General features: G+C 59.2%; 56 protein-coding genes (1 of these 56 running past the window's edge). 16 read left to right on the top strand and 40 right to left on the bottom strand.

Annotation, left to right across the window (positions count from 1 at the left end):
• From nuoN to MO767_RS12160, 22 genes are all read right to left on the bottom strand, one after another.
• On the bottom strand, positions 1-1,134 hold the 5' portion of the coding sequence (nuoN, locus tag MO767_RS12265) for an NADH-quinone oxidoreductase subunit NuoN (protein ID WP_033057078.1). The gene continues 330 nt to the left of window position 1, outside the view; only the first 1,134 of its 1,464 coding nucleotides appear in the window; it begins with the start codon at positions 1,132-1,134; the stop codon falls past the left edge of the window.
• 7 nt (positions 1,135-1,141) lie between these two features.
• Positions 1,142-2,674 (bottom strand): NADH-quinone oxidoreductase subunit M, encoded by a 1,533-nt coding sequence (nuoM, locus tag MO767_RS12260; protein ID WP_282480702.1) that lies wholly within the window; start codon positions 2,672-2,674, stop codon positions 1,142-1,144.
• Positions 2,675-2,713: 39 nt separating this feature from the next.
• Entirely contained in the window at positions 2,714-4,567 is a 1,854-nt protein-coding gene (gene nuoL, locus MO767_RS12255; protein ID WP_282480701.1) for an NADH-quinone oxidoreductase subunit L, read from the bottom strand.
• Entirely contained in the window at positions 4,564-4,872 is a 309-nt protein-coding gene (gene nuoK, locus MO767_RS12250) for an NADH-quinone oxidoreductase subunit NuoK (RefSeq protein WP_007946416.1), read from the bottom strand. Before nuoK ends, nuoL begins: the two co-directional genes overlap by 4 nt.
• A gap of 2 nt (positions 4,873-4,874) precedes the next feature.
• Positions 4,875-5,378 carry an NADH-quinone oxidoreductase subunit J gene (gene nuoJ / locus MO767_RS12245; RefSeq protein ID WP_046047465.1) on the bottom strand — a complete coding sequence of 168 codons (504 nt, stop codon included), beginning with the start codon at positions 5,376-5,378 and terminating at the stop codon, positions 4,875-4,877.
• 9 nt (positions 5,379-5,387) lie between these two features.
• On the bottom strand, positions 5,388-5,936 hold the full coding sequence (nuoI, locus tag MO767_RS12240) for an NADH-quinone oxidoreductase subunit NuoI (protein WP_026345730.1): 549 nt from the start codon (positions 5,934-5,936) through the stop codon (positions 5,388-5,390).
• Positions 5,937-5,945: 9 nt separating this feature from the next.
• Positions 5,946-6,953, bottom strand: coding sequence for an NADH-quinone oxidoreductase subunit NuoH (gene nuoH / locus MO767_RS12235; protein ID WP_008146046.1), 1,008 nt, complete (start codon positions 6,951-6,953; stop codon positions 5,946-5,948).
• Entirely contained in the window at positions 6,950-9,664 is a 2,715-nt protein-coding gene (nuoG, locus tag MO767_RS12230; RefSeq protein ID WP_282480700.1) for an NADH-quinone oxidoreductase subunit NuoG, read from the bottom strand. The genes nuoH and nuoG overlap by 4 nt, the downstream gene beginning before the upstream one ends.
• 137 nt (positions 9,665-9,801) lie before the next feature.
• A complete protein-coding gene (gene nuoF / locus MO767_RS12225; protein ID WP_150801504.1) occupies positions 9,802-11,157 on the bottom strand; it encodes an NADH-quinone oxidoreductase subunit NuoF in 1,356 nt (451 codons plus the stop codon).
• The gene (gene nuoE, locus MO767_RS12220) at positions 11,154-11,651 is read right to left on the bottom strand and encodes an NADH-quinone oxidoreductase subunit NuoE (protein WP_008146039.1); all 498 of its coding nucleotides are present in this window, start codon (positions 11,649-11,651) and stop codon (positions 11,154-11,156) included. The genes nuoF and nuoE overlap by 4 nt, the downstream gene beginning before the upstream one ends.
• A 2-nt stretch (positions 11,652-11,653) precedes the next feature.
• A complete protein-coding gene (nuoC, locus tag MO767_RS12215) occupies positions 11,654-13,438 on the bottom strand; it encodes an NADH-quinone oxidoreductase subunit C/D (protein WP_008146037.1) in 1,785 nt (594 codons plus the stop codon).
• A gap of 72 nt (positions 13,439-13,510) precedes the next feature.
• On the bottom strand, positions 13,511-14,185 hold the full coding sequence (locus MO767_RS12210) for an NADH-quinone oxidoreductase subunit B (RefSeq protein WP_008146035.1): 675 nt from the start codon (positions 14,183-14,185) through the stop codon (positions 13,511-13,513).
• Between the two features lie 10 nt (positions 14,186-14,195).
• Complete coding sequence (locus MO767_RS12205) at positions 14,196-14,609, bottom strand: NADH-quinone oxidoreductase subunit A (RefSeq protein WP_003223812.1); 414 nt, start codon at positions 14,607-14,609, stop codon at positions 14,196-14,198.
• A gap of 540 nt (positions 14,610-15,149) precedes the next feature.
• Positions 15,150-16,475, bottom strand: a complete 1,326-nt coding sequence (aceA, locus tag MO767_RS12200; protein WP_008032724.1) for an isocitrate lyase — start codon at positions 16,473-16,475, stop codon at positions 15,150-15,152.
• 473 nt (positions 16,476-16,948) lie between these two features.
• Positions 16,949-17,710, bottom strand: a complete 762-nt coding sequence (locus tag MO767_RS12195) for a secretin N-terminal domain-containing protein (RefSeq protein ID WP_282480699.1) — start codon at positions 17,708-17,710, stop codon at positions 16,949-16,951.
• A gap of 163 nt (positions 17,711-17,873) precedes the next feature.
• Positions 17,874-18,299: a GNAT family N-acetyltransferase gene (locus MO767_RS12190; RefSeq protein ID WP_282480698.1), complete on the bottom strand. Its 426-nt coding sequence runs from the start codon at positions 18,297-18,299 to the stop codon at positions 17,874-17,876.
• The gene (locus MO767_RS12185) at positions 18,292-19,461 is read right to left on the bottom strand and encodes a cupin domain-containing protein (RefSeq protein WP_282480697.1); all 1,170 of its coding nucleotides are present in this window, start codon (positions 19,459-19,461) and stop codon (positions 18,292-18,294) included. Before MO767_RS12185 ends, MO767_RS12190 begins: the two co-directional genes overlap by 8 nt.
• Positions 19,462-19,547: 86 nt before the next feature.
• Positions 19,548-20,918 carry an adenylosuccinate lyase gene (purB, locus tag MO767_RS12180; protein WP_008146027.1) on the bottom strand — a complete coding sequence of 457 codons (1,371 nt, stop codon included), beginning with the start codon at positions 20,916-20,918 and terminating at the stop codon, positions 19,548-19,550.
• Between the two features lie 126 nt (positions 20,919-21,044).
• The gene (gene hflD, locus MO767_RS12175; RefSeq protein ID WP_282480696.1) at positions 21,045-21,668 is read right to left on the bottom strand and encodes a high frequency lysogenization protein HflD; all 624 of its coding nucleotides are present in this window, start codon (positions 21,666-21,668) and stop codon (positions 21,045-21,047) included.
• Positions 21,665-22,810, bottom strand: coding sequence for a tRNA 2-thiouridine(34) synthase MnmA (gene mnmA / locus MO767_RS12170; protein WP_282480695.1), 1,146 nt, complete (start codon positions 22,808-22,810; stop codon positions 21,665-21,667). The genes hflD and mnmA overlap by 4 nt, the downstream gene beginning before the upstream one ends.
• 59 nt (positions 22,811-22,869) lie before the next feature.
• Complete coding sequence (locus MO767_RS12165) at positions 22,870-23,316, bottom strand: NUDIX hydrolase (protein WP_282480694.1); 447 nt, start codon at positions 23,314-23,316, stop codon at positions 22,870-22,872.
• 75 nt (positions 23,317-23,391) lie between these two features.
• Entirely contained in the window at positions 23,392-25,617 is a 2,226-nt protein-coding gene (locus MO767_RS12160) for an NADP-dependent isocitrate dehydrogenase (RefSeq protein WP_282480693.1), read from the bottom strand.
• A gap of 496 nt (positions 25,618-26,113) precedes the next feature.
• Between MO767_RS12160 and icd the strand changes: the two genes are divergently transcribed.
• Entirely contained in the window at positions 26,114-27,370 is a 1,257-nt protein-coding gene (gene icd, locus MO767_RS12155) for an NADP-dependent isocitrate dehydrogenase (protein ID WP_010458895.1), read from the top strand.
• Between the two features lie 61 nt (positions 27,371-27,431).
• Here the strand turns inward: icd and MO767_RS12150 are convergent, their stop codons facing one another.
• Positions 27,432-27,731 (bottom strand): cold shock domain-containing protein, encoded by a 300-nt coding sequence (locus MO767_RS12150; protein ID WP_282480692.1) that lies wholly within the window; start codon positions 27,729-27,731, stop codon positions 27,432-27,434.
• Positions 27,732-27,950: 219 nt separating this feature from the next.
• Between MO767_RS12150 and clpS the strand changes: the two genes are divergently transcribed.
• Both clpS and clpA read left to right on the top strand, forming a co-directional pair.
• A complete protein-coding gene (gene clpS / locus MO767_RS12145) occupies positions 27,951-28,334 on the top strand; it encodes an ATP-dependent Clp protease adapter ClpS (RefSeq protein ID WP_020799529.1) in 384 nt (127 codons plus the stop codon).
• Between the two features lie 30 nt (positions 28,335-28,364).
• Entirely contained in the window at positions 28,365-30,635 is a 2,271-nt protein-coding gene (gene clpA, locus MO767_RS12140; RefSeq protein ID WP_282480691.1) for an ATP-dependent Clp protease ATP-binding subunit ClpA, read from the top strand.
• Between the two features lie 155 nt (positions 30,636-30,790).
• On the opposite strand, the gene infA is transcribed toward clpA, so the two are convergent.
• The 4 genes from infA to trxB all read right to left on the bottom strand — a co-directional run bounded on the left by infA (position 30,791) and on the right by trxB (position 33,590).
• Positions 30,791-31,009, bottom strand: coding sequence for a translation initiation factor IF-1 (gene infA, locus MO767_RS12135; protein WP_002553999.1), 219 nt, complete (start codon positions 31,007-31,009; stop codon positions 30,791-30,793).
• Between the two features lie 111 nt (positions 31,010-31,120).
• Positions 31,121-31,828, bottom strand: a complete 708-nt coding sequence (locus MO767_RS12130; RefSeq protein WP_111448957.1) for an arginyltransferase — start codon at positions 31,826-31,828, stop codon at positions 31,121-31,123.
• A gap of 57 nt (positions 31,829-31,885) precedes the next feature.
• On the bottom strand, positions 31,886-32,566 hold the full coding sequence (gene aat, locus MO767_RS12125) for a leucyl/phenylalanyl-tRNA--protein transferase (RefSeq protein WP_282480690.1): 681 nt from the start codon (positions 32,564-32,566) through the stop codon (positions 31,886-31,888).
• Between the two features lie 64 nt (positions 32,567-32,630).
• Positions 32,631-33,590, bottom strand: a complete 960-nt coding sequence (gene trxB / locus MO767_RS12120) for a thioredoxin-disulfide reductase (protein ID WP_282480689.1) — start codon at positions 33,588-33,590, stop codon at positions 32,631-32,633.
• A 295-nt stretch (positions 33,591-33,885) separates the two neighbouring features.
• Here trxB and MO767_RS12115 point away from each other — a divergent pair, with 295 nt between their 5' ends.
• The 6 genes from MO767_RS12115 (at position 33,886) to cysG (ending at position 41,385) form a co-directional block, all read left to right on the top strand.
• Positions 33,886-36,288, top strand: coding sequence for a DNA translocase FtsK (locus tag MO767_RS12115; protein WP_282480688.1), 2,403 nt, complete (start codon positions 33,886-33,888; stop codon positions 36,286-36,288).
• Between the two features lie 66 nt (positions 36,289-36,354).
• On the top strand, positions 36,355-36,978 hold the full coding sequence (lolA, locus tag MO767_RS12110; RefSeq protein WP_282480687.1) for an outer membrane lipoprotein chaperone LolA: 624 nt from the start codon (positions 36,355-36,357) through the stop codon (positions 36,976-36,978).
• A gap of 19 nt (positions 36,979-36,997) precedes the next feature.
• Complete coding sequence (locus tag MO767_RS12105) at positions 36,998-38,320, top strand: replication-associated recombination protein A (protein ID WP_282480686.1); 1,323 nt, start codon at positions 36,998-37,000, stop codon at positions 38,318-38,320.
• Complete coding sequence (gene crcB / locus MO767_RS12100; protein ID WP_282480685.1) at positions 38,320-38,694, top strand: fluoride efflux transporter CrcB; 375 nt, start codon at positions 38,320-38,322, stop codon at positions 38,692-38,694. The genes MO767_RS12105 and crcB overlap by 1 nt, the downstream gene beginning before the upstream one ends.
• 15 nt (positions 38,695-38,709) lie before the next feature.
• On the top strand, positions 38,710-39,990 hold the full coding sequence (gene serS, locus MO767_RS12095; protein ID WP_282480684.1) for a serine--tRNA ligase: 1,281 nt from the start codon (positions 38,710-38,712) through the stop codon (positions 39,988-39,990).
• Complete coding sequence (gene cysG, locus MO767_RS12090; RefSeq protein WP_282480683.1) at positions 39,991-41,385, top strand: siroheme synthase CysG; 1,395 nt, start codon at positions 39,991-39,993, stop codon at positions 41,383-41,385. It abuts the gene before it with no gap.
• A 116-nt stretch (positions 41,386-41,501) separates the two neighbouring features.
• On the opposite strand, the gene MO767_RS12085 is transcribed toward cysG, so the two are convergent.
• The 9 genes from MO767_RS12085 to MO767_RS12045 all read right to left on the bottom strand — a co-directional run bounded on the left by MO767_RS12085 (position 41,502) and on the right by MO767_RS12045 (position 46,423).
• Positions 41,502-42,503: a glutathione S-transferase family protein gene (locus tag MO767_RS12085; RefSeq protein ID WP_282480682.1), complete on the bottom strand. Its 1,002-nt coding sequence runs from the start codon at positions 42,501-42,503 to the stop codon at positions 41,502-41,504.
• Between the two features lie 90 nt (positions 42,504-42,593).
• Positions 42,594-43,595 carry a glycosyl transferase family protein gene (locus MO767_RS12080; protein WP_282480681.1) on the bottom strand — a complete coding sequence of 334 codons (1,002 nt, stop codon included), beginning with the start codon at positions 43,593-43,595 and terminating at the stop codon, positions 42,594-42,596.
• Positions 43,592-43,927 (bottom strand): TusE/DsrC/DsvC family sulfur relay protein, encoded by a 336-nt coding sequence (locus MO767_RS12075; protein WP_282480680.1) that lies wholly within the window; start codon positions 43,925-43,927, stop codon positions 43,592-43,594. The genes MO767_RS12080 and MO767_RS12075 overlap by 4 nt, the downstream gene beginning before the upstream one ends.
• The gene (gene tusB, locus MO767_RS12070) at positions 43,924-44,217 is read right to left on the bottom strand and encodes a sulfurtransferase complex subunit TusB (RefSeq protein ID WP_282480679.1); all 294 of its coding nucleotides are present in this window, start codon (positions 44,215-44,217) and stop codon (positions 43,924-43,926) included. Before tusB ends, MO767_RS12075 begins: the two co-directional genes overlap by 4 nt.
• Positions 44,217-44,579 carry a sulfurtransferase complex subunit TusC gene (tusC, locus tag MO767_RS12065; protein ID WP_282480678.1) on the bottom strand — a complete coding sequence of 121 codons (363 nt, stop codon included), beginning with the start codon at positions 44,577-44,579 and terminating at the stop codon, positions 44,217-44,219. The genes tusB and tusC overlap by 1 nt, the downstream gene beginning before the upstream one ends.
• Position 44,580: 1 nt before the next feature.
• On the bottom strand, positions 44,581-44,973 hold the full coding sequence (gene tusD / locus MO767_RS12060) for a sulfurtransferase complex subunit TusD (RefSeq protein ID WP_282480755.1): 393 nt from the start codon (positions 44,971-44,973) through the stop codon (positions 44,581-44,583).
• 111 nt (positions 44,974-45,084) lie between these two features.
• Positions 45,085-45,789 carry a YoaK family protein gene (locus tag MO767_RS12055; protein WP_282480677.1) on the bottom strand — a complete coding sequence of 235 codons (705 nt, stop codon included), beginning with the start codon at positions 45,787-45,789 and terminating at the stop codon, positions 45,085-45,087.
• A gap of 35 nt (positions 45,790-45,824) precedes the next feature.
• The gene (locus tag MO767_RS12050) at positions 45,825-46,154 is read right to left on the bottom strand and encodes a DUF6388 family protein (RefSeq protein WP_282480676.1); all 330 of its coding nucleotides are present in this window, start codon (positions 46,152-46,154) and stop codon (positions 45,825-45,827) included.
• Between the two features lie 20 nt (positions 46,155-46,174).
• Positions 46,175-46,423 carry a hypothetical protein gene (locus MO767_RS12045; protein ID WP_008154823.1) on the bottom strand — a complete coding sequence of 83 codons (249 nt, stop codon included), beginning with the start codon at positions 46,421-46,423 and terminating at the stop codon, positions 46,175-46,177.
• A 161-nt stretch (positions 46,424-46,584) separates the two neighbouring features.
• Here MO767_RS12045 and MO767_RS12040 point away from each other — a divergent pair, with 161 nt between their 5' ends.
• The gene (locus tag MO767_RS12040) at positions 46,585-46,935 is read left to right on the top strand and encodes a hypothetical protein (protein WP_282480675.1); all 351 of its coding nucleotides are present in this window, start codon (positions 46,585-46,587) and stop codon (positions 46,933-46,935) included.
• 5 nt (positions 46,936-46,940) lie between these two features.
• Here MO767_RS12040 and MO767_RS12035 read toward each other — a convergent pair whose 3' ends face one another.
• On the bottom strand, positions 46,941-47,369 hold the full coding sequence (locus MO767_RS12035) for a GNAT family N-acetyltransferase (RefSeq protein ID WP_282480674.1): 429 nt from the start codon (positions 47,367-47,369) through the stop codon (positions 46,941-46,943).
• A gap of 151 nt (positions 47,370-47,520) precedes the next feature.
• Between MO767_RS12035 and MO767_RS12030 the strand changes: the two genes are divergently transcribed.
• Positions 47,521-47,958 (top strand): hemerythrin domain-containing protein, encoded by a 438-nt coding sequence (locus MO767_RS12030; protein WP_282480673.1) that lies wholly within the window; start codon positions 47,521-47,523, stop codon positions 47,956-47,958.
• Between the two features lie 60 nt (positions 47,959-48,018).
• Positions 48,019-48,612, top strand: coding sequence for an NUDIX domain-containing protein (locus MO767_RS12025; protein ID WP_282480672.1), 594 nt, complete (start codon positions 48,019-48,021; stop codon positions 48,610-48,612).
• 150 nt (positions 48,613-48,762) lie between these two features.
• Here MO767_RS12025 and MO767_RS12020 read toward each other — a convergent pair whose 3' ends face one another.
• Entirely contained in the window at positions 48,763-49,278 is a 516-nt protein-coding gene (locus tag MO767_RS12020) for a methylated-DNA--[protein]-cysteine S-methyltransferase (RefSeq protein ID WP_282480671.1), read from the bottom strand.
• Positions 49,279-49,429: 151 nt separating this feature from the next.
• Between MO767_RS12020 and ggt the strand changes: the two genes are divergently transcribed.
• Both ggt and MO767_RS12010 read left to right on the top strand, forming a co-directional pair.
• On the top strand, positions 49,430-51,157 hold the full coding sequence (gene ggt, locus MO767_RS12015) for a gamma-glutamyltransferase (RefSeq protein WP_282480670.1): 1,728 nt from the start codon (positions 49,430-49,432) through the stop codon (positions 51,155-51,157).
• Between the two features lie 255 nt (positions 51,158-51,412).
• A complete protein-coding gene (locus MO767_RS12010) occupies positions 51,413-51,946 on the top strand; it encodes a cysteine hydrolase family protein (protein ID WP_282480669.1) in 534 nt (177 codons plus the stop codon).
• 30 nt (positions 51,947-51,976) lie between these two features.
• On the opposite strand, the gene MO767_RS12005 is transcribed toward MO767_RS12010, so the two are convergent.
• Positions 51,977-52,879: a LysR family transcriptional regulator gene (locus MO767_RS12005; protein WP_282480668.1), complete on the bottom strand. Its 903-nt coding sequence runs from the start codon at positions 52,877-52,879 to the stop codon at positions 51,977-51,979.
• 147 nt (positions 52,880-53,026) lie between these two features.
• Here MO767_RS12005 and MO767_RS12000 point away from each other — a divergent pair, with 147 nt between their 5' ends.
• A complete protein-coding gene (locus MO767_RS12000; protein WP_282480667.1) occupies positions 53,027-54,526 on the top strand; it encodes a cytosine permease in 1,500 nt (499 codons plus the stop codon).
• A complete protein-coding gene (locus MO767_RS11995; protein ID WP_282480666.1) occupies positions 54,523-55,368 on the top strand; it encodes a nitrilase family protein in 846 nt (281 codons plus the stop codon). The genes MO767_RS12000 and MO767_RS11995 overlap by 4 nt, the downstream gene beginning before the upstream one ends.
• Positions 55,369-55,378: 10 nt before the next feature.
• On the opposite strand, the gene MO767_RS11990 is transcribed toward MO767_RS11995, so the two are convergent.
• Positions 55,379-55,750, bottom strand: coding sequence for a hypothetical protein (locus tag MO767_RS11990; RefSeq protein WP_349016919.1), 372 nt, complete (start codon positions 55,748-55,750; stop codon positions 55,379-55,381).
• Positions 55,751-55,962: the final 212 nt, after the last annotated feature.

The following is a 55,962-nucleotide window of genomic DNA, read 5'->3' as shown; positions in this document are numbered from 1 at the left end:
CAGTACGGCGGTCAGGTACGGACGGCGCCAGAACAGGCCGCGGTATTCGTACAGTGCATCCGCGTCACGGCCGTTGTACGGCGAGGACATCAGGGTGATCACGCCGAACGCGCCGAGGCTGGTGATCACGTAGGTGACCAGGTACACGCCGATGGCTTCCACGGCCAGACCCTTGCTCGCCACCAGGGCGATCAGCAGGTAACCGAAGTGAGCGATGGACGAGTAACCCAGCAGACGCTTGAGGTTGCTCTGGGTCAGTGCCAGCAGGTTACCGAACAGGATCGACGCGATGGCGATGATGGTCAGCACGTCGCTCAGTACACCGCTGCTCGCCGCGGGCGAGATCTGGAACAGACGCACCATCACTGCGAACACAGCGACTTTCGACGCGGTGGCCAGGAACGCGGCCACCGGCGCCGGAGCACCTTCGTAAACGTCCGGGGTCCAGAGGTGGAACGGTACCAGCGACAGCTTGAACGCCAGACCGATCAGCATCATGCCCAGGCCCAGTTGCGCCAGCGAGCTTGGCAGGCCGGTGGCCGCGAGGGCCTGGCCGATGCCGACGAAGCTCAGGCTACCGGAGTCGGCATAGAGCAGCGCCATGCCGAACAACAGGAACGCGGAACCGGCGGCCGACAGCACCATGTACTTGATACCGGCTTCCAGCGAACGCTTGTTGAAGAAGGCATATGCCACCAGACCGTAGACCGGTACCGAGAGCAGTTCCAGACCGATGAACAACCCGGCCAGGTGCTGCGCGCTGACCAGTACCAGACCACCGGCGGCGGCCATCAGGATCAGCAGGTAAAGTTCTTCACGGTTGCCCGGGTAACCCGAACCGCCATCGCCGAGGTAGGCGTGGGCGAGGGTCACACAAGCGAGGGTGGCGACCAGGATCAGCGCCATGTACAAGCAAGCGAAGGTGTCAATCTGCAGCAGTGGAGTCACGGCCAGAGGCGCGACTTTCAGGGCTGGCAGGATCGACAGCAACGCCAGGTTCAGACCCGCCACGGAAATCAGGAAGGTCTGCGAGTGGTTGCGGCGCCAGGCGATCGCCAGCATCACCACGATGATCGTGGCGCTGGTGATCAACAACGGCGCAAGCGCGATAAAGTGTTGAGTCGTGAATTCCATAGCGCTCTTACCGGGCCGAAGCGAGTTGAGTGAAGGCGGTGCCGAGCCACTGCTGCACGCCATGCATCGTCGCGGCAGAAGTATCGAGGAACGGCTGCGGGTAGACGCCGATGTAAATCAGCAGCGCTGCCAGACCGACCACCATGATCAGTTCGCGACCATCCATGCCATGCAGCACCGCGTCCGACTTGGACGGGCCGAAGTAGGCACGGTGGATCATGATCAGCGAGTAGACCGAACCGAACACCAGGCCGGACGTTGCGATCACGGTGATCCATGGCGCAGCGGCGAAAGTGCCGATCAGGATCAGGAACTCACCGACGAAGTTACCGGTACCCGGCAAGCCCAGCGACGCGGCTGCGAAGAACAGGCTGATGGCCGGCAGGTAAGCAATCTTCGACCACAGGCCACCCATCTCACGCATGTCGCGGGTGTGGGTACGCTCGTACAGTTGACCACTGAGGATAAAGAGTGCCGCCGCCGACAGACCGTGCGCCAGCATCTGCATCACCGCGCCCTGCAGCGCCAGTTGGCTGCCGGAGTAGATGCCGATCAACACGAAGCCCATGTGGGAAACGGAGGAGTAGGCGATCAGACGCTTGATGTCGGTCTGGGCGAAGGCCAGGAACGCACCGTAGAAGATCCCGATCAGACCCAGGGTCATGGCGATCGGCGCGAACTCGGCCGAGGCATTCGGGAACAGCGGCAGGGCGAAACGCAGCAGACCGTATGCAGCCGTTTTCAACAAGATACCGGCCAGGTCGACCGAACCCGCTGTCGGTGCCTGGGCGTGAGCATCAGGCAACCAGGAGTGGAACGGTACGACTGGCAGCTTCACCGCGAAGGCGATGAAGAAGCCGAGCATCAGGATGTACTCGGTGGTCAGCGACATCTTGGTTTTCAACAGGTCGGCGTAGTTGAAGGTAATCACGCCGGTGTCGTTGAAGTTGACCAGGACCAGACCCAGGATCGCCACCAACATGATCAGGCCGGAAGCCTGAGTGAAGATGAAGAACTTGGTCGCCGCGTAGATCCGGGTTTTCTTGCCGTCCGAAGAACTGTGACCCCAGAGCGCGATGAGGAAGTACATCGGCACCAGCATCATTTCCCAGAAGAAGAAGAACATGAACAGGTCGAGGGCGAGGAACACGCCGACGACACCGCCCAGGATCCACATCAGGTTCAAGTGGAAGAAACCGACGTGACGCTGGATCTCTTTCCACGAGCAGAGTACCGAGAGGATACCCAGCAAACCGGTCAGCAGGATCATCAGCAGCGACAGGCCGTCGAGGGCCAGGTGCACGCTGATGCCGAAGCGCTGGATCCAGATGTGCTTGAACTCAAGCGCCCAGACCGGATCGGCGCCAGGCGCCGGAGCAAATGAATAATTACCGTGGGCCCACAGCCAGAGGCCGAGTGCGAGTTCCAGGGTCATGGTCAACAGCGCAATCCAGCGGGGGAGGGTAGCGCCGAAGCGCTCACCCATCCAGCACAGCAGGCCGCCGATGAAGGGGATCAGGATTAGCCAAGGCAGAATCATGACGGGCTCAATTCCTTTCGCAAGTTCGCAAGGTTCATATCAGACCGCTACCAGCACGATGGCGCCGATGACCAGCACGGAGCCGGCTGCCATCGATGCCGCGTACCAACGCAGTTGACCGGTTTCGGTACGGCTCAGGGCGGTGTGACCGCCTTTGGCCATACGCGGGATCAGACCGATGGTCTGGTCGAGCGGGTCTCTGCGCAGTGCGTGGCTGATCGCAAGGTATGGCTTGACGAACAGTTTGTCGTAGATCCAGTCGAAGCCCCAGGCAGCGAACCACCAGGCCGAAAGGAAGCGGCCGATGCCGCTGTTGGCGATTGCAGTGACGAAACGACGCTTGCCGAGGAACAGCAGCGCGGCCAGCAGGATACCGGACAGGGCGATGGCGCCCGAGGCGATTTCCAGACTGTGCTTGGCTTCGCCGCCGGCATGGCCGACGCTTTCCGGCAGCACGCCGTGCAGCGGTGGAACGATCATCGCGCCAATGGCGGTGGACAATACGATCAGCACCGACAGTGGCAGCCAGTGAGCGATGCCGTGACCGGCGTGTGCTTCGGTCTTCACTTCACCGTGGAACGCGATGAAGATCAGGCGGAAGGTGTACAGCGAAGTCATGAACGCACCGACCAGACCTGCGTAAAGCAGACCGTGGTTGCCGCTGGCGAACGCTTCCCAGAGGATTTCGTCCTTGGAGTAGAAGCCTGCGGTCACCAGTGGCAGGGCAGACAATGCCGCGCCGCCGACGATGAAGCTGGCGTAGGCCAGTGGCAGTTTCTTCCACAGGCCGCCCATCTTGAAGATGTTCTGCTCGTGGTGGCAGGCAACGATCACCGCACCGGATGCAAGGAACAGCAGCGCCTTGAAGAAGGCGTGGGTCATCAGGTGGAAGATCGCGCCATCCCACGCACCCACGCCCAGGGCCAGGAACATGTAGCCGATCTGGCTCATGGTCGAGTAGGCGAGGATACGTTTGATGTCGGTCTGAACCAGTGCGGCAAAACCGGCGAGTACCAGGGTCACACCGCCGACAACGCCAACCAGGTGCAGGATATCCGGCGCCAGGGCAAACAGACCGTGAGTACGGGCGATCAGGTAGACACCGGCGGTCACCATGGTTGCGGCGTGGATCAGTGCCGAAACCGGAGTAGGACCGGCCATCGCATCCGCCAGCCAGGTTTGCAGCGGCAGTTGCGCGGATTTACCGACAGCGCCGCCCAGCAGCATCAGGGTGGCCATGACCATCCAGAAGTCGCCGGCCTGGAATTTCTGTGGCGCCAGCACCAGCAGTTCCTGGATGTTCAGCGTGCCCAATTGCGCGAACAGGATGAACAGGCCGATGGCCATGAACACGTCGCCGATACGGGTGACGATGAAGGCTTTCAGTGCCGCGTTACCGTTGTTGCGGTTGCTGTAGTAGAAACCGATCAACAGGTACGAGCACAGGCCCACGCCTTCCCAACCGAAGTACAGGAACAACAGGTTATCGCCCAGCACCAGGAACAACATGCTGGCAATAAACAGGTTGGTGTAGGCGAAGAAGCGCGAGTAACCGGCTTCACCGCGCATGTACCAGGACGCGAACAGGTGGATCAGGAAGCCGACGCCGACCACCACACCGAGCATGGTCAGGGACAGACCATCCAGGTACAGCGCGAAGTTAGGCGTAAAGCCTTCCACCGCCATCCACTGCCACAACACCATGGTGTAGTGACCGCCTTCAGGTGGCGCGACGTTGAATTGCCAGATCACATAAGCCGTGACGATGGCAGACAAGCCGATGGAACCGACGCCAATCAGCGCCGACAGGTTTTCCGAGAGGCGGCCGCGTGAGAACGACAGCAGCAGAAAACCTATAAGAGGGAATACGAAAGTCAGATAGAGAAGATTCATCCGCGCATCTCGCTGGCAGCGTCGATATCGAGAGTGTGGAAGCGGCGATACAGCTGCAACAGAATCGCCAGGCCAATACTGGCCTCGGCGGCTGCCAGGCTGATCACCAGGATGAACATGATCTGTCCATCCGGCTGCGCCCAGCGGCTACCGGCAACGATGAAGGCCAGTGCGGAGGCATTCATCATGACCTCCAGGCTCATCAGCACGAAAAGAATGTTGCGGCGGACCATCAGGCCGACCAGACCGAGGCAGAACAGGATGCCGGCGACCGCCAGACCATGCTCCATAGGGATAGCAGGCATCGTCATTGCTCCTTGGCTTCGTTGCGGCCTAAGTGGAACGCCGTGACGGCTGCGGCGAGCAGCAACATCGAGGCGAGTTCGACCACCAGCAGATAAGGACCGAACAGGCTGATGCCCACGGCCTTGGCGTCTACGGTGGTGTGGCCGATGGCCTGGCCGCTGTCGTGGCTGAACAGCACGTACAGCAGTTCAACCAGCAGCAGGGCGCCGAGTGCGACCGGGCCGAGCCAGATGCCGGGCTTGAGCCAGACGCGCTCTTGCTGAACCGAGGCCGGGCCCAGGTTCAGCATCATCACCACGAACACGAACAGCACCATGATGGCGCCAGCGTAGGCGATCACTTCCAGCACGCCAGCGAACGGCGCGCCGAGGGCGAAAAACGTCATCGCCACGGCAATCAGCGAAATGATCAGGTAGAGCAGGGCGTGCACAGGGTTGGTGTTGGTGATCACGCGAAGCGTGGACACAACCGCGATACCCGATGCGAAATAGAAAGCGAATTCCATCTTTCTTCCTTAAGGCAGCAAGCTCTTCACGTTGATCGGTTCGGCTTCATTCTGCGCGGCGCCTTTTGGCTTACCGGCAATCGCCATACCTGCAACACGATAGAAGTTGTAATCAGGGTTTTTGCCGGGGCCGGAGATCAACAGATCTTCTTTCTCGTACACCAGGTCCTGACGTTTGAACTCGGCCATCTCGAAATCCGGTGTCAGCTGGATCGCGGTGGTCGGGCAGGCTTCCTCGCAGAGGCCGCAGAAAATGCAGCGCGAGAAGTTGATACGGAAAAACTCCGGGTACCAGCGACCGTCATCGGTTTCAGCTTTCTGCAGCGAGATGCAACCGACCGGGCACGCCACGGCGCACAAGTTGCAGGCTACACAACGCTCTTCGCCATCAGGGTCGCGGGTCAGGACGATACGGCCACGGAAGCGCGGCGGCAGGTACACGGCTTCTTCCGGGTATTGCAGCGTGTCGCGCTTGCGGAAGGCGTGGCCGAAGATCATCACCAGGCTGCGAAGCTGGGTGAAGAAGCCATGCACGATGTCAAATATGTACTTCATGATTCTCTATCCTCACTGAGCCGCGACGGCGGGCGTGTTGAGCAACACGATCGCAGCGGTCACCAGCATGTTGACGAGGGTCAGCGGCAGGCAGAACTTCCAGCTGAAATCCATCACTTGGTCATACCGTGGGCGCGGAATCGAGGCGCGCAGCAGGATGAAGAACATGATGAAGAACGCGGTTTTCAGTGCGAACCAGATGAACGGGATCTGCGGCAGAATGCCGAACGGACCGTGCCAGCCACCGAAGAACAGGGTCACCAGCAGCGCCGAAATCAACACGATGCCGATGTACTCACCGACGAAGAACATGCCCCATTTCATGCCGGCGTATTCAATGTGGTAACCGTCGGCCAGTTCCTGCTCCGCTTCCGGCTGGTCGAACGGGTGACGGTGAGTCACGGCGACGCCGGCGATGAAGAAGGTCAGGAAACCGAAGATCTGCGGAATGACGAACCACAGGTTCTGCGCCTGGTATTCAACGATGTCGCGCATGTTGAACGAGCCAACCTGGATCACGATGCCCATCAGCGACAGGCCCATGAACACTTCGTACGACACGGTTTGTGCCGAGGCCCGCAAGCTGCCCAACAGGGCGAACTTGTTGTTACTCGACCAGCCGGCGAACAGCACCGCGTAGACCGACAGACCGGCCATGGCGAAGAAGAACAGGATGCCGATGTTGATGTCCGCCACACCCCAGGTCGGGGTGATCGGGATGATCGCGAAGGCAATCAGCAAGGCGCTCATGGCCACGACCGGTGCCAAGGTGAAGATCACTTTGTCGGCGAACGGTGGGGTCCAGTCTTCTTTGAAGAACATCTTGATCATGTCGGCCGCAATCTGGAACGCGCCGAACGGGCCGACGCGGTTCGGACCGTAACGGTCCTGCCAGAGGGCGAGCAGACGACGCTCGACCCAGCTCAGCAGCGCGCCGCACACCACAACGGCGAGCAGAATCACGATGGCCTTGAGGACCGCGATGATCACGTCAATCACTTCAGGCGTGAACCAGGTCATTGAGCTGCCTCCTGCAGACCGTCAACGGATTTGCCAAAGATCGCTGGCGGAATGCCGGCGATACCTGCCGGCAATGCGACCAGACCGGCACCCAGCTCTTCGTTGATGCGCAGCGGCAGACGCAGGGTCTGGCCCGCAACGCTCAAGCTCAGCAGGGCGCCGTCATTGACACCCAGACGGTCGGCTTCGGATTTGGCCAGCGACACGTAAGCGGCCGGGATGCGTTCCTGAACCGGTGCGGCTTTGGAAGAGTTCTCTTCGCTGCCGAACAGGTGGAAGAACGGCACAACCTGCCAGGTGCCCGGAGCCGGGTTGAACGCGCGAGGAACACTGGCGAACCAGTTCAGCGAGTCACCGGTGCTTTCGATCAGGCGGGTGCCCGGGTCGCCAGCGCGGATGTGACCACCGACTTCGTCCTGGAACTTGTTCCAGGCTTGCGGCGAGTTCCAGCCCGGAGACCAGGCGAATGGCACTTGCTGACGCGGTTCGACCGAGCCCGAGTAACCTTCCATGGAGAACGAGAACGCGGTGTCGTTATCCTGGGAAGTGCGCGGTTCGTGCACGCTGATGTCGGCGCGCATGGCGGTACGACCGGAGTAACGCAGCGGTTCGCGAGCCAGTTTCAGGCCTTTGATGCGGAACGCGGCGGACGGTGCGGCGCTGACGATGCCGGCCAGTTGCGGAGTGCTTGCGGCACAGGCAGCGGTGACGTGGTCCAGTTGGGTCCAGTCGATCGGCTGGTTCAACAGGGTAGCGCGCAGGGCATGCAGCCAGCGCCAGCCTTCGTGAACCATGATGCTTGCGTCGAGGTAAGTCGGGTCGAAGACCTGGAAGAAGCGCTGGGCGCGACCTTCCTGGCTGACCAGCGTACCGTCGCCTTCAGCGAAGCTGGCGGCTGGCAGAACCAGGTGCGCGCGATCGCTGGTGGCGGTCTTCTGATGGTCGGCCACGATCACCACTTTCGCGGCGTTCAGGGCAGCATCGACCTTGGCTTTGTCGGTACGGGTGTACAGATCGTTTTCCAGCACGACGATGGCGTCAGCTTTACCGTCGATCACCGCTTGCAGGGCTGCGTCGACCGATTCACCACCGAGCATGGCCAGGCCGAGGCTGTTGGCCTCTGGCACGATCAGGCTGATGGAACCGTTCTTCTCGCGCAGCTTCAGGGCTTTGGCGATGTTTGCCGCGGCTTCGATCAGCGCCTTGGAACCCAGCGAGGTACCGGCAATGATCAGTGGACGCTTGGCGGCGAGCAGAGCGTCGGCAATGCGCTTGGCCAGCTCAAGAGCTTCAGCGTCCAGGCCTTCAACGGCAGGCGCGCTGGCGTCGAGGGCGTGAGCCACGGCGAAACCGATGCGGGCCAGGTCGTCTGGTGCAGCGTGAACGCATTCTTCAGCGATGTCGTCGAGCTTGGTTTCAGCCAGGCTGGCGATGAACAGCGGGTTCAGAGCGTTCTGACCGATGTTCTTCACCGCAGCGTCGAGCCAAGGCTGAACGCGCATGGCGTCGGCCATGTCTTCGGCTTTGCCTTTGACCGATTGACGCAGGGACAGGGCCATACGCGCAGCGGTCTGGGTCAGGTCTTCGCCGAGGACGAAGATCGCGTCGTGGTCTTCGATGTCGCGCATGTTCGGGATCGGCAGCGGGCTGTCTTTGAGCACCTGCATGACCAGACGAATGCGTTCCAGCTCAGCGGCTTCGATACCGGAGTAGAAGTGCTCGGCACCGACCAGTTCGCGCAACGCGTAGTTGCTTTCGAGGCTGGCACGAGGCGAACCGATACCGACGATGTTGCGACCGCGCAGCAGGTCGGCGGCTTTATCCAGCGCTTCGTCGAGGGTCAGCTTGGCGCCGTTGGCCAGCAATGCCTGACGCGGGCGATCCTTGCGATTGACGTAGCCATAGCCGAAACGGCCACGGTCGCACAGGAAGTACTGGTTTACCGAACCGTTGAAACGGTTTTCGATACGACGCAGTTCACCGTAGCGCTCGCCCGGGGAGATGTTGCAACCGCTGGAGCAGCCATGGCAGATGCTCGGCGAGAACTGCATGTCCCACTTGCGGTTGTAGCGCTCGGAGTGAGTCTTGTCGGTGAACACACCGGTCGGGCAAACCTCGGTGAGGTTGCCGGAGAACTCGCTTTCCAGGGTGCCGTCTTCAACGCGACCGAAGTACACGTTGTCGTGGGCGCCGAATACACCGAGGTCGGTGCCGCCGGCGTAATCCTTATAGAAGCGTACGCAGCGGTAGCAAGCGATGCAGCGGTTCATTTCGTGGGAAATGAACGGGCCCAGTTGCTGGTTCTGGTGAGTACGCTTGGTGAAGCGATAACGGCGCTCGTTGTGGCCGGTCATCACGGTCATGTCTTGCAGGTGGCAGTGACCGCCTTCTTCACAGACCGGGCAGTCGTGAGGGTGGTTGGTCATCAGCCATTCAACGACGCTGGCGCGAAACACTTTCGCTTCTTCGTCGTCGATGGAGATCCAGCTGCCGTCGGTGGCGGGAGTCATGCAGGACATGACGATCCGACCACGCTTGTCGTTTTCGTCGGTGTACTGCTTGACCGCGCACTGGCGGCAAGCGCCAACGCTGCCTAGGGCTGGGTGCCAGCAGAAATAAGGGATATCGAGGCCTAGCGACAGACATGCCTGTAACAGGTTGTCTGCCCCGTCGACTTCGAGCTCTTTGCCGTCTACGTGGATAGTGGCCATGGTTCAAAGTTCTTCGTTGGCCCGGTGTCAGCGGGCGTGGCTAATGGAATCTTGTTATGCGCGTGAATCAACACAGCCGTTTAAGGCGTCATCACACGACAAAGCGAAGGGCACGGACCCTTCGCTTTTTTAAGCGTTTACGCGCCGACTACGATCGGCCTTGCCAGAGGCGGGACGACGGCGCTGGTAGGCGCGATGCCGGCTTCGAACTCATGGCGGAAGTATTTGATTGCGCTGCCCAACGGCTCCACGGCGCCCGGTGCGTGAGCACAGAAGGTCTTGCCCGGGCCGAGGAAACCGACCAGACCCAGCAGGGTCTCGATATCGCCGGCTTGCCCTTCACCATTCTCGATGGCGCGCAGAAGCTTGACGCTCCACGGCAAACCGTCACGGCACGGGGTGCAGAAGCCGCAGGATTCGCGGGAGAAGAACTCTTCCATGTTGCGCAGCAGGGAAACCATGTTGACGCTGTCGTCCACCGCCATGGCCAGGCCGGTACCCATACGGGTGCCCACTTTGGCGATGCCGCCGGCGTACATTTGCGCGTCCAGGTGTTCCGGCAACAGGAAACCGGTACCGGCGCCGCCTGGCTGCCAGCACTTGAGCGTGTAACCGTCGCGCATGCCGCCGGCGTAGTCTTCGAACAACTCGCGACCGGTGACGCCGAACGGCAATTCCCACAGGCCCGGGTTCTTGACCTTGCCGGAGAAGCCCATGAGCTTGGTGCCCATGTCTTCACTGCCTTCGCGGGCCAACGATTTGTACCAGTCCACGCCGTCGGCAATGATCGCCGGCACGTTGCACAGGGTTTCAACGTTGTTCACGCAGGTCGGCTTGCCCCACACGCCAACGGCCGCAGGGAAGGGCGGCTTGGAGCGCGGGTTGGCGCGGCGGCCTTCGAGGGAGTTGATCAGTGCGGTTTCTTCACCGCAGATGTAACGCCCGGCGCCGGTGTGGACAAACAGCTCGAAATCGAAGCCGCTGCCCAGGATGTTCTTGCCCAGCAGGCCTGCAGCCTTGGCTTCTTCCACGGCACGGTTCAGGTGCTTGGCGGCGGTGGTGTATTCGCCGCGCAGGAAGATGTAGCCACGGTAGGTTTTCAGCGCGCGAGCACTGATCAGCATGCCTTCGATCAGCAGATGGGGCAGTTGCTCCATCAGCATGCGGTCTTTCCAGGTGTTCGGTTCCATCTCGTCCGCGTTGCACAGCAGATAGCGGATGTTGATGGATTCGTCTTTGGGCATCAGGCCCCACTTAACACCCGTGGGGAAGCCTGCACCGCCGCGACCTTTAAGACCTGCGTCTTTCACGGTCTGGACGATGTCGTCCTGAGCCATGTCGGCGAAAGCCTTGCGCGCAGCCGCGTAACCGTTCTTAGCCTGGTACTCGTCGAGCCAGACAGCTTCGCCGTCGTCACGCAGACGCCAGGTGAGCGGGTGAGTCTCGGCCGAACGCTTGATGCGGTTGGCAGGACCGAAGGAAGTCAGGGTCATACGTAGCCCTCGAGCAATTTGGCAACGCCGGCAGGCTGCACATCACCGAAAGTGTCGTCGTCGATCATCAACGCCGGCGCCTTGTCGCAGTTGCCGAGGCAGCAGACCGGCAGCAGGGTGAAACGACCGTCGGCGGTGGTCTGACCCAGGCCGATGCCCAGATTGCTCTGGATTTCGCTGACTACCGATTCATGGCCGCCGATGTAGCAGACCATGCTGTCGCAGACGCGAATGATGTGACGGCCGACCGGCTGACGGAAGATCTGGCTATAGAACGTCGCCACGCCTTCCACGTCGCTGGCCGGGATGCCGAGGATTTCGCCGATGGCGTAGAGGGCGCCATCAGGCACCCAGCCACGTTCCTTCTGGACGATCTTCAGGGCTTCGATCGACGCCGCGCGCGGGTCTTCGTAGTGATGCAGCTCGTGCTCGATGGCCGAGCGCTCGGTTTCGCTCAGGGCGAAACGGTCTGTCTGGATAAGCGTGCTGTTCATGCTTAGCGGTCCACGTCGGCCATAACGAAATCGATACTACCCAGGTACGCAATCAAGTCCGCGACCATGCTGCCTTTGATCACCGAAGGGATCTGCTGCAGGTGCGGGAAGCTTGGAGTGCGAATCCGGGTGCGGTAGCTCATGGTGCCGCCATCGCTCGTCAGGTAATAACTGTTGATGCCCTTGGTCGCTTCGATCATCTGGAAGGATTCGTTGGCCGGCATGACCGGGCCCCACGAAACTTGCAGGAAGTGCGTGATCAGGGTCTCGATGTGCTGCAGGGTGCGCTCTTTCGGTGGCGGCGTGGTCAGCGGGTGATCCGCCTTGTACGGGCCTTCCGGCATGTTGCGCATGCACTGCTCGATGATCTTCAGGCTTTGGCGCATTTCTTCGACACGCACGATGCAACGGTCGTAGGCATCGCCATTGGCCGCCAGCGGCACTTCGAATTCGAAGTTCTCGTAACCGGAGTACGGGCGAGCTTTACGCAGGTCGAAATCGCAACCGGTCGAACGCAGGCCGGAACCGGTGACGCCCCATTCCAGGGCTTCTTTGGTGTTGTAGGCGGCGACGCCGATGGTCCGGCCACGCAGGATGCTGTTGTCCAGTGCGGCTTTCTGGTATTCGTCCAGACGCTTTGGCATCCACTCGATGAAGTCTTTCACCAGTTTTTCCCAGCCGCGTGGCAGGTCGTGAGCGACGCCACCGATGCGGTACCAGGCCGGGTGCAGACGGAAGCCGGTAATGGCTTCGATCACCGTGTACGCCTTCTGACGGTCGGTGAACGTGAAGAACACCGGGGTCATGGCGCCCACGTCCTGGATGTAAGTCCCCAGGAACAGCAGGTGGCTGGTGATCCGGAAGAACTCGGCCATCATGATGCGGATGACGTCGACCTTCTCAGGCACCTTGATACCGGCCAGCTTCTCGACCGAGAGCACGTACGGCAGGTTGTTCATCACGCCGCCGAGGTAGTCGATACGGTCGGTGTACGGAATGAAGCTGTGCCAGGACTGACGCTCGGCCATCTTCTCGGCACCACGGTGGTGGTAACCGACGTCCGGCACGCAATCGACGATCTCTTCACCGTCCAGCTGCAGAATGATGCGGAACGCACCGTGCGCGGAAGGGTGGTTAGGACCGAGGTTGAGGAACATGTAGTCCTCGTTCGCACCGGAACGCTTCATGCCCCAGTCTTCAGGCTTGAAGCGTGCGGCTTCTTCCTCAAGCTGTTGCTTGGCAAGGGTCAGGCTGAACGGGTCGAACTCGGTGGCACGGGCCGGGAAGTCCTTGCGCAGCGGGTGACCTTCCCAGGTCGGCGGCATCATGATGCGGGTCAGGTGCGGGTGACCGGCAAAGTTGATGCCGTACATGTCCCACACTTCACGCTCGTACCAGTTGGCGTTCGGCCAGATGCCGGTCACGGTCGGCACGCTGAGGTCGCTCTCGGACAAGGCGACCTTTATCATTACGTCACTATTACGTTCGATCGACATCAAGTGATAGAACACAGTGAAGTCGGCGCCGCTAGGCAGCCCTTGACGCTTGGTGCGCAGACGCTCGTCCACACCGTGCAGGTCATAGAGCATGACGTACGGCTTGGGCAGGTTGCGCAGGAAGGTCAGGACTTCGACGAGTTTGGCACGGGCAACCCAAAGCACCGGCATGCCGGTGCGGGTAGGCTGGGCGGTGAACGCCTCAGGGCCAAAACGGTTATTCAGTTCGACGACCACATCCTGGTCGTCTGCCTTATAAGGCGGGATGTACAGAGCACTGCCTGTAGTCATGGTTATTTATCGCTTTCGGTCAACGTAAAGAATGAAGCCAGTGTCTCGTTCTATAAAAGAGGCAGATCTGGATCAGACTTCGTCGGGGCTGCGCAGGTTGGTGACTGCGATTCGCTGTTCGCGGCGCTGTTCCTTTTGCGAAGGCATCTCGGCGCGGTACACGCCTTGATCGCCGACGACCCAGGAAAGCGGACGACGCTCCTGTCCAATCGACTCTTGCAAGAGCATCAAGCCTTGCAGAAAAGCTTCAGGGCGGGGCGGGCAGCCAGGCACGTAGACGTCCACGGGCAGGAACTTGTCCACCCCTTGAACGACAGAGTAGATGTCGTACATGCCACCGGAGTTGGCGCACGAACCCATGGAGATAACCCATTTAGGTTCGAGCATTTGCTCGTAGAGACGCTGAATGATCGGCGCCATCTTGATGAAGCAGGTACCGGCGATAACCATGAAATCCGCCTGGCGCGGCGATGCCCGGATAACCTCGGCGCCAAAGCGCGCGATGTCGTGGGGCGCCGTGAAGGCGGTGGTCATTTCCACGTAGCAGCACGAAAGACCGAAGTTGTACGGCCACAGGGAGTTCTTGCGCCCCCAGTTGATCGTGCCGTTAAGCACGTCTTCGAGCTTGCCCATGAAAATGTTTTTGTGGACTTGATCTTCTAACGGATCGGAAACGGTTTCCCGTTCGCCAATCGGATACTGCTCGTTAGGAGCATCGGGGTCGATCCTGGTGAGATTGTATTGCATTGCCAAAGCCTCATTGTTTCAGCTTCGCCTGCCGCTTGCGACGAGCTTCCGGAGCCCAGTCAAGGGCGCCCACTCGGAACAGGTAGACAAGACCTGCCAACAGAATTGCTATGAAAACGAGAGCTTCGACGAATCCGGTCCAGCCGCTTTCGCGGACGGACACAGACCAGGCAAAGAGAAAGAGGGCTTCGATATCGAAGATCACGAAGAGCATCGCGACCAGATAGAATTTGGCTGAGAGCCGCAAGCGGGCGCCACCTGTAGGCAGCATGCCGGATTCGAACGGTTCGTTTTTGCTGCGGCCCCAGGCTTTTGACCCGAGGAGGCTGGAGACACCGAGCATGAAGGCGCAGAGGCCGACAACGCCCAGAAGGAAAATGGCAAAGCCCCAGTTGTGGGCCATGAGTCCTGTCGCTTCGGGCATGCTGGAAATCCTTAACAGAGAGCAAAGGTCTCTGAGCTTGAAAAAGAAACAACGCAGTGACGATATGTCGCAGCAATCAATCCCGCTGATTTTATGGCACAACACCCTGCAAGTAAAATTCCTATAGCGAAATTATTTATAGGAATAAGGACATAGCGCACCTCCAAAACCCTGTAGCCCATGCGGTTCGGGCATTAGCCGGCATTTCATCAATTATGTTTTGTAGGGAATGTAACGAACATAGTTGCAGATAAATGATAATCAGTATTGTTTGCGATGGTTTTTAAACTGTTTAACAGGGTGAGAGTCGGGAAGTTGTCTTACAGGTGCGTAACAACTAGTAGCGAGCAGGGTCGTTTTACCTTCTTTTCCTGATCGAGAAACTGCTCAGGATCAATGATTTTGGGCGGGTTGTGTGTGAGCGAACGTGTGAAGTCGCGGGTAAAAAAAACGCCCCGAACCAGTCGGGGCGTCAGATGTGCGGCGTTGCGGTTAGCTTTCTATTCGGTCCGCAACGGCCGTTTGCTCAGGTGAATCAGATCAGTGGAACTGTTCTTCTTCAGTCGAACCGGTCAGCGCGGTCACCGAAGACGAGCCACCTTGAATCACAGTGGTCATGTCGTCGAAGTAGCCGGTGCCCACTTCCTGCTGGTGAGCCACGAAGGTGTAACCCTTGGCAGCGTCAGCGAACTCTTGCTCTTGCAGCTTCACGTAGGCAGTCATGTCGTTACGGGCGTAGTCGTGCGCCAGGTTGAACATGCTGTGCCACATGTTGTGAATGCCGGCCAGGGTGATGAACTGGTGCTTGTAACCCATGGCAGACAGTTCGCGCTGGAACTTGGCGATGGTCGCGTCGTCCAGATTTTTCTTCCAGTTGAAGGAAGGCGAGCAGTTGTACGACAGCAGTTGGTCCGGGTATTCCTTTTTGATCGCTTCAGCGAAGCGACGAGCTTCGTCCAGGTCTGGCTTGGCGGTTTCGCACCAGATCAGGTCGGCGTACGGAGCGTAAGCCAGGCCGCGAGCGATGGCCTGGTCGAGCCCGGCGCGCACTTTGTAGAAGCCTTCCTGGGTACGTTCGCCAGTCACGAATGGCTGGTCGTACGGGTCGCAATCGGAAGTCAGCAGGTCGGCTGCGTTAGCGTCGGTACGAGCCAGAATGATGGTCGGAGTACCGGCAACGTCAGCCGCCAGACGAGCGGCGGTCAGCTTCTGTACAGCTTCCTGGGTAGGAACCAGTACCTTGCCGCCCATGTGGCCGCATTTTTTCACGGAAGCCAGTTGGTCTTCGAAGTGAACGCCGGCGGCGCCTGCTTCGATCATGCTCTTCATCAGCTCGTAAGCGTTCAGTACGCCGCCGAAACCGGCTTCAGCGTCCGCCACGATTGGAGCGAAGTAGTCGATGTAGCCTTCGTCGCCCGGGCCTTTACCGGCTTTCCACTGGATCTGGTCAGCACGACGGAACGAGTTGTTGATGCGCTTGACCACGGTTGGAACCGAATCCACCGGGTACAGCGACTGGTCCGGGTACATCGATTCGGCGGAGTTGTTGTCCGCAGCGACTTGCCAGCCCGACAGGTAGATCGCCTGGATACCGGCTTTGACTTGCTGTACAGCCTGGCCGCCGGTCAGGGCGCCCATGCAGTTGACGAAATCTTTCTCAGGACGGAAGGACGGTTTGGCGCCCTGGGTCACCAGGTTCCAAAGCTTCTCGGCGCCCAATTTTGCAAAGGTGTGCTCAGGTTGAACCGAGCCACGCAGGCGGACGACGTCAGCAGCGGAGTAAGCGCGTGTCACGCCTTTCCAGCGTGGGTTTTCAGCCCAATCTTTTTCGAGGGCTGCAATTTGCTGTTCGCGTGTCAGTGCCATGGAGATAAACCTCGTCGCGTCTTTTACGGAAAGTTGTACTGCGGTGGAAAATTCATGCTCGCTGACCAGAAGCTTAGGTGGTCAAGTCGGATTCGGCGGGGATGGCGACGGGATGAACGATGGGCTCGAGGGGGAGTGAGCAGGTAAGGGCGAACTGGCGAGCGCATTCGGGCGTCGTGGGCCTTGGTGCGAACTTCAGTGTGTAGCCGGGTTACCTAATTACGCTTCCGTCCCTCGGGACAACTTCGTTCCAGTCGGCAACCTCGTCAAACACACCTTGTAGGTGGTACAGACACGAAGCGGCTCGCGGGGTAGTTGCGAACGGCGCCTCGAAGGCCCTTGCCAGGACCCCTGATTAGCGGGAGCGAGGCCATCATGCCTTTGCTTTTTTGTATCGTCAAACGTTTTGTAGTGCTTTTTTTCAAGCACTACATCTTTGGTCTAATACGACTAATCAGTCAGTTTTCGGTGGTTTAGTCCAAAGTATCGACTTTCACCCGCAGGGTCATGTCATCGCGGCCCTGGGTCGAGTAGCTGCGGGTCTGGCCCTGTTTGTCGGCCTGAGTCTGGCGGTTCACGCCGGCCAGGGTGATCCATTCACCCAGTCGTCCCGTGACAGTTGTGTCGGTACTTTGCACATTCACTACATCGGGACGTTCCTGGCTCATACGGTCACGATTGGTGCTGATCGCCAGGTGAACGATGTCGCCGGTGACGCTGGCCGTCACGTAGAAACCCTGAGTGACGTTGCGGTATTCGGTCTGGCTTCGCAAATCGCCGTAGGAATCGGTCTGAGCGCTGGTGAGCGGAACGCTCTGGCCGACCTGGATCAGTGCCGGCGCCCCTTCGCTGGCCTGGATCTGCTGAATCCCGCCGTCACGGCTGTCGGTGCTGCGGTTGATGATGCGAGTCTGGCTCGGTTTCGCACCATTTACCGAGTAGCCCTGATCGCCCTGCAAGTTGTTTTCGTTGGTGTCGACAGTGATCAGCAGGCGCTTGGCGGCGACGTCGAGTTGGGAGATCAGGGCCTTAAGTTCTTCGATCTTGCGCTGATCGGCATTGATGATCAGTTGATTTCCGTAGGCGCTGACCTGGCCGTCCTTGCCGATGAAATTCTGCGCCATCGGCAGCATGTCATCGCTGGTGCGGTAGTTCAGCGGCACAATCTCGGTGGCGGCCATGACCGAAAAACTGCAGCTCATCAGCAGCGTGGTGAGCAGGGTGCGTAGGGACATATCCGTTATCTCCGACATCTTGAAGTGTTGATATTGCCAGTTTGTCGGCCCGGCGTGGGGCAAGTTGAATCGTAGACAGCAAAACGCCCCGGCATCCGAAGACGGCGGGGCGTTTTGTGGTGTTCCCTGTGGTGATGGGGGCTTGCCCTCTCACCTCAAAGCCTCAAGCGGAGTGCCGCACCATGTCCACATGCGGAATGCCTGCTTCCAGGAATTCCTCGCTGACCAGGCTGAAGCCCAGGCGCTCATAGAACGCCGTGGCTTGCACTTGCGCGCTAAGCATTTGCTGCTTCAGCCCGCGCTTTTCGGCTTCACCGATGACCGCTTGCATCAGCGCATCGCCGACTTTCAGGCCGCGCCAGTCCTTCAGTACCGAGACCCGGCCAACATGCCCATCGGGCAGCAGGCGGGCGGTGCCAATCGGAAAGTCGCCTTCGAAGGCCAGGAAATGCACCGCCGTTGCGTCATCGGCATCCCATTCCAACTCAGGTGGAACGCATTGCTCGGCAATGAACACCGTCTCACGAATGCGCCGGATCTCGGCGTTGTCCTTTTGCCAGTCTGCGACACGAACGTGGATTTTATTCATCAGCAAACCCCAGACTGCCCTGCTTGACCAGCTCGCACAGCAGGCCGCGGCCGTCTTCGTCGCTCAGCCAGTCACCGAGGTTGTCGGTGTGCAGGGCGTCGGCGGCGCAGATCAGCTTCAGCAGTTCGCGCAGTTTGCCCGGCAGGTAACGGCTCTGGCCGCTGGCGAACAGCAGCAGGTCGTCATCGACTTCGGACCAGGCCATGCGTGCGCTCGGGTTGCGGATCAGCACGGCGCCTTGTTCCAGGCTCGCGAGAAAGTCTTCTTCTTCGATTTCTTCCGGGCCGACGACCAATTCTGGGTAGCGCGGCTCGGTCATGTACTGGCCGAACCAGGTCAGCAGCAGGCGCTCGTCGCTCATGTGCTCGGCCAGCAAAGCTTTCAGGCGATCAAGGGCGTCGTGCTGAATCTGGTGTGGATCAACGGCAGGCAGTGCGTCGGCATCGGTGTAGCGCTCTTCGTCAGTCAGGAACTGGCTGAGGAAGTCGGTGAAGTGAGTCAGCACTTCAGAGGCGCTCGGGGCGCGGAAGCCGACCGAGTAGGTCATGCAGTCGTCAATCGCGACGCCGCAATGGGCCAGGCGCGGCGGCAGGTAGAGCATGTCACCCGGCTCCAGAACCCACTCATCGGTGGCTTCGAATTCGGCGAGGATGCGCAGGTCCGCGTGTGGCAGCAGCTTGCTCTCGGAATCGCACATCTGGCCGATTTTCCAGTTGCGCTTGCCGTGACCTTGCAGCAGGAACACATCGTAGTTATCGAAGTGCGGGCCGACGCTACCGCCCGGGGCAGCGAAGCTGATCATCACATCGTCAACGCGCCAGCTCGGCAGGAAGCGGAAGTTCTCCAGCAGTTCGCCGACTTCTGGCACGAACTGGTCGACTGCTTGAACCAGCAGGGTCCACTCGGTTTCCGGCAGTTTGCTGAATTCGTCTTCGGCGAACGGGCCGCGGCGCAATTCCCATGGACGCTCGCCGTGCTCGATCACCAGGCGCGATTCAACTTCTTCTTCCAGCGCCAGTCCGGCCAGTTCGTCAGGATCGATCGGGCTTTCGAAATCAGGGATCGCCTGGCGGATCAGCAGCGGTTTTTTCTGCCAGTAGTCGCGCAGGAATTCGCGCGCCGTGATGCCGCCCAAAAGTTGAAGAGGAATATCAGGATTCATGTGTAACCTATTGAAAAAATGCACTTTTCAGACGGGAATAAAAACGCCCGGCGCTGCCGGGCGTCTCAAAAGGGTAAAGCGGTCGATCAGATGCGTTTGGCTTGCTCTACAGCGTTACCGATGTAGTTCGCCGGGGTGAGCAGTTTCAGCTCGGCCTTGGCCGCCGCTGGCATGTCCAGACCGTCGATGAAAGTTTGCAGTGCTTCAGGGCTGATGCCCTTGCCACGGGTCAACTCTTTCAGTTTTTCGTATGGGTTTTCGATGTTGTAGCGACGCATCACGGTCTGGATTGGCTCGGCCAATACTTCCCAGCAAGCGTCCAGGTCAGCAGCGATTTTTTGAGCGTTGAGCTCGAGTTTGCTGATGCCTTTGAGGCTGGCTTCGTACGCGATCACGCTGTGGGCGAAGCCGACACCGAGGTTGCGCAGGACGGTGGAGTCGGTCAGGTCGCGCTGCCAGCGGGAAATTGGTAGCTTGCTCGCCAAGTGCTGGAACAGTGCGTTGGCGATACCCAGGTTGCCTTCGGAGTTCTCGAAGTCGATCGGGTTGACCTTGTGCGGCATGGTCGACGAACCGATTTCACCAGCGATGGTGCGCTGCTTGAAATAGCCCAGGGAGATGTAGCCCCAGATGTCGCGGTCGAAGTCGATCAGGATGGTGTTGAAGCGCGCGATCGCGTCGAACAGCTCGGCGATGTAGTCGTGCGGTTCGATCTGCGTGGTGTACGGGTTGAAGCCCAGGCCCAGCTCGTCTTCGATGAAGGCGCGGGCGTTCTCTTCCCAGTCGATCTCAGGATAGGCCGACAGGTGAGCGTTGTAGTTGCCGACAGCGCCGTTGATCTTGCCCAGCAGCGGAACGGCTGCGACTTGAGCGATTTGACGCTCCAGGCGGTAAACCACGTTCGCCAGCTCTTTGCCCAGGGTGGTCGGCGAAGCCGGTTGACCGTGGGTGCGCGACAGCATCGGTACGTCGGCGAAACGGATGGCCAGTTCGCGGATGGCGTCGCAGGTCTGGCGCATCAGCGGCAGCATCACGTCATCACGGCCTTCACGCAGCATCAGGGCGTGGGACAGGTTGTTGATGTCCTCGCTGGTGCAGGCAAAGTGGATGAATTCGCTGACAGCGGCCAGTTCCGGCAGCTTGGCCGCTTGCTCTTTGAGCAGGTATTCGATGGCTTTGACGTCGTGGTTGGTGGTGCGCTCGATCTCTTTGACACGCTCGGCGTGCTCCAGAGCGAAGTTTTCCGCCAGGGTGTTCAGCACGGCGTTGGCTTCGGCGGAGAACGCCGGCACTTCGCTGATACCAGGGTGAGCGGCCAGGCGCTGGAGCCAGCGCACTTCAACCAGAACGCGAGCACGGATCAGGCCGTATTCGCTGAAAATTGGGCGCAGGGCCTGGGTTTTGCCGGCGTAGCGGCCGTCAACAGGGGAAACCGCAGTGAGCGAAGAAAGCTGCATGGGGTGTTCTCGGACAGTCGGGCAACGAAATGGGGCGCGTATCATACATGAAAAAATCCGCCGGTCCGTTGCCAACTGACCAGCGTCTTACGCGTTACAAATTACAAAAGGTCCTGCGGGTGCGGTTCAGTTGCTGTGCATCAGCGGGTAAAGCTCTTTCAGCAACTTGCGACGGCTGATCACCAACTGCCAGCGATGACCGCCCAACTGCCGCCACAGACGTGCCGAACGAATTCCGGCCAGCAACAGGGCGCGGATTTTCGAAGCGTTGCTTGGTTGCTGAAGGTTGCGCATGTCGCCATGGACCTGAATGCGTTGGCGCAAGGTGCTCAGGGTGTCCTGATACAGGGCGCCGCACGCTGCGATGACGTTTTCGTGAGCCGGGCCGAAGTGCTCGACCTGGGACTGAATCTGCGGCAAGCGCTTGCCGATCACCTCCAGCATGTCGTTGCGTTTGGCCAACTGGCGCTCCAGCCCGAGCATCGCCAGCGCATAGCGCAGTGGCTCGCGCTGAAGGGTGCTTGGGTCACGCTCCAGGGCGCCGATCAATGCGCGGTAACCTTCACGCAGATTGATGTCGTCGCCGCCATAGACTTCCAGGGTGTCCTTGGGGTCGCGAATCAGCAGGCTACCAAGCATGCACGTCAGGCCGGCTTCGGCGGTCTGGCCGGTTTTGGCAATCTTGTCGACCAGCACGGCGGCGAGGAACACGCCGCCCAGTGCCGTCAGTTGCTCCTGAGTAGGGCTCATTGCTGCTGGCCTGTAGAAGTGCCTTTGCTCGTCCACGGTTCTGCAATTTCGATCACGCCGCCGCCGAGGCAGATTTCGCCGTCATAGAACACCACGGACTGGCCTGGGGTGACTGCGCGTTGCGGGTCATCGAAGGTCGCGCGGTAGCCGTTGGCGGTTTTTTCCAGCGTGCATGGCTGGTCGCTTTGGCGATAGCGGACTTTGGCCGTCAGTTTGCGTGGCTCGGTCAAGTCGATCGGGTTGACCCAATAGATGTCCGAAGCGAGCAGGGCGCGGGAGAACAGGTACGGGTGGTCATTGCCCTGGCCAACGATCAATTCGTTGTGTTCCAGGTCTTTGATCAGCACGTACCATGGCTCGTCACTGGCGTCTTTCAAGCCGCCGATGCCGAGGCCCTGACGCTGGCCGATGGTGTGATACATCAAGCCGTGGTGACGGCCGATGACTTCACCTTCGGTGGTCTTGATCTCGCCTGGCTGGGCCGGCAGGTATTGTTTGAGGAAGTCGCTGAAGCGACGTTCGCCAATAAAGCAGATTCCGGTGGAATCCTTTTTCTTCGCGGTGGCGAGTTCGTGTTTCTCGGCAATCGCGCGGACTTCGGGTTTTTCCAGCTCGCCGACCGGGAACAGGGTCTTGGCGATCTGTTCGCCGCCGACGGCGTGCAGGAAGTAACTCTGGTCCTTGTTCGGGTCCAGACCCTTGAGCAGCTCGGTACGGCCATCGATGTCGCGGCGACGCACGTAGTGACCGGTGGCGATCAGGTCCGCGCCAAGCATCATGGCGTAGTCGAGGAACGCCTTGAACTTGATCTCGCGGTTGCACAGGATGTCCGGGTTCGGCGTGCGACCGGCCTTGTATTCGGCCAGGAAGTGCTCGAACACGTTGTCCCAGTACTCGGCGGCGAAGTTGGCGGTGTGCAGCTTGATGCCAATCTTGTCGCACACGGCCTGAGCGTCCGCCAGGTCATCCATGGCGGTGCAGTATTCCGTTCCATCGTCTTCTTCCCAGTTCTTCATGAACAGGCCTTCCACCTCATAACCCTGCTCGATCAGCAGGAGAGCGGAAACGGAAGAGTCCACGCCGCCGGACATGCCGACAATGACGCGCTTCTTTTGTGTGTCAGAAGGGGCTGGATCACGCATAGGGATTCAATGAGTGTCTTGAAAAAGGACGCGATTCTAACAGGCCGAAGCCCGCAAGGCTAAAGAGAAGGGCGGATCAGTTCGAGGCCGAAGAGTTTGCCGTCCAGATAATCATCAATACAGCGGATGATCAGCTCGCTGCGCCAGTTTGCGCGCTGTGCCAGCAGTTCGTCGCGCGTCAGCCATTTTGCGCCAACGATGCCGTCGTCCAGCTGATAGTCGGGGTGATGTTTGAGCGGTTTTGCGGTGAAGCAGACCCGCTGATAAGTCACGCCGTTGCTCGGGGCAGTGTAGAGGTAAATGCCCACCACGCCGGTCGGCTCGACGTCCCAGCCGGTTTCCTCGAGTGTCTCGCGCACGGCGGCCTCGATCAGGGTTTCGTCCGGGTCCAGATGACCGGCGGGTTGGTTGAGCACCGTTCGTCCGCCCTTGGATTCTTCGACCATCAGGAAGCGGCTGTTGTCTTCGACGATGGTGGCGACGGTGATGTGGGGTAGCCAATCCATAATTAAAACCTCCTGTTGAGGGGCAGAAACAGAAACCCCGGCACAGGGCCGGGGTTTCTTTGCATCCTTACAACCTTAAACCAGCGCAGCGATCGCGGCGTTGAAGGTGTTGCTCGGGCGCATGGCCTTGCTGATCAGATCGGTATTGGCGTGGTAGTAACCGCCGATGTCCACTGGCTTGCCCTGAACGGCGTTGAGCTCGGCAACGATGGTTGCTTCGTTCTCGGTCAGGGTCTTGGCCAGTTCGCCGAACTGCGCTTGCAGTGCAGTGTCTTCGGTCTGGGCAGCCAGGGCTTGAGCCCAGTACAGCGCCAGGTAGAAGTGGCTGCCGCGGTTGTCGATGTTGCCGACTTTGCGCGATGGCGACTTGTTGTTGTCCAGGAACTGGCCGGTGGCCTGATCCAGAGTCTTGGCCAGCACCAGCGCTTTAGGGTTGTTGTATGTCACACCCAGGTGCTCAAGGGAAGCGGCCAGGGCCAGGAACTCGCCCAGGGAGTCCCAGCGCAGGAAGTTCTCTTCCAGCAGTTGCTGAACGTGTTTCGGTGCCGAGCCGCCGGCGCCGGTTTCGAACAGACCGCCGCCGTTCATCAGCGGAACGATCGACAGCATCTTGGCGCTGGTGCCCAGTTCCATAATCGGGAACAGGTCAGTCAGGTAGTCGCGCAGTACGTTGCCGGTCACCGAGATGGTGTCCTTGCCTTCGCGAGTGCGGCCCAGGGTGAACGCCATCGCGTCGACTGGCGACATGATGCGGATGTCCAGGCCGGAGGTGTCGTGATCCTTCAGGTAAGCCTGAACTTTCTCGATCACTACACCGTCGTGGGCACGCATTGGGTCCAGCCAGAAGATCGCTGGAGTTGCGCTTGCGCGAGCACGGTTGACGGCCAGTTTGACCCAGTCCTGGATCGGCGCGTCTTTGGTCTGGCACATGCGGAAGATGTCGCCGGCTTCAACCGACTGTTCTAGCAGCATGCGGCCAGCGCCGTCGGAAACCCGAACTACGCCGTTGGCCTTGATCTGGAAAGTCTTGTCGTGAGAGCCGTACTCTTCGGCTTTTTTCGCCATCAGGCCAACGTTTGGCACGCTGCCCATGGTGGTTGGATCGAAAGCGCCGTGCAGCTTGCAGTCTTCGATCACCGCCTGGTAGATGGTGGCGTAGCAGCGATCCGGGATCACAGCCTTGGTGTCGTGCAGTTGACCGTCGGTGCCCCACATTTTGCCGGAGTCACGGATCATCGCTGGCATCGAGGCGTCGACGATAACGTCGCTCGGCACGTGCAGGTTGGTGATGCCTTTGTCGGAGTTGACCATGGCCAACGACGGACGAACGGCGTAGACCGCCTGGATGTCCGCTTCGATCTGCGCTTGTTGCTCGGCCGGCAAAGCCTTGATGCGAGCGTACAGATCGCCGATGCCGTTGTTCAGGTTGAAGCCGATCTGCGCCAGCACGTCAGCGTGCTTTGCCAGTGCGTCTTTATAGAACTCGGCAACGATCTGGCCGAACATGATCGGGTCGGAGACCTTCATCATGGTGGCTTTCAAGTGAACCGACAGCAACACGCCTTTTTGCTTGGCGTCTTCGATCTCGGCCGCGATGAAGCTGCGCAGGGCGTTTTTGCTCAGTACCGCGCAATCGAGGATCTCACCGGCTTGCACGGTGGTTTTTTCTTTCAGGACGGTGGTGGTGCCATCTTGAGCGATCAGTTCGATTTTGACGGCGTCAGCGGCGTCGATCAGGGCAGCTTTTTCGCTGCCGTAGAAATCGCCGGTGCTCATGTGCGCAACGTGGGACTTGGAATCCGCAGCCCAGGCGCCCATTTTGTGCGGGTGCTTGCGCGCGTAGTTCTTGACCGACAGCGGTGCACGACGATCGGAGTTGCCTTCGCGCAGAACCGGGTTCACGGCGCTGCCCTTGATCTTGTCGTAACGCGACTTGGCGAGCTTGTCGGCGTCGCTGGTCACGGTCTCCGGGTAATCAGGCAGTGCGAAGCCCTGGGCTTGCAGTTCCTTGATCGCGGCTTGCAGTTGCGGAACCGAGGCGCTGATGTTCGGCAATTTGATGATGTTGGCTTCAGGCGTAACGGCCAGGTCGCCCAGTTCGGCGAGGTGGTCGGCTACGGCTTTGTCGCCCAGTTGCTCGGGGAAGCTGGCCAGGATGCGCCCTGCAAGAGAGATATCGCGGGTTTCCACGGCGATATCAGCGGAGGCGGTGAAGGCCTCTACGATAGGCAACAGTGAATAGGTGGCGAGGGCGGGAGCTTCGTCGGTGAAGGTATAGATGATCTTCGAGCGGGTGGGCATATTCGGATTAACTCTCTCTTCTTTGCTAAAGCGTGCGCAGAAAAACTCGAGGGGCGCCGGGTAAGCGCGTTCGTTCAAAGTCATCCATGAGCCGAATGTCGAGATTTCTTCGCGGTGATGTTGGGTGCATCAGTCGAGCGTCAAGCGGTTGGACTGCGGTAACAGTCCTGCTTTTTCGGGCCCAAAGTCTCGTAGTAGAGAGGTCGGCCGTCGTGACTCTGTGGTCAGCGGGCCGCATTATACATAGGTAGCTGGCAATCTGCCGATGGTTCATATGCAACGATTGTCGTCCATTGGTCTAAAGGTCGCAGGGGCGAGTGGGGCGTAGAGTCTTGCACCGTGCTTGAGTTTGGCGCTTTTCCCTTTGCTTTCAGGCTTGTACGCCGCGAACTGTGCAGCTTTGCGGCAGATGGTTGGAACATAGGGTTTGCGTGCCGATTTAACTGGGGTACGCTCGAACGAAGCCAGATGTTCAATCCAAACAATGGAGTTCAGCATGGGATACAAGAAGATTCAGGTTCCAGCAGTCGGCGACAAAATCACCGTCAACGCGGACCATTCTCTCAATGTTCCTAACAACCCGATCATCCCCTTCATCGAAGGTGATGGTATTGGCGTTGATATCAGCCCGGTCATGATCAAGGTTGTCGATGCTGCTGTTAAGAAGGCTTACGGCGGCGAACGCAAAATTTCCTGGATGGAAGTCTACGCCGGGGAGAAAGCGACTCAGGTTTACGATCAGGACACCTGGCTACCTCAGGAAACCCTGGACGCGGTCAAGGATTACGTGGTTTCCATCAAGGGACCTCTGACCACCCCGGTCGGTGGCGGCATCCGTTCCCTGAACGTGGCCCTGCGTCAGCAACTCGACCTTTATGTGTGCCTGCGCCCTGTGCGCTGGTTCGAAGGCGTGCCTAGCCCGGTCAAGAAGCCAGGCGACGTCGACATGACGATCTTCCGTGAGAACTCGGAAGACATCTACGCCGGTATCGAATGGAAAGCCGGTTCGCCGGAAGCGACCAAGGTCATCAAGTTCCTTAAAGATGAAATGGGCGTCACCAAGATCCGTTTCGACGAAAACTGCGGTATAGGCATCAAGCCGGTTTCGCTGCAAGGCACCAAGCGTCTGGCGCGAAAAGCGCTGCAGTATGTAGTCGACAACGATCGCGACTCGCTGACCATCGTGCACAAAGGCAACATCATGAAGTTCACCGAAGGTGCCTTCAAGGAGTGGGCCTACGAAGTGGCGGCTGAAGAGTTCGGCGCGACCCTGCTCGATGGCGGTCCATGGATGCAGTTCAAAAACCCGAAAACCGGCAAGAACGTTATCGTCAAAGACGCCATCGCCGACGCCATGCTCCAGCAGATCCTGCTGCGCCCGGCCGAATACGATGTGATCGCGACCCTGAACCTGAACGGTGACTACCTCTCCGATGCCCTGGCGGCCGAAGTGGGCGGTATCGGTATCGCTCCGGGTGCCAACCTGTCTGACACCATTGCGATGTTCGAAGCGACCCACGGTACGGCGCCGAAGTACGCTGGCAAGGACCAGGTCAACCCGGGCTCCCTGATTCTGTCCGCAGAGATGATGCTGCGCCACATGGGCTGGACCGAAGCGGCTGATCTGATCATCAAGGGCACCAACGGCGCAATCTCCGCCAAGACCGTGACCTATGACTTCCACCGTTTGATGGAGGGCGCGAAACTGCTGTCTTCGTCTGCGTTCGGTGATGCGCTTATTTCGCATATGTAAGCGAATAGGCATTAAAAAAACCGCCTTCAGGCGGTTTTTTTATGACTGAATGAGGGGTGCGTCAGCTCGACACCGTTTCCTGTTGGGTGGTAGGTGCGGTCTGTTCCTTCTCGATAGCAGCAGACGTAATCTTCACCGCATGTAACCCTTTGGGTCCCTGGACGATCTCGAAGTTTACGGCTTGTCCGGCCTTGAGGGTCCTGTATCCGCCCATTTCAATGGCCGAATAGTGGGCAAAGAAATCAATAAGATGATCTTTTTCGTCGCGACCTTCTCTGGCGTCGGTGTTAATGAAACCGAATCCCTTGGCATTGTTGAACCATTTGACCTTGCCGCTGACCTTGACACCTGACATACCCATATCCCTCTGCAACAGACTCCATCACTGGAGTATCATCCAGTACATCCGCAGTCGGTTCTCATAAATAAGATTGACTCCGCGGACCTTTTTTACCCACTGTGGGCTCTATTGGTTGTAACACCGTTTTGCCGATAGTCAAGGCGACCAGGCAGCCGGAGTTGAAATCGACGATGGCCGCCCCCACCACTGTATTCGCACAACTGACGAACCTTTCTTTCCATGCATGCAATCAGCCAGATTCGACTAACATTCAATCAGGATCGCCCGACTCTCCAAAAGGATCGCCCGGAGGAACACGACGACGATTCCGCAGGCATTGCTGTTCAGGAGGCCAAGCCTGCTTTACAGGCGCCGCCGATGTACAAGGTGGTTTTGTTCAATGATGACTACACACCGATGGATTTCGTCGTCGAAGTGCTCGAGGTGTTTTTTAACCTGAATCGCGAGCTGGCGACCAAGGTCATGCTGGCCGTCCACACAGAAGGACGGGCAGTATGTGGAGTGTTTACCCGCGACATCGCCGAGACTAAGGCCATGCAGGTCAACCAGTACGCCAGGGAAAGCCAGCATCCGCTACTCTGTGAAATCGAGAAGGACGGTTAATCGCCGACCACTTGGGTATGAGGTGAAGCTATGTTAAACCGCGAGCTCGAAGTCACCCTCAATCTTGCCTTCAAGGAGGCTCGATCGAAACGTCATGAATTCATGACCGTCGAACACCTCCTGCTGGCCCTATTGGACAATGAGGCTGCCGCCACCGTTTTGCGTGCCTGCGGCGCAAACCTCGACAAACTCAAGCACGATCTGCAGGAGTTCATCGACTCCACCACGCCATTGATCCCCGTTCATGACGAGGATCGTGAGACCCAGCCAACCCTGGGCTTCCAGCGTGTTCTGCAACGTGCTGTCTTTCACGTACAGAGCTCGGGCAAGCGCGAAGTGACTGGCGCCAACGTACTGGTCGCGATCTTCAGTGAGCAAGAGAGTCAGGCAGTGTTCCTGCTGAAACAGCAGAGCGTTGCGCGCATCGATGTCGTCAACTACATCGCACACGGCATTTCCAAAGTGCCGGGGCATGGCGATCACTCTGAAGGTGAACAAGATATGCAGGACGACGAGGGCGGTGAGTCTTCTTCTTCAGGCAATCCTCTGGATGCTTATGCCAGCAACCTCAACGAACTCGCGCGCCAGGGTCGAATCGATCCATTGGTAGGCCGTGAGCTGGAAGTCGAGCGCGTTGCGCAGATCCTGGCGCGTCGTCGCAAAAACAATCCGCTGCTGGTGGGCGAGGCGGGCGTGGGTAAAACCGCGATTGCCGAAGGCCTGGCCAAACGCATTGTCGACAATCAGGTACCGGACCTGCTGGCCAACAGCGTGGTGTATTCCCTCGATCTGGGAGCCTTGCTGGCCGGAACCAAATACCGCGGTGATTTCGAGAAGCGCTTCAAGGCGTTGCTCAATGAGCTGAAAAAACGTCCGCAGGCGATCCTGTTCATCGACGAAATCCACACCATCATTGGTGCGGGTGCCGCGTCCGGTGGCGTCATGGATGCATCGAACCTGCTCAAGCCGCTGCTGTCGTCGGGTGATATCCGTTGCATCGGCTCGACCACGTTCCAGGAATTCCGCGGGATCTTCGAGAAGGACCGTGCGCTGGCACGGCGCTTCCAGAAGGTCGATGTGTCGGAGCCGTCGGTGGAAGACACCATCAGCATCCTGCGCGGCCTGAAAGGGCGTTTCGAAACGCACCACGGCATCGAATACAGCGATGAAGCCCTGCGTGCGGCGGCTGAGCTGGCCTCGCGCTACATCAATGACCGGCACATGCCGGACAAGGCCATCGACGTCATCGACGAAGCGGGTGCCTACCAGCGCCTGCAGCCAATCGAGAAGCGCGTGAAACGCATCGAAGTGCCTCAGGTCGAGGACATCGTCGCGAAAATCGCGCGGATTCCGCCTAAGCACGTCACCAGCTCCGACAAAGAGCTGCTGCGTAACCTTGAGCGTGACCTGAAGCTGACAGTATTTGGCCAGGATGCCGCAATCGACTCGCTGTCGACCGCGATCAAACTGTCCCGTGCCGGCCTCAAGTCGCCTGACAAGCCTGTCGGTTCGTTCCTGTTCGCAGGGCCTACCGGTGTCGGTAAAACCGAGGCGGCGCGTCAGTTGGCCAAGGCGTTGGGCATCGAACTGGTTCGTTTCGACATGTCCGAGTACATGGAGCGCCACACCGTATCTCGTCTGATCGGTGCGCCTCCAGGCTATGTCGGGTTCGATCAGGGCGGTCTGCTGACCGAAGCCATCACCAAGCAGCCTCACTGCGTGCTGTTGCTCGATGAAATCGAGAAGGCGCATCCGGAAGTCTTCAACCTGCTGCTGCAGGTGATGGACCACGGTACGCTGACCGATAACAACGGGCGCAAGGCGGATTTCCGTAACGTGATCGTCATCATGACGACCAACGCTGGCGCCGAAACGGCAGCTCGCGCTTCGATCGGTTTCACCTATCAGGACCACTCGTCCGATGCGATGGAAGTGATCAAGAAGAGCTTCACGCCGGAGTTCCGCAACCGTCTGGACACCATTATCCAGTTTGGTCGCCTCAGCCATGAGGTCATCAAAAGCGTGGTGGACAAGTTCCTTACCGAGCTTCAGGCGCAGCTGGAAGACAAGCGCGTGCAGCTGGAAGTGACGGACGCGGCGCGCAGCTGGCTGGCAGCGGGTGGCTACGACACGGCAATGGGTGCTCGACCAATGGCGCGTTTGATTCAGGACAAGATCAAGCGTCCGCTGGCGGAAGAAATCCTGTTTGGCGAACTGGCCGACCATGGTGGTGTGGTTCACATCGATCTCAAGGACGGCGAGCTGACCTTCGACTTCGAGACCACGGCTGAAATGGCCTGACGTTTACCGCGACAAAGCCAAAAGGCGTCGAAAGGCGCCTTTTTGCTGTCTGCCATTTGTACCCCGTCCCCCGTGCAGGCTCCAAAAGTTTGGGGCATCAAATCCCAGGCAAACAAAAACGCCCGGCATAAACCGGGCGTTTTGTATTGACTTGATTAGCGAGCGCGGTAAGTGATGCGTCCTTTGCTCAAGTCATAGGGCGTCAGCTCGACGCGCACTTTGTCGCCGGTAAGAATACGAATGTAGTTCTTGCGCATCTTGCCGGAGATATGCGCGGTTACGACGTGCCCATTTTCCAACTCCACACGAAACATGGTGTTGGGCAGGGTGTCGACGACAGTGCCTTCCATTTCGAAGCTGTCTTCTTTCGACATGCAGTAAAGCCCTCGGTGTCCAATGAATGGCCCGGTGCAACTGCGCCAGGCAAAAGCGGCGTGCATTGTGCCCGAAAAATGGGGTTTAAGCCAAGGGGTTTACGGCTTGCTCTAGTTCAGAATGACCCAGCGCTGATTAATCAGCAGTTCGATAGGGCGATATTGAGTCTTGTAACTCATCTTTTTGCAGTTTTTGATCCAATAGCCCAGATAGACGGCTTCCAGCCCCAGGCGTTGAGCCTCGGCGATTTGCCAGAGAATCGCATAGCGCCCCAGGCTACGGCGTTCTTCAGCGGGCTCGTAGAAGGTGTAAACGGCCGACAAACCGTTCGGCAGCAAGTCGGTGACGGCCACCGCCACCAGTCGTCCTTCGAGGCGGAATTCGTAGAATCGGGAAAACGGCAGGTCACGTACCAGGAACGTCGCAAACTGATCGCGACTCGGCGGGTACATATCGCCATCGGCGTGACGTTGTTCGATATACCGCTGATAAAGGTCGAAATACTCTTCGCTGAATTGCGGCCTGGCTGGGCGCACCTGGAGGTCGACGTTGCGTTTGAAGATGCGTTTCTGCTGGCGGTTGGGCGAAAATTGCGCCACAGGGATACGCGCCGGTACGCACGCATTGCAATTCTGGCAATGAGGCCGGTAAAGATGATCGCCGCTACGACGGAAACCCATTTCAGACAGGTCTGCATAGACATGCACATCCATGGGCTGACTAGGGTCGAGGAACAAGGTCGTGGCCTGCTCCTCGGGCAGATAACTGCAAGAGTGGGGCTGAGTGGCATAGAACTTCAAACGCGCCAACTCGGTCATGATCAACCCTCGGGATAAGCTTTTGAATTAAGTGTAAGCCACTGGCGCAAAAGTCGCTCAGCAAACCCAGCTGGCGCTGCTGGGCTGGTCCAGATGCTGCGCAAGGTAACCGGCAAACTCGCTGCGAGGAATCGCTCGGGCGCCGAGGCTGTGCAGATGGTCGGTCGGCATCTGGCAGTCGATCAGCACAAAGCCTGAGTCTTTCAGATGTCGGACCAGTGTGGCAAAGCCATATTTCGAGGCGTTGTCGGCGCGGCTGAACATGGACTCGCCGAAAAACAGCTGACCCATCGCCAGGCCATAGAGCCCGCCAACGAGTTCGCCCTGGTCCCAGACTTCCACTGAATGGGCGTAGCCACGCCTGTGCAGCTCGAGGTATGCGGTCTGCATGGCTTCTGTGATCCAGGTGCCATCGGCGTAATCCCGAGGTGCGGCGCAGGCGCGGATGACCGCGGCAAAATCCTGATCAAAGGTCACTTGATAGCGTTGCTGGCGCAGCAGCTTGTTCAGGCTGCGCGAGACATGCAGTTCGTCGGGAAACAGTACGGTGCGTGGATCCGGCGACCACCAGAGAATTGGCTGGCCTTCCGAGAACCACGGAAAACAGCCGTGGCGATAGGCCTGAATCAGACGATCGGCGGACAGATCCCCGCCCGCGGCCAACAGCCCGTTGGGATCGCGCATGGCTTTTTCCAGGGGCGGGAAGGTCAGGGTATTGCGTTGTAACCAAGTCAGCATGGCATCCGGGCTTGCAGAAGGGGAGGGCAGTGGTGGGCGGGTGGGCCCACCGTGAAGTGTGCCGTCAAACGACTGGAATGTCGTCGAGATACTTCTCGGCGTCCAGCGCGGCCATGCAGCCGGCCCCGGCAGACGTCACGGCCTGGCGGTAAACGTGATCGGCCACGTCACCGGCGGCAAACACGCCCGGGATTTCGGTACTGGTAGCATCGCCTTCGCTGCCGCCCTTGACCAGCAGATAGCCGTCACGCATTTTCAGCTGGCCCTCAAACAGGTCGGTGTTGGGTTTGTGGCCAATAGCGATAAACACGCCGGTCAGCGGCAATTCACTGGTTTCGCCAGTGTGGCTGTCCCGCAGGCGGGCGCCAGTCACGCCGCTGGCATCACCCAGCACTTCATCCAGATTCTGGTTCCAGTGCAGGCGGATATTACCTTTGGCGGCTTTTTCGAAGAGCTTGTCTTGAAGAATCTTCTCCGAGCGCAACTTGTCGCGCCGGTGAATCAGGTGAACTTCCTTGGCGATGTTTGACAGGTACAGCGCTTCTTCAACTGCCGTGTTGCCGCCGCCAACGACTGCAACCACCTGATTGCGGTAGAAGAAACCGTCGCACGTCGCGCAGGCCGATACCCCTTTGCCGGCAAATGTCTCTTCCGATAGCAGCCCCAGGTATTGCGCCGAGGCGCCGGTGGCGATAATCAGCGCATCACAGGTGTAAGTGCCGCTATCGCCGATGAGTTCGAACGGGTGCTGTTGCAACTTGGCGGTGTGGATGTGGTCGTAGACGATCTCTGTGTGAAAGCGCTCGGCGTGTTTTTGCATGCGTTCCATCAGCACCGGGCCGGTGAGGCCTTCGACATCACCGGGCCAGTTGTCGACTTCGACGGTGGTGGTGAGCTGGCCACCTGCCTGTATGCCGGTAATGACAACGGGATTGAGGTTGGCGCGGGCGGCATAAACGGCAGCGCTGTAACCGGCGGGGCCGGAGCCCAGAATGATCAGGCGGGAATGCTTCGCTTCGCTCATAAAAACACCTCATAAGCCTTTGTCACAAAAGAGAATGCATGCTCAAATTGAACCGCGCGTAATGTGCTGTTGGCTATGCTACACCTTGGGTTTCAAGCATGGCATCGGACGAACAAACCCGTACAATGCCTGCCTGTAACAGAATAATCGCGGCGCGCCGTGTTTATAAAAACCGGAGCGTAGTGTTAAAAGTAGTCCCAGTTACGCCTGTTCACTTTTTTACCTGCCTGGATTGGGCAGTTTTTTATAGTCATTCAACAGATGGACGCGCCACAGGCGCAGGAAAAGAAGCGTTTTGAAGAAATCCACCGCAGCACCAAAAACAGTCGTTCCGCTCTGGCGCCAGCAATTGCACTACCGGCTCAAGGAAGGTGCATTGATCGCCATCGGCGGCTTGTGCCTGTTCCTGATGATGGCCTTGTTGACCTACGGCAAGGACGATCCGGGCTGGAGCCATAACAGCAAGATCGACGATGTGCAGAACTTCGGCGGACCTGTTGGCTCCTACAGCGCCGATATCCTGTTCATGGTGTTGGGTTACTTCGCCTACATCTTCCCGTTGTTGCTGGCGATCAAGGCTTATCAAATCTTCCGTCAACGCCACGAGCAGTGGGAGTGGAGCGGCTGGCTGTTTTCCTGGCGCCTGATCGGCCTGGTGTTTCTGGTGCTGTCGGGCGCAGCCCTGGCCCATATTCATTTCCACGCCGCGACCGGTCTGCCGGCCGGCGCTGGCGGCGCTTTAGGCGAAAGCCTCGGTGATCTGGCCAGGAACGCCCTGAATATCCAGGGCAGTACGTTGTTGTTCATCGCGTTGTTCCTGTTTGGCCTGACGGTGTTCACCGACCTGTCGTGGTTCAAAGTGATGGACCTCACCGGCAAGATCACCCTCGACCTGTTCGAATTGTTCCAGGGCGCGGCCAACCGCTGGTGGGCCGCCCGCAGTGAACGCAAGCAACTGGTCGCCCAACTGCGTGAAGTCGACGACCGCGTCCATGACGTGGTGGCGCCGACCGTCACCGACAAACGCGAGCAGGCCAAGGTCAAGGAACGTCTGATTGAGCGCGAGCAAGCCCTCAGCAAGCACATGTCCGACCGCGAGAAGCAGGTGCCGCCGGTGATTGCCCCCGCGCCGCCCAAGCCATCGGCGCCCAGCAAGCGCGTGGAAAAAGAGAAACAGGCGCCGTTGTTCGTCGACAGCGCCGTCGAAGGCACCTTGCCGCCGATCTCGATTCTCGACCCGGCAGAAAAGAAACAACTCAATTATTCCCCTGAGTCGCTGGCGGCGGTCGGCCATTTGCTGGAAATCAAGCTCAAGGAATTCGGCGTCGAAGTCTCGGTGGATTCGATTCACCCGGGCCCGGTGATTACCCGATACGAAATCCAGCCAGCGGCCGGCGTCAAGGTCAGCCGCATCTCCAATCTGGCGAAAGACCTGGCACGTTCCCTGGCCGTGACCAGCGTGCGTGTGGTGGAAGTGATTCCGGGCAAGACCACCGTCGGTATCGAGATTCCTAACGAAGACCGCCAGATCGTGCGCTTCTCCGAAGTGCTGTCGACCCCCGAATACGATAACTTCAAGTCGCCGGTTACTTTGGCCCTGGGTCACGACATTGGTGGCAAGCCGGTCATCACCGACCTGGCGAAAATGCCTCACTTGCTGGTAGCCGGTACGACCGGTTCCGGTAAATCGGTGGGCGTGAACGCGATGATCCTGTCGATCCTGTTCAAGTCCGGCCCTGAAGACGCCAAGCTGATCATGATCGACCCGAAAATGCTCGAGCTGTCGATCTACGAAGGCATTCCGCACCTGTTGTGCCCGGTCGTCACCGACATGAAGGACGCCGCCAACGCCCTGCGCTGGAGCGTGGCGGAGATGGAGCGTCGCTACAAACTGATGGCGAAAATGGGCGTGCGTAACCTGTCGGGCTTCAATGCCAAGGTCAAGGAAGCCCAGGACGCCGGTACGCCGTTGACCGATCCGTTGTACAAGCGCGAAAGCATTCACGACGAAGCGCCGCTGCTGACCAAGCTACCGACGATTGTCGTGGTGGTGGACGAATTCGCCGACATGATGATGATCGTCGGCAAGAAGGTTGAAGAACTGATCGCCCGTATCGCCCAGAAGGCCCGTGCTGCCGGTATCCACTTGATCCTTGCGACCCAGCGGCCGTCGGTTGATGTGATCACCGGTCTGATCAAGGCCAACATTCCGACCCGCATGGCGTTCCAGGTGTCGAGCAAGATCGACTCCCGGACCATCATCGATCAGGGCGGTGCCGAACAACTGCTGGGCCACGGTGACATGCTTTACATGCCGCCGGGCACCAGTCTGCCGATTCGTGTCCACGGTGCCTTTGTGTCCGATGACGAGGTTCACCGAGTGGTCGAAGCCTGGAAACTGCGCGGCGCACCGGAATACAACGACGAGATTCTCGCCGGTGTCGAAGAGCCGGGTAGCGGCTTTGAAGGCGGTAGCGGCGGCGACGAAGACAGTGAATCCGATGCGCTCTACGACGAAGCGGTGCAGTTCGTACTGGAAAGCCGTCGCGCGTCCATCTCGGCGGTTCAGCGCAAGCTGAAAATCGGCTACAACCGCGCTGCGCGCATGATCGAAGCCATGGAAATGGCCGGGGTCGTGACGTCCATGAATACCAACGGTTCGCGTGAAGTCCTGGCTCCAGGCCCGGTACGCGACTGAATTGATTGAAACGCGGTGGCGTAATGACGCGCCGTCGCACCCCCACGAATGTTCAAGAGGACTCCCATGCGCCTTATCCGCATGCTGTTGTTGCCGGTTTTGGCTTTGACCACGCTCTCGGCTCACGCCGATGACAAGGACGTGGCGCGCCTGACCCAATTGCTGGAAAAATCCCAGACCCTGACTGCGCGTTTCTCCCAGCTGACCCTCGACGGCAGCGGCACCCAGTTGCAGGAAACGGCGGGCGAAATGTCCTTGCAGCGCCCTGGCTTGTTTTACTGGCACACCAACGCGCCGGCCGAACAAACGATGGTCTCCGACGGCAAAAAGGTAACGTTGTGGGATCCGGACCTGGAGCAGGCCACCATCAAGACCCTCGATCAGCGCCTGACCCAGACCCCGGCGTTGTTGCTGTCCGGTGACGTGTCCAAGATCAGCCAGAGTTTCGACATCAGCGCCAAGGAAGCCGGGGGCGTGATCGACTTCACCTTGAAGCCGAAAACCAAGGACACCCTGTTCGACAGCCTGCGCCTGTCGTTCCGTAACGGTCTGGTCAATGACATGCAGATGATCGACAGCGTTGGTCAGCGGACCAACATCCTGTTCACCGGCGTGAAAGCCAACGAGCCGATTCCGGCGTCCAAGTTCAAGTTCGTCATCCCGAAGGGTGCCGACGTGATCCAGGAATAAGAGGTTTCAAGCGCACGTGATGGACCTGTTTCGCAGTGCCCCGATTGCTCAGCCCTTGGCCGCCCGTTTGCGTGCAGCCAATCTGGACGAGTACGTCGGTCAGGAACACGTGCTCGCTCGCGGCAAGCCTTTGCGCGAAGCCCTGGAGCAGGGTGCCCTGCACTCGATGATTTTCTGGGGCCCGCCGGGTGTGGGCAAGACCACCTTGGCGCGGCTGCTGGCGGAAGTCTCGGACGCGCACTTCGAAACGGTTTCGGCGGTACTGGCCGGCGTGAAGGAAATCCGTCAGGCGGTGGAAATCGCCAAGCAGCAGGCCGGGCAATACGGCAAGCGGACCATCCTGTTCGTCGATGAAGTGCATCGTTTCAACAAGTCCCAGCAGGATGCGTTCCTGCCATACGTTGAAGACGGCACGCTGATTTTCATCGGCGCAACCACTGAAAACCCTTCGTTCGAACTCAACAACGCGTTGCTCTCCCGGGCGCGCGTCTACGTGCTCAAAAGCCTCGACGAAGCGGCCCTGCGCAAGTTGGTGCATCGCGCGCTGACCGAAGAACGTGGCCTGGGCAAACGGCAACTGACCCTTAGCGATGAAGGCTTCCAGATGCTGCTGTCGGCCGCCGATGGCGATGGCCGGCGTCTGCTCAACCTGCTGGAAAATGCCTCGGACCTGGCTGAAGACAACAGCGAGATCGGCGTCGAACTGCTGCAAAGCCTGCTCGGCGATACCCGCCGGCGTTTCGACAAGGGCGGCGAAGCGTTTTACGACCAGATCTCTGCGCTGCATAAATCCGTACGCGGCTCCAACCCGGACGGCGCGCTGTACTGGTTTGCGCGGATGATCGACGGCGGTTGCGATCCGTTGTACCTGGCCCGGCGCGTGGTGCGTATGGCCAGCGAAGACATTGGCAACGCCGACCCGCGCGCCTTGAGCCTGTGCCTGGCGGCGTGGGAAGTGCAAGAGCGCCTCGGCAGCCCCGAAGGCGAATTGGCGGTGGCCCAGGCCATCACCTATCTGGCCTGCGCGCCGAAAAGCAATGCGGTGTACATGGGTTTCAAAGCCGCCATGCGCAGCGCCACCGAACACGGTTCGCTGGAAGTGCCGCTGCACCTGCGTAACGCGCCGACCAAGTTGATGAAGCAACTGGGTTATGGCGACGAATACCGTTACGCCCACGATGAGCCGGACGCTTACGCCGCTGGCGAAGACTATTTCCCGGAAGAGCTCGAGCCACAACCGTTCTATCAGCCGGTGCCGCGCGGCCTTGAGCTGAAGATCGGCGAGAAGCTCAATCATCTTGCGCAACTTGACCGCCTCAGCCCCCAGCAGCGGAGAAAATAGTGATTCCTTTGATCGTTGCCGTTTCCGTGGGCGGTATCGCCGGAACGCTTCTACGCTTTGCTACCGGTAACTGGATCAACGCTAATTGGCCGCGGCACTTCTATACCGCGACGCTGGCCGTTAATATCGTCGGCTGTTTGCTGATCGGCGTTCTATACGGTCTGTTTTTAGTACGCCCGGAGGTGCCGATTGAGGTGCGCGCCGGGTTGATGGTCGGCTTCCTCGGGGGGCTGACGACTTTTTCATCCTTTTCACTGGATACGGTGCGCCTGCTGGAAACCGGGCAAATGCCGCTGGCCGTGGGCTATGCTGCCATCAGCGTATTCGGCGGGCTGCTCGCTACCTGGGCTGGCCTGTCCTTGACCAAACTTTGATAACGAGAGACCGACATGCTCGATTCCAAACTGTTACGTAGCAACCTTCAGGACGTAGCGGACCGCCTGGCATCCCGTGGCTACACGCTGGATGTTGCGCGCATCGAAGCGCTGGAAGAACAGCGCAAGACCGTCCAGACCCGCACCGAAGCACTGCAGGCTGAACGTAATGCGCGCTCCAAATCCATCGGCCAGGCCAAGCAGCGCGGCGAAGACATCGCGCCGCTGATGGCCGACGTCGAGCGCATGGCGAGCGAGTTGAGTGACGGTAAAGTCGAGCTGGACGGGATTCAGACCGATCTGGACTCGATTCTGCTCGGTATCCCGAACCTGCCGCACGAGTCCGTGCCGATCGGTGATGACGAAGACGGCAACGTCGAAGTGCGTCGCTGGGGCACCCCGACCGCGTTCGATTTTCCGGTTCAGGACCACGTCGCCCTGGGCGAGAAATTCGGCTGGCTGGACTTTGAAACCGCCGCAAAGCTGTCCGGTGCCCGTTTCGCCCTATTGCGCGGCCCGATTGCTCGAATGCACCGCGCTCTGGCGCAGTTCATGATCAACCTGCACACCAGCGAACACGGTTACGAAGAGGCCTATACGCCTTATCTGGTTCAAGCGCCGGCGTTGCAAGGCACGGGTCAGCTGCCGAAGTTCGAAGAAGACCTGTTCAAGATCACTCGCGAAGGCGAAGCCGATCTGTACCTGATCCCGACCGCTGAAGTGTCGCTGACCAACATCGTCGCTGGCGAAATCGTCGATTCGAAACTGCTGCCAATCAAGTTCGTCGCCCACACCCCATGCTTCCGCAGTGAGGCTGGTGCCTCGGGTCGCGATACGCGCGGCATGATCCGTCAGCACCAGTTCGACAAGGTTGAAATGGTCCAGATCGTTGAGCCGTCGACCTCGATGGAAGCGCTGGAAGGCCTGACTGCCAACGCGGAAAAAGTCCTGCAATTGCTCGAGCTGCCATATCGCACTATTGCGCTGTGCACCGGCGACATGGGCTTCAGCGCGGTCAAGACCTACGACCTGGAAGTGTGGATCCCGAGCCAGGACAAATACCGCGAGATTTCGTCGTGCTCCAACTGCGGCGACTTCCAGGCCCGCCGTATGCAAGCGCGTTTCCGCAACCCGGAAACCGGCAAGCCTGAACTGGTTCACACCTTGAACGGTTCCGGCCTGGCGGTCGGTCGTACCCTGGTGGCGGTGCTGGAAAACTACCAGCAAGCCGACGGTTCGATCCGTGTGCCGGACGTACTGAAACCGTACATGGGTGGCCTTGAGGTCATAGGCTAAATGGACTATCTGCCGCTGTTCCATAACCTTCGCGGCAGTCGTGTCTTGGTCGTCGGCGGGGGGGAGATTGCTTTGCGCAAATCCCGCCTGCTGGCCGAAGCCGGTGCGCTGCTGCGGGTGGTCGCACCTGAAATCGAACCGCAACTGCGCGAACTGGTTACCGGCAGTGGTGGCGAATGTCAGGTGCGCGGCTACGTTGAATCGGACCTGGACGGTTGCGGGCTGATCATCGCCGCCACCGACGACGAACCGCTGAACGCGCAAGTCTCCGCCGATGCTCATCGGCGTTGTGTGCCGGTCAATGTGGTGGATGCGCCAGCCCTGTGCAGCGTGATCTTCCCGGCGATCGTCGATCGTTCTCCTTTGATCATTGCGGTCTCCAGCGGCGGTGATGCGCCGGTGCTGGCGCGGTTGATCCGCGCCAAACTGGAAACCTGGATTCCTTCCACCTACGGTCAACTGGCCGGCCTGGCAGCGCGTTTTCGCAGCCAGGTCAAACACCTGTTCCCGGATGTGCAGCAGCGTCGGGCGTTCTGGGAAGATGTGTTCCAGGGCCCGATTGCCGACCGGCAACTGGCCGGGCAGGGCGCCGAAGCCGAGCGCTTGATGCTGGCGAAAATTGCCGGTGAAGCACCGAATGCAACGGGCGAAGTCTATTTGGTGGGCGCCGGCCCGGGTGATCCCGACCTGCTGACTTTCCGTGCCTTGCGTCTGATGCAGCAAGCCGATGTGGTGCTGTATGACCGCTTGGTGGCGCCGGCGATTCTGGATTTGTGCCGTCGCGATGCCGAGCGGATTTACGTCGGCAAGCGTCGCTCCGATCACGCTGTGCCGCAGGATCAGATCAACCAGCAATTGGTGGATTTGGCCAAGCAAGGCAAGCGGGTCGTGCGGTTGAAGGGCGGTGATCCGTTCATCTTCGGTCGCGGCGGAGAAGAGATCGAAGAGCTGGCGGCCCATGGCATCCCGTTCCAGGTCGTGCCGGGTATCACTGCGGCCAGCGGTTGCGCGGCGTATGCCGGGATTCCGCTGACCCATCGTGATTACGCGCAGTCTGTGCGTTTTGTCACCGGGCACCTGAAGGACGGTTCCACCGATTTGCCGTGGCCCGACCTGGTCGCGCCGGCGCAAACCCTGGTGTTTTACATGGGGCTGGTGGGTTTGCCGATCATCTGCGAGCAGTTGATCAAGCATGGTCGCGCAGCGGATACGCCGGCGGCGTTGATCCAGCAGGGCACCACGGTCAATCAGCGGGTGTTTACTGGCACGTTGGCCGATTTGCCAAGTCTGGTGGCGGAGCATGAAGTGCATGCGCCGACGCTGGTGATCGTTGGGGAAGTGGTGCAGTTGCGCGAGAAGCTGGCGTGGTTCGAGGGTGCGCAGGCACAAGTCTAGAAACCGAGTCGCGCCCATCGCGAGCAAGCTCGCTCCCACATTTGATTTGTGTCGTTCACAAATTCCCTGTGGGAGCGAGCTTGCTCGCGATGGAGCCCTCTAAACTTTTATAAACCTCAGGCTCTGCGCCAAACCCCTTTCCCGCTCAACCGCTCCCGATCATGAAGCGCCGTGAAGTCCTGCGCCGGCCCTTTCGGCACAACGCCCGTCGGATTGATGGTCTTGTGGCTGCCGTAGTAGTGATTCTTGATGTGCTCGAAATCCACCGTCTCGGCAATCCCCGGCCACTGATAAATCTCCCGCAGCCAGTTCGACAGGTTCGGATAATCGGCAATCCGCCGCAGGTTGCACTTGAAGTGACCGTGATACACGGCATCAAAGCGAATCAACGTGGTGAACAGCCGAATATCAGCTTCAGTCAGGTATTCACCCGTCAGGTAGCGATTGGCGCCCAATAGCTGTTCCAGCCGATCAAGCTCCTCGAACAACCCGTCGAACGCCTCTTCATACGCCTTCTGCGACGTGGCAAACCCTGCGTGATAAACGCCGTTGTTCACTGCCGGGTAAATCCGCTCATTCAATGCATCGATTTCGCCCCGCAGCGGCGCCGGGTAGAAATCCAGGTCATTACCCGTCAAATCATCGAAGGCACCATTGAACATGCGGATGATCTCCGCTGATTCATTGTTGACGATGCGATTCTGCTGTTTGTCCCAGAGCACCGGCACGGTGACGCGGCCGGTGTAGTCGGCGGTATCGGCGGTGTAGCGCTGGTGCATGAAATTGAAATGATCGAGCTTGTCCCCGGTCGATCCGAGGTTCCGGTCGAAGGTCCAGCCATTTTCCAGCATCAACCAACTTACCACCGACACGTCGATGAGGCTTTCGAGGCCTTTGAGTTTGCGCAGGATCAGCGTGCGGTGAGCCCATGGACAGGCGAGAGACACGTAGAGGTGATAGCGACCGGCCTCGGCCGCAAAGCCACCGACACCTGTCGGGCCAGGTTCGCCGTCGGCGGTCAGCCAGTTACGACGCTGCGCTTGTTCACGCTGGAACGCGCCGTCCTTGCCGCTTTCGTACCACTGGTCATGCCAGCGACCTTCAACTAACAAACCCATGTTCAAGACTCCTCAGCCAATAAGCGTTGGAGAGGAGTCTATTCGCATAGGTTCGATAAAAAAGCGCAAAGGTTGGGCGCTTATGATCGGTTAAATCGATTTATCCCGTGCATCCCAGTACTGCTGGGCAGTTTCGAAGGCCTGTTCGCGGGTTTGACCGAGGCCGCGCAAGGCCAAGGCCATGGTCGAGATCAGCGCCATTTGCGGATAGCTGTCGACTACAACGCCACGCCACACGGCTTTCAAATGCTCGGGATCGAGGGTGGCCGGTTTGACGTGGCGCTGGCTCGAAAGCTGAGGCCATTCCTCGTCCCAGCTTTCACCGCCCGTGGTGCCGTACAAGTGACTGTCGGCGTCCGGGTTGATCTCGATTTCGCCGCCATCACCTTTCACCACGATCGCGGTATCGCCGAGCAAGCCGCTGGCATCGCGATGCACAGCCTGGTAACCGGGGTGGAAAATGCTTTGCAGGCCACAGCGAGCGCCCAACGGATTGAGAATCCGCGTCAGGGAATGGATTGGCGAACGCAGGCCCAATGTATTGCGCAGGTCGATCATGCGCTGAAGTTGGGGCGCCCAATCCACCAGCGGCATGAAGGCCAGGCCGCCGTTATTCAGTGCGTCGCCGACCTGTTGCCAGTCGCGGCACAACGGAATCTTCAACTCATCCAGCAATTGCTCGCTGTACAGCCGACCGGCCGTGTGCGCGCCGCCGCCATGCATGAAAATGCGCAGACCATTTTGCCCAAGGCATTTTGCCGCCAGCAGAAACCATGGCAGATGACGTTTCTTGCCGGCATACGTCGGCCAGTCCAGATCGACGGCCAGAGCTGGCGGATTCAGGCGTTCGCGCAACGCTTCGGTGAACCCGGCCATTTCCTCAGCGCTTTCTTCCTTGTGCCGTAGCAGCATCAGAAACGCGCCGAGCTGGGTTTCCTCGACCTTGTCGTCGAGCACCATGCCCATGGCTTCGCGGGCTTCGACCCGGGTCAGGTCGCGGGCCCCACGCTTGCCTTTGCCGAGAATGCGCACGAACTGGGCGAATGGGTGTTCGGCGGGGGTTTCGAGGGTCAGCGCTGGGTAGTCGGTCATAAGCAATTCGTCGGTTTGGGCAGACCCGCCAGTTTCGCGGCGAGTTTGGCAGGGGTGCCTTTGAACAATCGGTTCAGGTGCAGGCTGTTGCCCTTGTCCGGGCCCAGCTTCAGCGCGGTGTATTTGATCAGCGGACGAGTGGCCGGCGACAGCTGGAATTCGGCGTAGAAACTGCGCAGCAGTTCGAGGATTTCCCAGTGTTCGGGGCTCAACTCGATGGATTCGGCGGCGGCCAGGGCGCTGGCCACCTCAAAGGACCAGTCGCTCAGTTCTACCAGGAAGCCGTCCTTGTCCAACTCGATGGCGCGGGTGCCGACCGTCAGGGATTTCATAGCCAGCTGTTGACCTTGTCGTAGTGAATCGACAGCTCGACGAAGGCCGGGTAATCGATGGCCTTGGCCGTGTCAGGAATCTCCAGCGCGCGAGCCTGGGCGTCTTCGGCCAGTACGAACAGTTTCAGATTGCGGGCGTTCAGCGCATTGAACGGCGCGGTGCCTGGCTGCAAGGCATAGGTCGCGTCGCCGCACAGCAGCAGCGCATCGTCAGCGCCCATCAAGCGCAGGCAACTGATCAGGCGATCGTCGCCGAACGGGGAATGAGACAACACATGCAAAGTCGACATCAGAGGGTGATCACCTGGTCGTAACGGTCAATAAGTGCGGTGATTTCGTGGGCGGCCAGCACCTGCGCTTCTTCCAGCGACAAGCCGGCCGGGTTCAGACCCCGTTCCGCAACGCTGTCGCCACAGACGAACAGCTCGTCGACACCGAACATCGGCAAGGCTTGCAGGTTGGCGCTCAGGTCTTTCTGCTGGAGGGCCTTGGCATCCTGTTTCGCGGCGAGCTGGAACACCCCGTCATCGAGAAACAGCAGGCCGATCGGCAGATCAAAGGCACCGCCGGCCAGCACGATGTCCAGCGCTTCGCGCGCACTCAGCCCGGACCAGGGCGCCTGACGGCTGATAATCAGTAAGGATTTAGGCATCTCACGCGCCTCTGAAACAGATCAGGCGGTCAGCGTCCTGCACCGCGTCATGCAACTGGCCAAGGCCGGACAATTCCCACGGCGCGCTCACCGCAACGGCTTCACGCTGATAGCGCCTGGCTTCTTCTTCGTTCAACACGCCACGACGCAGGGCGGCCGCGATGCACACGACACCGTCCAGTTGATGCTCGGTGACGAAATTTCGCCATTGCTTGGGCAAGTCCTGCTCATCCTGCGGCGTGACCACGCTTGCGGAGGCGTTGTAGACGCCGTCCTGATAGAAAAACAGCCGGACAATCTCATGCCCGCCAGCCAGCGCAGCCTGGGCGAACAGCAAGGCGCGGCGCGAGGAGGGCGCATGGGCGGCGGAAAACAGCGCGATGGCGAACTTCATGACGGACTCGATCAGCAAAACTGCGGCCATGATAAAGCTTTATCGTCGGGGCGGCTAAATCGATGTTGTTTGTACTGGCCCCATCGCGGGCAAGCACAGGCCACACAAGATTCAGCGCGGCATATAACCCAGCTGCCAGCGCTGCGGGATTTTAAGCGACAGCAGCCCGACCAAGCCGGCCAGCAGACCGCTGACAAACAGGGCACTGAGCCCCAGGTGATGTTCCAGCACGGCGCCGAGTATTGCGCCGGCAAACATCCCGGTCCAGGGGATCAGTTGCACGCGCCAACCGTTGCGACGTTCGCCGAGCATCCAGCGTCCCAGGCCACGGCCGAAGCGCGACAGGGCGCCGGTGACGTAGGTCAGGCCGACCGGCAGCCCGTTCACTTCTTCCACGGCGGCATTGAGCATGCCCATGGCGATGATCGCTGCCAGTAGCGCTGGCAATTGTTCGTCATAGGGCCAGGCAGCGGCGCCGCAGAGCAGCGTGGCGATGCACAGCAGCAAGGGCAGCGCCCGACGGCCGCCGAGGCGGCTGACGACAATCCCCAAGGCGTTGCCGACGATGAAGGTGCCGACGAGGATCACCAGACGCAAGGTCAGGCCCAGGTCGCCGTCGCTGATGGCGACGGCGAGGCGGGTGGTGTTGCCGCTCATGAACGAGACGAAATCGCCGCTGGCCATGAAGCCGATGGCGTCGGTCATGCCGGCGAGCACCGAGAGGCTGGCCACCAGCGACATGCCGATGCGTCCGCGCCATTTGCGGGTATGCAGGTGGCCAGGACTGGCGCGGTCAGTGGAGAGGGATGGCAACATCAGCGAAGGTCGTCCTCAGGCAGCGACCGGCATGGTCACTTACTCAATCCATATAACTCGCAATACTCCAGCCAGTCCATGCCGGCCATCTCCGCCACTTCCTTGTGCACTTCCAGGCGTTGTGCCTGATAGTCCTTGGACGTCGCCGCAGTCAGTTGCAGCGTCAGCTCCCAGGCAAACAATCCCAGGCGCTCGGCCTCGGCTTCGAAAGCTTCATGCAAGCGCTCGTCGCGGTACTGCGCCGCGGTTTCGCCCTTGGCTTGAGCCAACAAAGGGTTGAGGTTGTCGAGTTCGTGGCGCAGTTCAGGGCGCTCATCGAGAAACGTCTTCAGCGCTTGCTCGTGTTGCTGTTCGGTTGCCGCCATGGTCGCTCCTTGAGACTGGGTTACGAAGACTGCTTCTTGCTGGCCTTGGCCGCTGCTGCCAGGCACTCGAGGGCAAATTGCTCGGGGTAGGTCATTTGAATCGGCGTGGTTTCACCTTTGACGGTTCTTTCGCCGTCGAGGATGTAACGAATTCGTTTGTCGGTGACGCCAATTCGCTTGGCAATCCAGGACGGCGTCTGACCGATCTGACTGATCAGCTTGTCGGCATATTCAGCGGTCGGTTTGTAATATTCGGCGTTGGGTGTCATGGCCTTTCCAAAAAGTGAGCCCGGAAAAATGGGCGATGCGGTGTTAATGGCGCGACAGGGTGCGCGAATCGTCACTCGGTGTCGCGGTATAAATGAAGTAAAGCAGAACGATACGCCGTGCCGCGGTGATACAGTCCGCTTTTTCTTGATGAGCGAACGCAATGCGAATTCTGATGGTGGCGCTGGCCGTAACGTTGCTGGCCGGTTGCGCGGGTTCGGTGATGAACGACGCCCGCACGGGAATCCCGTACAAAACCCTGACGTCGGACAAACCGGAAAAAGTCGTCGCCCAGTGTGTGCAGTTTTCCTGGCAGGATGAGGCGGTGTTCGGTATCGATGCTGGCGCATATTTGCAGCCTGGCGAGAAGGGCGGCACCACCGTTTACACGCGCTCGGCGGAGTCCTTTGTGGACGTGAAGGCTGACGCTTCCGCCACCGTGCTGAATTATTACGCACAGCATGACGACTTTGTGGCCAAGCGCCGACTGGCGGCGTTGGCGACTTGCCTGTAAGTCGTTCAGCTATTGATCAGGCGCTTCTGGAAAAAGAAGCGCTTGTGGCCCGGTGGGTAGTCAGCGATCTGGCCTAACTCGCTGTAGCCGAGCTTCTTGTAGAACTCCGGCGCCTGGAAGTCGAAGGTGTCGAGCCAGATTCCGATGCATTCCTTTTCCCGTGCCAGGTCTTCAGCCATCTGCATCAGTTTCGTGCCCATGCCCTGTCCTCGGGCCTGTTCTGGTACCGAAAGCAACTCAATGTATAACCACTGGTAAAACACCCGGCCATAGAGCCCGCCGAGGATCTCGTCGTTGTCGTTGCGGATTAGCAAGGCAATCGGCTCCGGCACGCTGGTTCCGGCCTTTGAAGCGTTATAGGCACGCAACGGCAGCACGATTGCACGTTCCTCGGCATCCGTGGGGTTTAGCGACCGTTCGATTCGCAAGGTCATCAGCTATTTCCTTATGGCTAGAGTGGACAACAGACCCAAGCCTAACGTGGCCAGTGGTCGTTGTTCCAGCTCCTCGGGCGGAACCGTCGTCATCGCGCAGATGTCTAGTCTAAACAGCGTCATTCCTGAATGCGGCCTATGAGGACAATCCGTGAATATTTTCGAAGCCTTGCGCGAAAGCCACGACCGCCAACGCACTTACGCCGATGCGCTGATCCAGACCAGCGGCGACACCCCCGAGCGGGTCGAGGCTTACAAGCAGCTAAAGTCCGAACTTCAAGCCCACGAAACCGCTGAAGAGCGGTATTTCTACATCCCGCTGATGGAGTTCGATAACGGCGTCGACCTCAGCCGCCATGCCATTTCAGAACATCACGAGATGGACGAAATGATGGAGGAACTGGACGAGACCGAGATGTCCAGCCCGGCCTGGCTGGCGACCGCGAAGAAGCTCGCCGAGAAGGTCAATCACCACCTGGAAGAGGAAGAGCAGAAGTTCTTCCAGATGGCCGGCAAGCTACTCGACGACAAACAGAAAGAGACGCTGGCGGGTCAGTATGAGAAGGAATACAAGGCTCAGCTTTCTTAGCGCCAGGCTTTCGTTTTCGCCTAACATGGGCGCCTTCTGACGAAAATGGGATGCGTTGTCATGTCGAACACAGCCGAGCGGGTCAACCTCATCGAGTCTCAGGTGTTGTCCCACGACTGGTACCTGCTCAAGAAAATCACCTTCGATTACCAGCGCAACAACGGCGAATGGCAACGCCAGACCCGCGAGGTCTACGACCGTGGCAACGGCGCGGCGATTCTGCTGTTCAACCGTGAAAAGAAAACTGTCGTGCTGACCCGACAATTCCGATTGCCGGTGTTCGTCAATGGCCACGATGGGTTGCTGATCGAAGTGGCGGCGGGGCTGCTCGAAGGTGCGGCACCTGAAGAGCGCATCCGCGAAGAAGCCGAGGAAGAAACCGGTTATCGCGTGCACCATGTGCACAAGGTGTTTGAGGCCTACATGAGCCCCGGCTCGGTGACCGAAAAGCTGCACTTCTTCATCGCTGAGTACGATGCCGCTTCCAAGGTCAGCGATGGCGGCGGACTGGAGGAGGAGACCGAGGAACTGGAAGTGCTGGAATGGAAATTCGACGACGCACTTGATGCGTTTTATCGCGGAGAGATCTGCGATGCGAAGACCATCATGTTGCTGCAGTATGCGGCGATGAAAAACATCTTCGTCGCGGGCTAATCAATGTAGCCGCTGTCGAGCCTGCGAGGCTGCGTCCGACTGCGAAGCAGTCGTAAAACCATTCACTGCGCTGTTCCGGATAAACCGTGGCGCCTGAGTTTGCGACTGCTGCGCAGTCGGACGAGCTGCTACTGGTCGCGTAACGGCTGATCAGAACAAATCGCCCGTCCTGCCAGCTCCTGACCATTCGCATCCTTCCAGCATCAGCAGTTGCTCCTTCGCCTCAAGCCCCCCGGCAAACCCGGTGAGTTTCCCCGAAGCGCCAATCACCCGATGACACGGCGCAACAATCGAAATCGGGTTCTTGCCATTCGCCGCACCCACCGCCCTCACCGCACTGGGATTGCCGATCTGCCGGGCTATCTCGCTATAGCTGCGGGTCTCGCCAAACGGAATGGTCAGCAACGCCGCCCAGACCTTCTTCTGAAATTCCGTCCCGGTAAATTCCAGTTCCAGGTCGAAACGACTGCGCGTGCCCGCAAAGTATTCCCGCAGCTGCTGAGCGGTGCGCATCAGGATCGGATTATCCGGCGCCTCGCGCATCGGCCCAAGCCGCACCCGGTCGGGTTTGTCGTTTTCCCAGAGGATGGCCGCCAGTCGTGAGTCGTTCGCGACCAGCTTCAACTCGCCCACCTTCGATGCGAGGGTGATGAAGGTGTAACTCATGCCGGTGGACTCCGTGAAAGTGCTGAGCATTGGCCAAGCATACTGCCTCGACGGGGAGGCGCAATGCGCAATCCCAGCCATACTTGCCTCTGCTCTTGAAGCCTTCCCTCTGTTTTTTTTACAGAGCCTAAAAACAAAAAGAGACCGACTCATGAAGTTCGAACCTTTTGCCAAATCGCTGATTGCGACCTCATTGGCGCTCAGCTGCCTCAGTGCTTACGCGGCCTCCGTGGCGCCGGTCGCGGCCGAAAACGGCATGGTCGTCACTGCCCAGCATCTGGCCAGTCACGTGGGCGTCGATGTGCTCAAGAACGGCGGCAACGCCGTCGATGCCGCGGTAGCGGTCGGTTATGCGCTGGCGGTGGTTTATCCCGCGGCCGGCAACCTGGGCGGCGGCGGTTTCATGACCATTCAGTTGGCGGACGGGCGCAAGACCTTCCTCGACTTCCGCGAAAAAGCACCGCTGGCCGCCACCGCCGACATGTACCTCGACAAGGAGGGCAACGTCGTCCCAGACCTGAGCACCCGTGGTCACTTGGCCGTTGGCGTGCCGGGCACGGTGTCGGGCATGGAACTGGCGCTGAAGAAATACGGCACCAAACACCGCAAGGACGTCATCGCCCCGGCCATCAAGCTCGCCGAAGACGGTTTTGTGCTGGAGCAGGGCGATGTCGAATTGCTGGAATACGCCACTGACGTGTTCAAGAAAGACATCAAGGATTCCGGTGCGATCTTCCTGAGCAACGGTGAGCCGATGCAAGTCGGTCAGAAACTGGTGCAAAAAGACCTCGGCAAGACCCTGCGGGAAATCTCCGAGAAGGGGGCCGACGGTTTCTATAAGGGCTGGGTGGCCGATGCCATCGTCACCGCCAGCCAGGCCAACAAAGGCATCATCACTCAGGCAGACCTCGACAAATACAAGACCCGCGAACTGGCCCCGATTGAATGCGATTACCGTGGCTACCATGTGGTCTCGGCACCGCCGCCCAGTTCCGGCGGCGTGGTGATTTGCGAGATCATGAACATTCTCGAAGGCTATCCGATGAAAGACCTGGGCTATCACTCGGCCCAGGGCATGCACTACCAGATCGAAGCGATGCGCCACGCTTATGTGGACCGCAACAGCTACCTGGGCGACCCGGATTTCGTGAAGAACCCGATCGACCATCTGCTGGATAAAAACTACGCCACCAAAATCCGTACCGCCATCGACCCGCAAAAGGCCGGTGTGTCCCGCGAGCTCAAACCCGGCGTAGCGCCACATGAAGGCAGCAACACCACCCACTACTCCATCGTCGATAAATGGGGCAACGCGGTCTCGGTGACCTACACCTTGAACGACTGGTTCGGCGCCGGCGTGATGGCCAGCAAAACCGGGGTCATTCTCAACGACGAAATGGATGACTTTACCTCGAAGATCGGCGTGCCGAACATGTACGGTCTGGTGCAAGGGGAGGCCAACGCCATCGCGCCCGGCAAGGCACCGCTGTCGTCCATGAGCCCGACCATTGTCACCAAGGACGGCAAAGTGGTGATGGTCGTCGGCACCCCCGGCGGCAGTCGCATCATCACCGCGACCTTGCTGACCATGCTCAACGTGATCGACTACGGGATGAACATCCAGGAAGCGGTCGATGCACCGCGTTTCCACCAGCAGTGGTTGCCGGAAGAGACCAACCTTGAGACCTTCACTACCAGTCCCGATACGGTGAAGATGCTCGAAAGTTGGGGGCATAAGTTCGCCGGACCACAGGACGCCAACCATGTGGCGGCGATTCTGGTAGGCGCACCGTCGCTGGAAGGCAAACCGGTCGGCAAAAACCGCTTCTATGGGGCGAACGATCCACGTCGTAACACTGGGTTGTCGCTCGGTTATTGAGGCAGATCTGAGGCCATCCAGATTCTTGAGGGTGGCCCCCGATCCCGTAGCAGCTGTCGAGCCTGCGAGGCTGCGTTCGACTGCGTAGCAGTCGTAAATGGTTGACCGCGTTCATTCAGGAAGACCACATTTGCTGGATTACGACCGCTCCGCGCTCGAACGCAGCCTCGCAGGCTCCGCCAGCTGCTACAAGTTAAAAGGGGAACGGATTCTAAATCCGTTGCCGATTCACCGACCCATCAAGGACGGGAACTCATGGCTACTGCACTGCTGATCATCGACGTCCAGCGCGCACTGTGCACTGGCGAGTACGAATGTTTTGAGATCAAGCGCGTTATCGAGAACATCAACGACCTCAGTGCCAAGGCTCGTGAAGCAGGCATCCCGGTCATCCTCATCCAGCACGAAGAAAAGGGCGACCAGATGCAACACGGTTCCGAAGGCTGGCAACTGGCCGAAAGCCTGAAGACTTCGCCGCAAGACCTTCGCGTGCGAAAAACCACTCGAGACTCCTTCTACCAGACCCACTTGCAAGCCCAATTGCAAGATTTTGGCACCGACCGCCTGATCATCTGCGGGTTGCAAACCGACTATTGCGTCAACGCCACCGTCCGCCAGGCCCTGAAGCTGGGCTATGACGTGGTGCTCGCCGCCGACGCGCACTCCACCGTCGACAACGGCAACCTCGCCGCCGAAGACATCATCACCGAGCACAACGCAGAACTGGCGCACTTGACGGGGCCAGTGGCGCGGATCGACGTTATGCCGACCAGCGAAATCCGGATCTGAAACGGGTGAGGGGTTTGCTCGGTTTGACGCTTACACGGCCCCGAAAATGTCGATCAACTCAGTCAGTAAAGCACTGACCAAATCCCGCTGACGCGCCGAATGCCGAACCGCCGCATGAAAGCCGACCTCATAGCGCAAAAGCTGAGGATTCAGCGGATGCAACTGCCCCAGTTGTTCATGCTTCGCCGCATAGTGCTGCGGCAGAAACCCCAAATGCTGGCCCGACAGAATGAGCAGGGCAGCGCCGTCCATGCTGTCCGTGAGCACCGTCAGGCGTTCTATCGAGGTGGGCGCCGGCATTTCCGGCAAAGGATGGCTTGGCCATACCCAATCGTAATCGCTGACGTCATCCCGGGTCAGTTCGCCCACTTGCTCAAACAGCGGATGAGTAGGGGCGCAGTAGGCGATCTGGGTTTCCTGGAACAACGCAAAGTAATCAATGTTGGGCAGGCGGTGCCAGAAATAGCCGATCGCCAGATCGATATGGCCGTTGATGATTTTCTCTTCCAGCAGCGATGACGACAACTCTGTGAAGTGGAAATACAGCCCCTCATGCCGGGACCGTAATCGCGCAATGGCCAAGGCGATTTTCTTGTTGGCAACCGGATCGATTTGACCGAGCAGGCCGATGTTGATATTGCCTGACACCTTGCGATTGATGTGCTGGACTTCAACCCGGAACCCCTCGGCAGCCGCCAGTAATCGACGGGCCGCCTCGACAAACTGGCTGCCTTTGGGTGTCACCGAAAATCCGCCGCGCCCGCGTTCGCAAAGACGAAACCCCACCCGCGCTTCCAGCGTCGCCAATTGCGCACTGATGGTGGGTTGAGTGGTATTGAGCGCCGTTTGCGCGGCCGAGATCCCGCCCGCCTCAACGACGGTCAGAAATACCCGGATCAAACGCAGATCCAGCTCCGATACAGTTCCCAGCATGCGTGCCCCCGATATTCACTCACATAGACGTGGATCTATGTAAACAGTGTGCCTGCGATATTTTACAGCCCTGAGCAACGCCCTACATTGCAATGAAATCGGCGCCTTGCCCATAAAAACAACAATTACCAGCATAGGAACACTCATATGTCAGGGTCCCCTCAATCTGCGCACGCCATCGAAGCGAGCAGCGGATTGGCCATCGAAGGCCACTCGATCGATTACATTCCGGAAAACGAACGTCACGCCAAACTCAGTAGCCAGGGCCCTTTCTGGTTTCTAGGCAACTTCCACTTCTTCACCATCTCCATCGGTTTTGTCGGCCCAAGCCTTGGCTTGTCGGCGCTGTGGACGATGTTGGCCGGAGCTCTGGGCATCATGTTCGGCACCATATTCATGGCGTTTCATGGCTCGCAAGGTCCGGAAATGGGCCTTCCACAAATGATCCAGTCGCGTGCGCAGTTTGGTTATCGCGGGGTGATCCTGGCCTTGATGGCGACGATGTTTGTGTTCGTCGGCTTCAACGTGGTGAACATCTCGCTGATCATGAACGGCCTCGAACACGTGTTTGGCATCGACCCGACCATCGTCGCCATTGCGGTGGTGCTGATTGGCGCGCTGCTGTCGATCTACGGCCACGACCTGATGCACAAAGCCTTCAAGTGGGCGTTGTTGGCCACGTTGCCGCTGTATGCGCTGGTCACCATCGCCTTGATGTTCGGCGCAGGCCAGGAAGGCGTCACCCCGGCGACCGACCTGGGTTTCAGCTGGATTGCATTCGCCACACTGTTTGCCATTGGCGCGAGCTACAACATTTCCTATGCGCCTTATGTCTCTGACTATTCCCGTTACCTGCCGAAAAACACCAGTCGACCAAAACTGATCGCCGCCGTATTCATCGGCGCGTCGCTGTCGGGCGGCTGGATGATCGGCCTCGGGGCCTGGCTTGCGCAGCAGTTGAAAGCGGCGGATGCGCTGGTGGCGCTGAATCAGGTCGGTTCGTCGATGATCCCAGGCCTGGGTAATGTGTTGGTGATTGTCTCGGTGGCGGGCTTTCTGCCGATCATCGCGCTCAACACCTACAGCGCCATGCTGACGTTGCTGACGGGGGTGGATTCGATCAAGAAAATCACACCGACACCTCGAGCCCGAGTGATGTCGATCTCCGTGATCAGCGTCATTCTGTTGACCTGTGTGCTGTCGATCAAAGGCGATGGCATCGCCCTGTTGAACACCTTCCTCGTGCTGCTCCTGTACTTCCTCGTGCCGTGGACCGCGGTCAATCTGGTGGACTACTTTTTCGTGCGCAAAGGCCGCTACGCGATCCCGCATTTCTTCACGCCGAAGGGCATTTACGGCGCCTGGCAATTTCGCGGCATCGTCTCTTATCTGACTGGCTTCGCCGCTATGGTGCCGTTCTTCTACATCTTTGATGCGGCGGCCGGCAAAGAGGTGTTTGTCGGGCCGCTGGCGCGGATGCTGGAAGGCGTGGATATCGCCTGGCTGGTTGGCCTGGTGGTTTCGGGCCTGACGTATTACCTGCTCAGCCGTTCGATAGACCTTGAGTACGAACGCCGGATTATCGATTCGATTACTGAGAGCGACATTGTTTCCATGGCTCATCAGTCTGTGGAGGAGGGGCGTTGAACAGCACCAAAAGTACCGTGGTCGCCTGCTGCCAGCTGGCGCCGAAAATAGGCGACCTCGCTTACAACCGGAAGCTGACCGAACGGGCGATTCGTTCGGCCGCTTACCAGGGCGCCCAGGTGGTGGTGCTACCTGAGCTGGTCCAGAGCGGCTACTTGTTTGCCGACCACAGCGAAGCCCTGTCCCTGGCGGAAACCGTCGAAGGGCCGACCTTGCTTCTGTGGACGGCGCTGGCCCGGGAATTGAACATCGTCGTGGTGGGGGGATTCTGCGAGCGGTTAGCCGGCGATGAACTGGCCAACAGTGCGGCAATGATCGATGCCCAAGGCCTGCGCGCCGTGTACCGCAAGGCGCACCTCTGGGATGGCGAGAACGAAATTTTCAGCGCCGGAAACGACGCGCCGCCGGTTGTAGAAACCGTTCATGGACGGATCGGCATGCTGATTTGCTACGACCTGGAATTCCCCGAGTGGGTGCGACTCCCGGCGCTGGCCGGTGCGGACCTGCTCTGCGCACCGGTCAATTGGCCCGATGGGCCACGGCCGCAAACCGAGCGTGCGGCCGAAGTTGTGCGAGTCCAGGCCAACGCCTCGGTCAACCGAATGTTCATCGCCGCCTGTGATCGGCATGGTCATGAACGTGGGGTCAGTTGGGTGCAAGGCTCGGTGATCGTCGATGCCGATGGCTACCCTGTAGCAGGGCCGGCGGAGCAGGGTGGCGAGCAGATTTTGTTGGCGACGCTGAATCTTGCTGAGGCGCGGAATAAGCGAATAAGTGCACGGAATGATTTGCATCGGGATCGGCGGTCGCAGTTGTATGGGTTGAGTAGTTTGGTTGAGTAATGCAGGGCCTCTATCGATAGGCGTCCGAATGCCCCTCTTCCCCGTAAGGCGTAAATAGACGGCACACGCATACCTGGGCATTGTCGAAGTCTTTTACATTCAAAACCAGGTTGCCGGGGGTATTGGCCCGATGCGCAAAGAACGGCATCCCGCCATTCACATGCATGAGCTTGGAGCGTGCCGGCTCCAGCCACTTATCATTACCCTGATCGTCATTGCCCTGAGGTTCGTCGGCCGCCACCGGCGTTACCGTAAGCCGGCAGGCTAGAAAGCATAAAAAACGGCGAACGAAAGGTCTGATCACCAGGTAGATCAGGTTGTGGGCAAAGGCTGCCAGTAATTCACCCGGCCAGGGCGCGTGTTTGCAGGTGGGGTGGTTCATTAGCGTTTCCCCAAGACGGTTGCAGAGGATGACTGCAGCACTTCCATTGAGTTGACAGGGTTACTTCATGCAACAAGCCAATGGATATAGGTACAGCTCCTCGACGTTTCCAACGTTCATGAACGGGAGAAGCTCACTCGGTCATTACATTGCAAGGATTGTGACAAAACATGTGCAATGACCTGAAGGTCCAGCAAACATTGGTCAGAGGC

It is taken from the genome of Pseudomonas sp. UYIF39 (genome assembly GCF_029963765.1).
Lineage (GTDB): Bacteria > Pseudomonadota > Gammaproteobacteria > Pseudomonadales > Pseudomonadaceae > Aquipseudomonas.
The sequence above is the reverse complement of the archived record's forward strand: the minus strand, read 5'-3'. Positions and strand labels throughout refer to the sequence as shown.

Coding starts and splice junctions, on each gene's coding strand:
- icd (WP_010458895.1), top strand. CDS start 26,114: ATGGGATACAAGAAGATTCAGGTTCCAGCAGTCGGCGACAAAATCACC.
- MO767_RS12075 (WP_282480680.1), bottom strand. CDS start 43,927: ATGAAATCCCTGACGGTCGGCACCCGCGCCATCGAGTTGGACAAGGAC.
- serS (WP_282480684.1), top strand. CDS start 38,710: ATGCTCGATTCCAAACTGTTACGTAGCAACCTTCAGGACGTAGCGGAC.
- MO767_RS11990 (WP_349016919.1), bottom strand. CDS start 55,750: ATGAACCACCCCACCTGCAAACACGCGCCCTGGCCGGGTGAATTACTG.
- purB (WP_008146027.1), bottom strand. CDS start 20,918: ATGCAGCTTTCTTCGCTCACTGCGGTTTCCCCTGTTGACGGCCGCTAC.
- nuoF (WP_150801504.1), bottom strand. CDS start 11,157: ATGACCCTGACTTCCTTCGGTCCTGCCAACCGCATCAAGCGTTCGGCC.
- MO767_RS12190 (WP_282480698.1), bottom strand. CDS start 18,299: ATGAATAAAATCCACGTTCGTGTCGCAGACTGGCAAAAGGACAACGCC.
- mnmA (WP_282480695.1), bottom strand. CDS start 22,810: ATGCGTGATCCAGCCCCTTCTGACACACAAAAGAAGCGCGTCATTGTC.
- aat (WP_282480690.1), bottom strand. CDS start 32,566: ATGCTGACTTGGTTACAACGCAATACCCTGACCTTCCCGCCCCTGGAA.
- ggt (WP_282480670.1), top strand. CDS start 49,430: ATGAAGTTCGAACCTTTTGCCAAATCGCTGATTGCGACCTCATTGGCG.
- MO767_RS12020 (WP_282480671.1), bottom strand. CDS start 49,278: ATGAGTTACACCTTCATCACCCTCGCATCGAAGGTGGGCGAGTTGAAG.
- MO767_RS12000 (WP_282480667.1), top strand. CDS start 53,027: ATGTCAGGGTCCCCTCAATCTGCGCACGCCATCGAAGCGAGCAGCGGA.
- clpA (WP_282480691.1), top strand. CDS start 28,365: ATGTTAAACCGCGAGCTCGAAGTCACCCTCAATCTTGCCTTCAAGGAG.
- MO767_RS12205 (WP_003223812.1), bottom strand. CDS start 14,609: ATGCCCGAAGCGACAGGACTCATGGCCCACAACTGGGGCTTTGCCATT.
- nuoE (WP_008146039.1), bottom strand. CDS start 11,651: ATGAACAGCACGCTTATCCAGACAGACCGTTTCGCCCTGAGCGAAACC.
- aceA (WP_008032724.1), bottom strand. CDS start 16,475: ATGGCACTGACACGCGAACAGCAAATTGCAGCCCTCGAAAAAGATTGG.
- MO767_RS12185 (WP_282480697.1), bottom strand. CDS start 19,461: ATGAATCCTGATATTCCTCTTCAACTTTTGGGCGGCATCACGGCGCGC.
- nuoJ (WP_046047465.1), bottom strand. CDS start 5,378: ATGGAATTCGCTTTCTATTTCGCATCGGGTATCGCGGTTGTGTCCACG.
- MO767_RS12085 (WP_282480682.1), bottom strand. CDS start 42,503: ATGGGTTTGTTAGTTGAAGGTCGCTGGCATGACCAGTGGTACGAAAGC.
- MO767_RS12035 (WP_282480674.1), bottom strand. CDS start 47,369: ATGACCTTGCGAATCGAACGGTCGCTAAACCCCACGGATGCCGAGGAA.
- trxB (WP_282480689.1), bottom strand. CDS start 33,590: ATGAGCGAAGCGAAGCATTCCCGCCTGATCATTCTGGGCTCCGGCCCC.
- MO767_RS12025 (WP_282480672.1), top strand. CDS start 48,019: ATGTCGAACACAGCCGAGCGGGTCAACCTCATCGAGTCTCAGGTGTTG.
- tusD (WP_282480755.1), bottom strand. CDS start 44,973: ATGAAGTTCGCCATCGCGCTGTTTTCCGCCGCCCATGCGCCCTCCTCG.
- hflD (WP_282480696.1), bottom strand. CDS start 21,668: ATGAGCCCTACTCAGGAGCAACTGACGGCACTGGGCGGCGTGTTCCTC.
- MO767_RS12055 (WP_282480677.1), bottom strand. CDS start 45,789: ATGTTGCCATCCCTCTCCACTGACCGCGCCAGTCCTGGCCACCTGCAT.
- infA (WP_002553999.1), bottom strand. CDS start 31,009: ATGTCGAAAGAAGACAGCTTCGAAATGGAAGGCACTGTCGTCGACACC.
- nuoC (WP_008146037.1), bottom strand. CDS start 13,438: ATGACTACAGGCAGTGCTCTGTACATCCCGCCTTATAAGGCAGACGAC.
- MO767_RS12210 (WP_008146035.1), bottom strand. CDS start 14,185: ATGCAATACAATCTCACCAGGATCGACCCCGATGCTCCTAACGAGCAG.
- MO767_RS12160 (WP_282480693.1), bottom strand. CDS start 25,617: ATGCCCACCCGCTCGAAGATCATCTATACCTTCACCGACGAAGCTCCC.
- MO767_RS12165 (WP_282480694.1), bottom strand. CDS start 23,316: ATGGATTGGCTACCCCACATCACCGTCGCCACCATCGTCGAAGACAAC.
- nuoL (WP_282480701.1), bottom strand. CDS start 4,567: ATGAATCTTCTCTATCTGACTTTCGTATTCCCTCTTATAGGTTTTCTG.
- nuoM (WP_282480702.1), bottom strand. CDS start 2,674: ATGATTCTGCCTTGGCTAATCCTGATCCCCTTCATCGGCGGCCTGCTG.
- MO767_RS12040 (WP_282480675.1), top strand. CDS start 46,585: ATGCGAATTCTGATGGTGGCGCTGGCCGTAACGTTGCTGGCCGGTTGC.
- MO767_RS12105 (WP_282480686.1), top strand. CDS start 36,998: ATGGACCTGTTTCGCAGTGCCCCGATTGCTCAGCCCTTGGCCGCCCGT.
- MO767_RS12080 (WP_282480681.1), bottom strand. CDS start 43,595: ATGACCGACTACCCAGCGCTGACCCTCGAAACCCCCGCCGAACACCCA.
- nuoG (WP_282480700.1), bottom strand. CDS start 9,664: ATGGCCACTATCCACGTAGACGGCAAAGAGCTCGAAGTCGACGGGGCA.
- lolA (WP_282480687.1), top strand. CDS start 36,355: ATGCGCCTTATCCGCATGCTGTTGTTGCCGGTTTTGGCTTTGACCACG.
- tusC (WP_282480678.1), bottom strand. CDS start 44,579: ATGCCTAAATCCTTACTGATTATCAGCCGTCAGGCGCCCTGGTCCGGG.
- MO767_RS12150 (WP_282480692.1), bottom strand. CDS start 27,731: ATGGGTATGTCAGGTGTCAAGGTCAGCGGCAAGGTCAAATGGTTCAAC.
- MO767_RS12130 (WP_111448957.1), bottom strand. CDS start 31,828: ATGACCGAGTTGGCGCGTTTGAAGTTCTATGCCACTCAGCCCCACTCT.
- tusB (WP_282480679.1), bottom strand. CDS start 44,217: ATGTCGACTTTGCATGTGTTGTCTCATTCCCCGTTCGGCGACGATCGC.
- clpS (WP_020799529.1), top strand. CDS start 27,951: ATGCATGCAATCAGCCAGATTCGACTAACATTCAATCAGGATCGCCCG.
- MO767_RS12005 (WP_282480668.1), bottom strand. CDS start 52,879: ATGCTGGGAACTGTATCGGAGCTGGATCTGCGTTTGATCCGGGTATTT.
- MO767_RS12195 (WP_282480699.1), bottom strand. CDS start 17,710: ATGTCCCTACGCACCCTGCTCACCACGCTGCTGATGAGCTGCAGTTTT.
- cysG (WP_282480683.1), top strand. CDS start 39,991: ATGGACTATCTGCCGCTGTTCCATAACCTTCGCGGCAGTCGTGTCTTG.
- MO767_RS12045 (WP_008154823.1), bottom strand. CDS start 46,423: ATGACACCCAACGCCGAATATTACAAACCGACCGCTGAATATGCCGAC.
- nuoH (WP_008146046.1), bottom strand. CDS start 6,953: ATGACCTGGTTCACGCCTGAAGTGATTGACGTGATCATCGCGGTCCTC.
- MO767_RS12050 (WP_282480676.1), bottom strand. CDS start 46,154: ATGGCGGCAACCGAACAGCAACACGAGCAAGCGCTGAAGACGTTTCTC.
- nuoK (WP_007946416.1), bottom strand. CDS start 4,872: ATGCCTGCTATCCCTATGGAGCATGGTCTGGCGGTCGCCGGCATCCTG.
- MO767_RS12010 (WP_282480669.1), top strand. CDS start 51,413: ATGGCTACTGCACTGCTGATCATCGACGTCCAGCGCGCACTGTGCACT.